The 57,671-nt window shown below is 40.6% G+C and carries 47 protein-coding genes (1 of these 47 cut by a window edge); 17 read left to right on the top strand and 30 right to left on the bottom strand.

The features are described 5' to 3' along the window. Both AAC388_RS12940 and AAC388_RS12935 read right to left on the bottom strand, forming a co-directional pair. Window positions 1-829, bottom strand: the 5' portion of a protein-coding gene (locus AAC388_RS12940; RefSeq protein ID WP_342370766.1) for a gamma-aminobutyraldehyde dehydrogenase. The gene continues 602 nt to the left of window position 1, outside the view; only the first 829 of its 1,431 coding nucleotides appear in the window; it begins with the start codon at window positions 827-829; the stop codon falls past the left edge of the window. Between the two features lie 328 nt (window positions 830-1,157). After that, window positions 1,158-1,580, bottom strand: a complete 423-nt coding sequence (locus tag AAC388_RS12935) for an Lrp/AsnC family transcriptional regulator (RefSeq protein ID WP_002001056.1) — start codon at window positions 1,578-1,580, stop codon at window positions 1,158-1,160. A gap of 135 nt (window positions 1,581-1,715) precedes the next feature. Here AAC388_RS12935 and AAC388_RS12930 point away from each other — a divergent pair, with 135 nt between their 5' ends. From AAC388_RS12930 to AAC388_RS12915, 4 genes are all read left to right on the top strand, one after another. Then, window positions 1,716-2,951: an aspartate aminotransferase family protein gene (locus AAC388_RS12930; RefSeq protein WP_342370765.1), complete on the top strand. Its 1,236-nt coding sequence runs from the start codon at window positions 1,716-1,718 to the stop codon at window positions 2,949-2,951. Then, complete coding sequence (gene astA, locus AAC388_RS12925; RefSeq protein ID WP_342370764.1) at window positions 2,948-4,042, top strand: arginine N-succinyltransferase; 1,095 nt, start codon at window positions 2,948-2,950, stop codon at window positions 4,040-4,042. Before AAC388_RS12930 ends, astA begins: the two co-directional genes overlap by 4 nt. 403 nt (window positions 4,043-4,445) lie before the next feature. Then, window positions 4,446-5,909: an amino acid permease gene (locus AAC388_RS12920; RefSeq protein WP_342370763.1), complete on the top strand. Its 1,464-nt coding sequence runs from the start codon at window positions 4,446-4,448 to the stop codon at window positions 5,907-5,909. A gap of 240 nt (window positions 5,910-6,149) precedes the next feature. Further along, window positions 6,150-6,515 carry a hypothetical protein gene (locus AAC388_RS12915; protein ID WP_151987298.1) on the top strand — a complete coding sequence of 122 codons (366 nt, stop codon included), beginning with the start codon at window positions 6,150-6,152 and terminating at the stop codon, window positions 6,513-6,515. 50 nt (window positions 6,516-6,565) lie between these two features. Here the strand turns inward: AAC388_RS12915 and AAC388_RS12910 are convergent, their stop codons facing one another. After that, window positions 6,566-8,026 (bottom strand): coniferyl aldehyde dehydrogenase, encoded by a 1,461-nt coding sequence (locus AAC388_RS12910; RefSeq protein ID WP_342370762.1) that lies wholly within the window; start codon window positions 8,024-8,026, stop codon window positions 6,566-6,568. Window positions 8,027-8,155: 129 nt separating this feature from the next. Between AAC388_RS12910 and AAC388_RS12905 the strand changes: the two genes are divergently transcribed. Further along, window positions 8,156-9,226 (top strand): AraC family transcriptional regulator, encoded by a 1,071-nt coding sequence (locus tag AAC388_RS12905; RefSeq protein ID WP_017403129.1) that lies wholly within the window; start codon window positions 8,156-8,158, stop codon window positions 9,224-9,226. A 15-nt stretch (window positions 9,227-9,241) separates the two neighbouring features. On the opposite strand, the gene AAC388_RS12900 is transcribed toward AAC388_RS12905, so the two are convergent. From AAC388_RS12900 to AAC388_RS12890, 3 genes are all read right to left on the bottom strand, one after another. After that, window positions 9,242-10,138 (bottom strand): DMT family transporter, encoded by an 897-nt coding sequence (locus AAC388_RS12900; RefSeq protein WP_001181009.1) that lies wholly within the window; start codon window positions 10,136-10,138, stop codon window positions 9,242-9,244. A 125-nt stretch (window positions 10,139-10,263) separates the two neighbouring features. Then, the gene (gene garD / locus AAC388_RS12895) at window positions 10,264-11,811 is read right to left on the bottom strand and encodes a galactarate dehydratase (protein ID WP_130173955.1); all 1,548 of its coding nucleotides are present in this window, start codon (window positions 11,809-11,811) and stop codon (window positions 10,264-10,266) included. Window positions 11,812-11,881: 70 nt separating this feature from the next. Then, window positions 11,882-13,240, bottom strand: coding sequence for an MFS transporter (locus tag AAC388_RS12890; RefSeq protein WP_002120540.1), 1,359 nt, complete (start codon window positions 13,238-13,240; stop codon window positions 11,882-11,884). Window positions 13,241-13,525: 285 nt separating this feature from the next. Between AAC388_RS12890 and gudD the strand changes: the two genes are divergently transcribed. The 4 genes from gudD to AAC388_RS12870 all read left to right on the top strand — a co-directional run bounded on the left by gudD (window position 13,526) and on the right by AAC388_RS12870 (window position 18,610). After that, window positions 13,526-14,860 carry a glucarate dehydratase gene (gene gudD, locus AAC388_RS12885; protein ID WP_130173956.1) on the top strand — a complete coding sequence of 445 codons (1,335 nt, stop codon included), beginning with the start codon at window positions 13,526-13,528 and terminating at the stop codon, window positions 14,858-14,860. Between the two features lie 266 nt (window positions 14,861-15,126). Further along, window positions 15,127-16,038, top strand: a complete 912-nt coding sequence (kdgD, locus tag AAC388_RS12880) for a 5-dehydro-4-deoxyglucarate dehydratase (protein WP_009387806.1) — start codon at window positions 15,127-15,129, stop codon at window positions 16,036-16,038. Window positions 16,039-16,068: 30 nt separating this feature from the next. Continuing rightward, window positions 16,069-17,655 carry an aldehyde dehydrogenase (NADP(+)) gene (locus AAC388_RS12875; protein WP_202732792.1) on the top strand — a complete coding sequence of 529 codons (1,587 nt, stop codon included), beginning with the start codon at window positions 16,069-16,071 and terminating at the stop codon, window positions 17,653-17,655. A gap of 241 nt (window positions 17,656-17,896) precedes the next feature. Then, complete coding sequence (locus tag AAC388_RS12870) at window positions 17,897-18,610, top strand: FadR/GntR family transcriptional regulator (protein ID WP_005042034.1); 714 nt, start codon at window positions 17,897-17,899, stop codon at window positions 18,608-18,610. Between the two features lie 64 nt (window positions 18,611-18,674). Here AAC388_RS12870 and AAC388_RS12865 read toward each other — a convergent pair whose 3' ends face one another. The 8 genes from AAC388_RS12865 to AAC388_RS12830 all read right to left on the bottom strand — a co-directional run bounded on the left by AAC388_RS12865 (window position 18,675) and on the right by AAC388_RS12830 (window position 28,325). Beyond that, window positions 18,675-20,426, bottom strand: a complete 1,752-nt coding sequence (locus AAC388_RS12865; RefSeq protein ID WP_342370761.1) for a tannase/feruloyl esterase family alpha/beta hydrolase — start codon at window positions 20,424-20,426, stop codon at window positions 18,675-18,677. Between the two features lie 33 nt (window positions 20,427-20,459). Continuing rightward, on the bottom strand, window positions 20,460-20,849 hold the full coding sequence (locus AAC388_RS12860) for a PaaI family thioesterase (RefSeq protein WP_342370760.1): 390 nt from the start codon (window positions 20,847-20,849) through the stop codon (window positions 20,460-20,462). A gap of 39 nt (window positions 20,850-20,888) precedes the next feature. Continuing rightward, entirely contained in the window at window positions 20,889-21,425 is a 537-nt protein-coding gene (locus AAC388_RS12855) for a DUF3237 domain-containing protein (RefSeq protein ID WP_342370759.1), read from the bottom strand. A gap of 57 nt (window positions 21,426-21,482) precedes the next feature. Then, a complete protein-coding gene (locus AAC388_RS12850) occupies window positions 21,483-22,733 on the bottom strand; it encodes an OprD family porin (protein ID WP_342370758.1) in 1,251 nt (416 codons plus the stop codon). Window positions 22,734-22,814: 81 nt separating this feature from the next. Beyond that, a complete protein-coding gene (locus AAC388_RS12845; protein ID WP_342370757.1) occupies window positions 22,815-23,954 on the bottom strand; it encodes an acyl-CoA dehydrogenase family protein in 1,140 nt (379 codons plus the stop codon). 74 nt (window positions 23,955-24,028) lie between these two features. Continuing rightward, window positions 24,029-25,915 (bottom strand): feruloyl-CoA synthase, encoded by a 1,887-nt coding sequence (locus tag AAC388_RS12840; protein WP_342370756.1) that lies wholly within the window; start codon window positions 25,913-25,915, stop codon window positions 24,029-24,031. An 81-nt stretch (window positions 25,916-25,996) separates the two neighbouring features. After that, a complete protein-coding gene (locus AAC388_RS12835; RefSeq protein ID WP_342370755.1) occupies window positions 25,997-27,448 on the bottom strand; it encodes an aldehyde dehydrogenase in 1,452 nt (483 codons plus the stop codon). A 37-nt stretch (window positions 27,449-27,485) separates the two neighbouring features. Beyond that, on the bottom strand, window positions 27,486-28,325 hold the full coding sequence (locus AAC388_RS12830; RefSeq protein ID WP_169538806.1) for a p-hydroxycinnamoyl CoA hydratase/lyase: 840 nt from the start codon (window positions 28,323-28,325) through the stop codon (window positions 27,486-27,488). A 248-nt stretch (window positions 28,326-28,573) separates the two neighbouring features. Between AAC388_RS12830 and mhpT the strand changes: the two genes are divergently transcribed. From mhpT to AAC388_RS12815, 3 genes are all read left to right on the top strand, one after another. Next, entirely contained in the window at window positions 28,574-29,806 is a 1,233-nt protein-coding gene (mhpT, locus tag AAC388_RS12825) for a 3-(3-hydroxy-phenyl)propionate transporter MhpT (protein ID WP_032037968.1), read from the top strand. Window positions 29,807-29,876: 70 nt separating this feature from the next. Beyond that, window positions 29,877-30,332, top strand: a complete 456-nt coding sequence (locus AAC388_RS12820; protein ID WP_017386391.1) for a MarR family transcriptional regulator — start codon at window positions 29,877-29,879, stop codon at window positions 30,330-30,332. A gap of 123 nt (window positions 30,333-30,455) precedes the next feature. Continuing rightward, complete coding sequence (locus AAC388_RS12815) at window positions 30,456-31,148, top strand: GntR family transcriptional regulator (RefSeq protein ID WP_005802836.1); 693 nt, start codon at window positions 30,456-30,458, stop codon at window positions 31,146-31,148. A 44-nt stretch (window positions 31,149-31,192) separates the two neighbouring features. Here AAC388_RS12815 and AAC388_RS12810 read toward each other — a convergent pair whose 3' ends face one another. The 5 genes from AAC388_RS12810 to AAC388_RS12790 form a co-directional block, all read right to left on the bottom strand. Further along, entirely contained in the window at window positions 31,193-32,137 is a 945-nt protein-coding gene (locus AAC388_RS12810) for a PDR/VanB family oxidoreductase (protein WP_342370754.1), read from the bottom strand. Window positions 32,138-32,149: 12 nt separating this feature from the next. After that, entirely contained in the window at window positions 32,150-33,226 is a 1,077-nt protein-coding gene (locus AAC388_RS12805; RefSeq protein ID WP_069036816.1) for an aromatic ring-hydroxylating dioxygenase subunit alpha, read from the bottom strand. 235 nt (window positions 33,227-33,461) lie between these two features. After that, window positions 33,462-34,649, bottom strand: a complete 1,188-nt coding sequence (locus AAC388_RS12800) for an OprD family outer membrane porin (RefSeq protein WP_342370753.1) — start codon at window positions 34,647-34,649, stop codon at window positions 33,462-33,464. Between the two features lie 12 nt (window positions 34,650-34,661). Then, entirely contained in the window at window positions 34,662-35,615 is a 954-nt protein-coding gene (locus AAC388_RS12795; protein WP_342371580.1) for a formylglycine-generating enzyme family protein, read from the bottom strand. A 25-nt stretch (window positions 35,616-35,640) separates the two neighbouring features. Beyond that, window positions 35,641-37,326, bottom strand: coding sequence for an arylsulfatase (locus AAC388_RS12790; RefSeq protein WP_342370751.1), 1,686 nt, complete (start codon window positions 37,324-37,326; stop codon window positions 35,641-35,643). Between the two features lie 372 nt (window positions 37,327-37,698). On the opposite strand from AAC388_RS12790, the gene AAC388_RS12785 reads away from it, so the two are divergent. The 3 genes from AAC388_RS12785 to AAC388_RS12775 all read left to right on the top strand — a co-directional run bounded on the left by AAC388_RS12785 (window position 37,699) and on the right by AAC388_RS12775 (window position 42,806). Further along, window positions 37,699-39,045 carry an MFS transporter gene (locus tag AAC388_RS12785; protein WP_032004056.1) on the top strand — a complete coding sequence of 449 codons (1,347 nt, stop codon included), beginning with the start codon at window positions 37,699-37,701 and terminating at the stop codon, window positions 39,043-39,045. Between the two features lie 31 nt (window positions 39,046-39,076). Continuing rightward, window positions 39,077-40,357 (top strand): OprD family outer membrane porin, encoded by a 1,281-nt coding sequence (locus AAC388_RS12780; protein ID WP_342370750.1) that lies wholly within the window; start codon window positions 39,077-39,079, stop codon window positions 40,355-40,357. Window positions 40,358-40,607: 250 nt separating this feature from the next. Further along, complete coding sequence (locus AAC388_RS12775; protein ID WP_342370749.1) at window positions 40,608-42,806, top strand: OsmC domain/YcaO domain-containing protein; 2,199 nt, start codon at window positions 40,608-40,610, stop codon at window positions 42,804-42,806. Between the two features lie 65 nt (window positions 42,807-42,871). Here AAC388_RS12775 and AAC388_RS12770 read toward each other — a convergent pair whose 3' ends face one another. From AAC388_RS12770 to AAC388_RS12755, 4 genes are all read right to left on the bottom strand, one after another. Next, window positions 42,872-44,542: a GMC family oxidoreductase gene (locus tag AAC388_RS12770; RefSeq protein WP_342370748.1), complete on the bottom strand. Its 1,671-nt coding sequence runs from the start codon at window positions 44,540-44,542 to the stop codon at window positions 42,872-42,874. 27 nt (window positions 44,543-44,569) lie between these two features. Next, entirely contained in the window at window positions 44,570-45,463 is an 894-nt protein-coding gene (locus AAC388_RS12765) for an alpha/beta hydrolase (RefSeq protein ID WP_280585259.1), read from the bottom strand. A gap of 72 nt (window positions 45,464-45,535) precedes the next feature. Then, a complete protein-coding gene (locus AAC388_RS12760) occupies window positions 45,536-46,390 on the bottom strand; it encodes an SDR family oxidoreductase (RefSeq protein ID WP_202732776.1) in 855 nt (284 codons plus the stop codon). Between the two features lie 44 nt (window positions 46,391-46,434). Continuing rightward, a complete protein-coding gene (locus AAC388_RS12755) occupies window positions 46,435-47,922 on the bottom strand; it encodes an NAD(P)/FAD-dependent oxidoreductase (RefSeq protein WP_342370747.1) in 1,488 nt (495 codons plus the stop codon). Between the two features lie 135 nt (window positions 47,923-48,057). Between AAC388_RS12755 and AAC388_RS12750 the strand changes: the two genes are divergently transcribed. Further along, complete coding sequence (locus AAC388_RS12750) at window positions 48,058-49,071, top strand: AraC family transcriptional regulator (RefSeq protein WP_342370746.1); 1,014 nt, start codon at window positions 48,058-48,060, stop codon at window positions 49,069-49,071. A 42-nt stretch (window positions 49,072-49,113) separates the two neighbouring features. Here AAC388_RS12750 and ttdB read toward each other — a convergent pair whose 3' ends face one another. The 3 genes from ttdB to AAC388_RS12735 are packed head-to-tail and all read right to left on the bottom strand — an operon-like array spanning window position 49,114 to window position 51,966. Continuing rightward, window positions 49,114-49,722 carry a L(+)-tartrate dehydratase subunit beta gene (gene ttdB, locus AAC388_RS12745; protein ID WP_101663794.1) on the bottom strand — a complete coding sequence of 203 codons (609 nt, stop codon included), beginning with the start codon at window positions 49,720-49,722 and terminating at the stop codon, window positions 49,114-49,116. After that, window positions 49,719-50,618, bottom strand: a complete 900-nt coding sequence (ttdA, locus tag AAC388_RS12740) for a L(+)-tartrate dehydratase subunit alpha (RefSeq protein WP_342370745.1) — start codon at window positions 50,616-50,618, stop codon at window positions 49,719-49,721. Before ttdA ends, ttdB begins: the two co-directional genes overlap by 4 nt. Before the next feature lie 49 nt (window positions 50,619-50,667). Beyond that, on the bottom strand, window positions 50,668-51,966 hold the full coding sequence (locus tag AAC388_RS12735) for an MFS transporter (RefSeq protein ID WP_069119543.1): 1,299 nt from the start codon (window positions 51,964-51,966) through the stop codon (window positions 50,668-50,670). A 237-nt stretch (window positions 51,967-52,203) separates the two neighbouring features. On the opposite strand from AAC388_RS12735, the gene AAC388_RS12730 reads away from it, so the two are divergent. After that, window positions 52,204-53,124, top strand: coding sequence for a LysR family transcriptional regulator (locus AAC388_RS12730; RefSeq protein ID WP_016802988.1), 921 nt, complete (start codon window positions 52,204-52,206; stop codon window positions 53,122-53,124). 57 nt (window positions 53,125-53,181) lie between these two features. Here AAC388_RS12730 and AAC388_RS12725 read toward each other — a convergent pair whose 3' ends face one another. The 4 genes from AAC388_RS12725 to AAC388_RS12710 all read right to left on the bottom strand — a co-directional run bounded on the left by AAC388_RS12725 (window position 53,182) and on the right by AAC388_RS12710 (window position 57,578). After that, window positions 53,182-54,060 (bottom strand): class I SAM-dependent methyltransferase, encoded by an 879-nt coding sequence (locus tag AAC388_RS12725; protein WP_342370744.1) that lies wholly within the window; start codon window positions 54,058-54,060, stop codon window positions 53,182-53,184. A 113-nt stretch (window positions 54,061-54,173) separates the two neighbouring features. After that, window positions 54,174-55,697, bottom strand: a complete 1,524-nt coding sequence (locus AAC388_RS12720; protein ID WP_342370743.1) for an NAD(P)/FAD-dependent oxidoreductase — start codon at window positions 55,695-55,697, stop codon at window positions 54,174-54,176. A 22-nt stretch (window positions 55,698-55,719) separates the two neighbouring features. Further along, on the bottom strand, window positions 55,720-56,553 hold the full coding sequence (locus AAC388_RS12715; RefSeq protein WP_032056753.1) for an SDR family NAD(P)-dependent oxidoreductase: 834 nt from the start codon (window positions 56,551-56,553) through the stop codon (window positions 55,720-55,722). Between the two features lie 65 nt (window positions 56,554-56,618). After that, on the bottom strand, window positions 56,619-57,578 hold the full coding sequence (locus AAC388_RS12710; protein ID WP_342370742.1) for a metal-dependent hydrolase: 960 nt from the start codon (window positions 57,576-57,578) through the stop codon (window positions 56,619-56,621). Between the last annotated feature and the right edge of the window lie 93 nt (window positions 57,579-57,671).

Raw genomic sequence — 57,671 nt, 5'->3', positions numbered from 1 at the left:
AATAGCCTGTTAAAGCAATCATTTCAACTGCTTTGTCGAGGTCGGCATCTTCAAAAACCACTACAGGCGCTTTACCACCCAGCTCAAGATGCGCTTTCGCCAGATTTGCTGCGGCAGAAGCTGCAACTTGTAATCCGGCACGAACTGAGCCTGTAATAGAAACAAGAGCAGGGGTTTTATGTGATACAACTTTTGAACCCACCTGAGCTTGGCCTAACACTACGTTAAATGCACCTTTAGGGAAAAATGGTGCAGCAATTTCTGCCAGTAAAAGCGTACTTTCAGGCGTCGTATCACTTGGTTTAAGTACTACTGTATTACCAGCGGCTAAAGCTGGAGCAATTTTCCACACCGCCATCATGAGTGGATAGTTCCAAGGTGTAACTTGTCCAACTACACCGACAGGTTCGCGGCGAATAGAAGAGGTTAAACCTTCTAAATATTCACCTGAAGCTGTGCCATTGAGTAGGCGAGCAGCACCTGCAAAGAAACGAACCTGATCTGCTGATGCACCTACTTCTTCAGATGCAATTAAGTGTTTTAACTGACCCGTATTACGACTTTGTGCCTCAATTAAACGCTCCGCATTTGCTTCAATAGCATCTGCCAAGTTAAGTAATGCTTTTTGACGAGTCGAAGGTGTACTACGTCCCCAAATTTTAAATGCTTCTTTTGCAGCAGCATAAGCTGCATCAACTTCCGCCTCGGTCGCATTCGGCGATTGTGCATAGACTTCACCAGTCACTGGGCTTATCAAATCGAAGAAATCATTTCCTTTGCTAGCAACATATTCGCCGTTAATAAAGTGTTGTAGTTGAGTTTTAGCCATTTTTTATACCTTGTCCTTAGGTTTTAACATATAACATATAATACTATATGTATTATGTTTTAAATTTTCTGTCAAATGCTTTGATGAGGGGAGTAAGTGAGAAAAGTAGGAATTTAAATCAAATTAGATTTTAAGTTTTTGATTTTGATTATTTAAAAAAATTAAAAATTTATTGACGATTTTTAGGAGAAGTTGATTGTCGTAGTAGTTCAGTAGATTTGATGAAAGACAATTGAAGAATTTTCTAATCGAGAGCAGCTTGATGAGCCAAACCTTATGCTTAGCCCATCAATTTTTCGTTCTTATTATTTGAAATTAAAGTGAATGATTAGGTCTTATGACTCGCAAGCAGAATGCTGGTTTCACTATTGTAAATACCTGAAATGTTTCTGATTCTTTCTAAAACTTTATCGAAGTTTTCTAAAGTGTCAGAACGTAGCTCGACCAAAATATCCCATTTGCCATTCGTTTTATGTAAACATTCCACGGCACTTTCTAGGCGTAATTCTTTAATCACAGACTGCGCTTTGGTCCCTTCAACCATAATGCTCATCCATGCACGGATGACGTTGCGTTCAGCATTCGGTTTAAAACGAACCGTATATCCGGTAATGATGCCCGAAGACTCCAGATACTCCATTCTCTTCTTGATAGTTGCTCTTGAAACGTGAACTTTTTCGGCTAACTCGGTAACAGACATCCGTGCGTTATCTTTAAGTAAACCTAAAATAATTTGATCAATGTTATCCATATTGTAATTGTCAATTATCAAATTGGTAAAAATTAATTCATTTTTGACTGAATTACAAATTTTGTGAATCAATTTGATTTTGAATAATAGGGGCATCGGTTAAGCCTAATAATTCAATTTAATGGACTAGATAAGATGAATAATTTTGCAGTTTCTCGTAATGACTTTAACGAGTGGATGGTTCCAGTTTTTGCACCGGCAAATTTCATTCCAGTACGTGGCGAAGGTTCACGTATTTGGGATCAAGAAAATAAAGAATATATCGATTTTGCAGGCGGGATTGCAGTAAACGCATTAGGTCATGCGCATCCAGTGGCAGTAAATGCTTTAACAGAACAAGCAACAAAACTTTGGCACGTTGGTAACGGTTATACAAATGAACCGGTTCTACGCCTTGCAAAACAACTCACTGAAAATACATTTGCAGACAAGGTTTTCTTCTGTAACTCAGGTGCAGAAGCGAACGAAGCAGCATTAAAACTAGCTCGTAAAGTTGGACTAGACAGCGGTATTGCTGGCAAAAGCGGCATTGTGGCATTTAACAATGCTTTCCATGGCCGTACCTTATTTACCGTTTCGGCGGGTGGTCAACCTAAATATTCACAAGACTTTGCACCACTTCCAAATGGTATCAACCACGTTGCCTTTAATGATTTAGAAGCTGCAAAAGCGGTCATTAATGAACAAACTTGTGCCGTGATTGTTGAACCGATCCAAGGTGAAGGCGGGGTAATTCCAGCTGATATCGAGTTTTTAAAAGGCTTAAGAGCACTGTGTGATGAGTTTGGTGCCTTACTGATTTTTGATGAAGTGCAAACAGGTGTTGGCCGTACAGGTGCACTATATGCCTACATGAACTCTGGTGTTATTCCAGATGTGTTAACTACTGCAAAAGCACTAGGTGGTGGTTTTCCAGTAGGCGCAATGCTAACAACCGATAAGTTTGCTCTGCATTTTTCTGTCGGTACACATGGTACGACTTATGGCGGTAACCCGTTAGCAAGTGCAGTTGCTGGTGCAGTATTTGAGTTTATTAATACACCTGAAGTGCTTAATGGTGTCAAAGAACGTCATGACTACTATAAAAAAGCTTTAAATCAATTAAATGAAAAATATGAAGTCTTTAAAACGATTCGTGGTGAAGGTTTACTGATTGGTTGTGCCTTAAAAGACAAATTTGCAGGTAAAGCAAAAGATATTAATAACCTTGCGGGTGAAGAAGGTTTATTGAGTTTGATTGCTGGTCCGAATGTTGTACGTTTTACACCGTCTTTAATCATTCCATTTGCCGATATTGATGAAGGTCTAAAACGCTTTGAACGTGCGCTTGCTCGCTTTGTTGAAATTCAAAAGGATGAACAAGCAGCATGATGATTATTCGTTACATCGAACCTAAAGATGTTAATGACCTTTACCTGTTGGCAAAAAAAGCGGGTTTTGGTTTGACATCTTTGCAGCCCAATATGGAAAAACTTGCTGCTCGTATTGAGAGGGCGTGTAAGACAGTCGCAGGCGAACTCCCAAAGGCAGATCAGGTTTACCTATTTGTTTTAGAAGATACTGAACTCAACAAAGTTGTCGGTGTTTGCGGTATTGAAGTTGCACTTGGTTTAAAAGAGCCTTGGTATAACTTTCATGTAGGAACCCAAGTTCATGCATCTGAACCCTTAAGTGTTTATAACGCTTTACCTACTTTGTATTTGAGTAATGACCATACTAACTGTAGTGAGCTTTGTACTTTATTTTTAGACCCTGACTATCGCTTAAATAAAAATGGCAAATTTTTATCTAAAGTTCGCTTCTTGTTTCTGTCAGCATTTCGCCAACATTTTGAAGAAACCATTGTTGCAGAAATGCGGGGTTATTCCGATGCAAATGGACAATCACCATTTTGGAATGCGGTAGGGCATAAGTTTTTTAATATTGAATTTACCAAAGCTGATTATTTGAGTGGAGTCGGACAAAAGGCTTTTATTGCTGAGCTAATGCCAAGACATCCACTCTATGTCGATATGTTACCTGATGATGCGAAAGCCGCGATTGGCATTGTTCACCCAAATACTCGACCAGCCTACAACCTCTTGCTTGAAGAGGGACTACGCTATAAAGGCTATGTCGATATTTTTGATGGTGGTGCGACGCTGCAAGCAGATATCGAAAATTTACGGGCAATTAAAGAAAGTCAGTCTGTAGCAGTACAAATTGAACAACCTGAAAATATTGCAGTAGGTGATGAAGCTTACATTGTGGCTAATGATGACTATGAAAATTATCGCTCGATTCTTGTGTATAGCAAACCGCACCAAAACATATTGCAGTTAACGAAAGAACAAGCAAAACAATTGAATGTTGAAAATGGCTCTTTAGTTCGGGTGCTAAGCGTTCATGTTAAACAGGTTTCGAGCCCAGAAGTGGTCAATAAACTCAAAGCCACTGAACATTTTCGAATGGCTGTTAATTAAGCAGAAATTACTATACATTTCACCAAATTTAAGAAGGAATACTATATTATCGCTAGCGCAAGATGGGTATATGGATAAATACAATCTTGCTCACTGAGCTGGGATTAATTAGCCTGTTTTTCTATATAAAGAGTAAGTAAGTAAATAAAATATTTAATTAATTTATCTATTTTAATTGTTTATTGAAATTATATTGAGAAAAGCGGGCTAATATAATAATGAAGGAAAGGATTGATGATTAATTTTTATTGTTATAGGTAATAGCTTTTAAAAAGGAATTTATAAGGTTTTAAGTGGTTTAATAATATTTTTAACATGATTTAATGGACTAAATTAATAATCATATAATTTATTTATTATTAAAGCATTTACGACGGTTGCTATAAATTGGAGTAAATATTACATGAGTAAGAATAACGGAAAGCAGTTCCTGGAAGGAGATCTTCTTGGTAGTCAACATATGACTGAACAAGAAGAAGAGAAATTGCAGCGCTCATTAACCAATCGTCATATTCAGATGATCGCAATTGGTGGTGCAATTGGTACTGGATTATTTATGGGTTCCGGGAAAACATTAAGTGTTTCGGGTACTTCAATTGTTTTAACCTATTTAATTATTGGTTTCTTCTTTTTCTTCGTGATGCGGGCAATGGGTGAATTGTTGCTTGCGAACACTAATTTTAAAACGTTCGCCGATTTTGCAACGGCTTATCTCGGCCCATGGGCGGGGTTTTTCCTTGGTTGGTCCTACTGGTGTAACTGGATTATTACTGCGATTGCAGACGTGATTGTAATCGGAGGGTACATGCAGTTTTGGTATCCCGATTTACCCGTTTGGATTCCTGCATTTACTTCATTGGCCGTCTTAACCATACTCAACTTTGTGGCTGTGCGTTTGTTCGGTGAACTAGAGTTTTGGTTCTCACTCATCAAAATTACTGCAATTATTCTGTTTATTTTGGCTGGTATTTATTTAATTAGTACTGGATTTACTTCTCCAAATGGGGTTAAGGCCTCAATGAGCCATTTGTTTGAAACACAATCTATGTTTCCTTATGGTGTAACAGGTTTCTTAGCTGGCTTCCAAATTGCCATATTTGCGTTTGTGGGTATTGAGCTTGTCGGTACAACTGCTGCTGAAACCAAAGATCCGCATACCTCACTTCCAAAAGCAATTAACTCTATTCCTTTACGTATTTTGTTGTTTTATGTGGGAGCATTGGTTTGTATTATTGCGGTCACATCTTGGGCTAAGGTTTCACCAGAAAAAAGCCCGTTTGTGGAAATGTTTACATTGGTTGGGTTACCAATTGCGGCAGGTTTAATCAACTTTGTTGTTGCGACTTCTGCGTTATCTTCGGCAAACAGTGGAATCTTTGCGACCAGCCGTATGCTATATGGTTTAGCGTTAGACAATGATGCACCGAAAAGCTTTAGTAAGCTATCTAAAAGAAAGGTTCCAATTAGAGGCCTCGTATTTTCAATGGCCTGTGTAACGCTTGGGACATCCATTCTATTTATTGTTCCAAATGTTATGACAGCATTTACGATTATTTCAGCGCTTACTTCAATCTTATGTATTTTTACATTCATGTTGATTGTGCTTTCATATATTTATTATCGTAAGAAAAGTCCTGAATTACATATCCAGTCAAAATATAAAATGCCAGGTGGCTTATTTATGGCATGGATGACGATGCTATTTTTAGTCTTCACTATAGTAATTTTAGCTTTAGATCATGATACGTTAATTGCTTTAGAGTTTTCACCAGTATGGTTTGTTGGTTTGTTTATTGCCTATAAATATAAAAAGAAAAAGATGTTGCAGCTTGATATTTTAAAAGCACAAAAGGTTGATTATATTTAAGTCGAGTATAGTTATTTTTATATTAAAGCTAGGTGAGTGCCTAGCTTTTTTTATTTTTAAAATAATAATTTATGATTAAGATAATTTGTTTGTGGTTACAATATTTAGTAGAAAACTTACTCAGAAAATTTTTGTAATGTTTGAAATTTTTTTCAGGATTTTAAATATAGTCATAAATATTAAAATGAATTAAATTGATTTTAAAACTAAAGATTACAAGGTAAAAGGAATAGTAAACCCATGATACTTAAGTTTAATGATAGTGATTTGTACGATTTTACTATTGGGAAAAGATACATCTGTTTTGGGGTGCAATTTAATGAATATCGAAATGAAACAAAAGTATCTGTTCGCCGCGATTCAGATGGTACCCCTGTTATTGTAGAAATTTCTAAATTTAAAATAATTAATCCTAGTATACCTGAAGGTTGGGAAATTTCATTTTATAAACAGGAAGATACTATAACTACTACTATTGAACCTAAAGAATTTAGTGGAGCATTTTGGGATGACTATCATGATGGAAACCCTAAAATGGAAAAATTGTTTGAAGATACTTATTTAAAGATCTGTAAATTCCATAATTTTTCTATTACTTCTGATTGATTAATTAAAAGCCGATAAAAAAGCCTCATTACGAGGCTTTTTTATACTCTTTATTTAATATTTGGATCGCCCTTTTTCAAGAAGAAGCGAATCGCTAACTTTTGCAGAAATGTTCCATAAGGAGGGTGGAAAAGCTGAGTCGGGAAAAACCGATGACGTATAAACACAGTTTTTGCATGTGAAAGTTCACGGAAGCCTTCTTCACCATGATATGACCCCATGCCTGAGTTTCCGATACCACCGAAAGGAGCATCATGGTTGACTACATGCCAACCCCAATCATTAATGGTCACGCCACCCGAATGAGTTTCACGTAAAATACGATCACGTTCTACTGAGCTATGTGTAAAGAAGTAAAGTGCTAAAGGTCGTTCATCCGATTTCACATAGGTAATCGCATCATCTAAAGAATCATAAGCCACGACAGGTAAAATAGGGCCAAAGAGTTCTTCTTTCATAATGCGCATGTCTGGCGTGCAATTCAGCACAATCTGTACAGGCATTCTGCGACCTTGTTGGTCAAAGCTATACGTGTCGCAAGGAATAACACGAGCACCTTTTTCTTGTGCATCGGTCAAGATATCTTGAATACGTTTTAAATGACGGTCATTTACAATCGATGTGTAATTCTCATTGGTTGTAATGTTTTGACCAAACATTTTTATAAAGCTGGATTTTGCTGCATCCACAAACTCATCAATACTTTCTTTCGGAACCAACGCATAGTCAGGTGCTACACAGATTTGCCCACTATTTGTTGCTTTACCATGAGTAATACGTTTTGCAGCATCGGCAAGAGGGTAGTTGCGGCTTACAATTGCAGGTGATTTACCACCTAATTCGAGTGTAACAGGTGTTAGATTTTCAGCAGCAGCTCGCATGACGACTTTGCCAATCGCAGGAGAGCCAGTAAAGACAATATGGTTAAACGGTAAAGATGTAAATCTTGCTGGGTCTGTAATTTCTTCACCAAATACGGCCACTTCATCTTCATTAAAGACTTCGGCAAGCATGCGTCTTAGCATGGCATTAGTATTCGGGGTAATTTCAGGGAGTTTAATCATGACTCGATTGCCCGCAGCCAAAGCAGCAATCAGTGGGCCAAGTGCTAAATAAACGGGGAAGTTCCAAGGAACAATCACACCAACCACGCCTTTAGGTTGGTATTGCACACTTAAACGATTTGATAAAAATAAAAGCTCGGTACGGCGTTTACTTGGACGCATCCAGCGTCGTAAATGATGAATCGCATGATCGGCTTCTAACACAGAGCCAAGCAAATCTAATAGCTTAGATTCATCAAGTGATCTTGAACTAAAATCGGAATTAATCGCAGCAGCTAAAGCATCTTGATAACGGATAATTTGTTTTTTAAGTTGATGTAGTTTTGTGCGGCGTGCTTCAAGACTTGGGTAAGGATCTGCTTCAAAATTGGCACGTTGTTTGGAAAAAATAAGTTCCATATGTTCAGTGGCAGAGCCGCTATATTCTTTTAAGGTGGACTGTTCCATTATTATTCCTTCCATACTTTTGCTTATCATACTTTATGCTTGAAGCGTCATATGGTCGATGTTAAATTGAGACAACAAGAGGTAGTTTAGTGCCATTATGCACGTCACTCTAGGGATGGTGTGAATTAAATGCCTAATAATGTTTATAAAAATACAAATGCGGTTATCAAAGGAAATTATGATAATACATCCTTAGGTTCCAATACATATTTGCTGGGTTTGACCAGTTTATTTGATGAAATGGGTTTGCAAGGCCATTCAATATCAGATGTTTTATCTGGCACAAATATTTCGCCAGATGCGATGAATCAATCCTCTTTATATATTTCCCAAGTCCAAAAAATTCAGCTATTTCAAAATATTCAAAAGCTATCACATGATCCACTCATTGGTCTGCGCGCAGGGCAAAAGCAGCGATTGTCAGATTTTGGAGTATATGGCTATGCGTTATATTCCTCACGTAATTTTAGACAAGCAGTCGAGCTTGGCATTCGACACATTAAGCTTGCAGGGCCTATTTTAAAGAAGTCATTTTATATTCGAGATGATGTTGCCGTTTTTGAAGGGCAGGACATTATTGCACTGGGTAAGCTTTTACCTTTAGTGTGCGAGTTTTGGTTTAGCTCAATGCAAACTTTAATTGAACGGGTACTTGAAGGACCATTTCAAGCGAAGAAGCTTTTATTACCATACCCAGCGCCTGACTATGCAGAAGAATATGAAAAAGTGTTTCGTTGCCCCGTTCAGTTTAATGCTGGGGTGATGCAATGGCATTTTGATTTAAAGTGGCTCGATGTACCTTGCCCAAATGCCAACCCGATTACAGCCGATATGTGTAAGTCGTTTTGTGAGCGGATGCTAGGTGCTGCTGAACTTGAAGAGCCAGAGTTGGTGAAAACGATTCGTTTAATACTATTGGATGGAACGGGGCTTTTTCCATCAGCTCAAGAAATGGCTAAACGTTTACATATCTCAAAGCGGACCTTACATCGGCGTTTGGCAGGTTTTGATTTAACCTATCAAGAATTGTTAGATGAGACTCGGCGCCGTCTTGCTGATGAATATTTGCGAGAGACAACTTTAACTATAGATGAAATTGCTGAGAGAATTGGCTTTTCAGATACTTCTAATTTTAGAAAAGCCTATCGCCATTGGACAGGCATTTCACCAAATGAGTATCGAATACAGTACCTAAATTAGATTAAGGTTTGTTTGTTATTTAAATCGAGAAAGTAACTTTTTCTGCAAAAATGGATTACAGAGCAAAATCGCAAATAAAATAATAAATATGCCGATAATGCTAAACAGATCAGGTAATTCATGCCAAAAAACAAATCCCCAAATTCCTGCAAAAATAATGGCAATATAGTTCATTGGGCCAATTTGGCCAGCTGGGGCTAGGCTATAGGCATAAGACATAAAAAGTTGGCTTATATTTGCTAAAAGTCCTGCGGCAATGAGTAATGCTAGTTCATGCCAAGTGAAAATACGCCAATGCCAAAACATTGGAATAGAGGAAATTAAACTACCAAAAACACAAAAGTAAAAAACAATACGTTCAGGCGGCTCTGTACTGGTTAAAGCTCTTACGGTGACAAAGGCCATTGCTGATAAAAAGCATGCACCCAAGCCAATAAAAGATAGTGCGTTAAATAGACCCTGGTCGGGTTTAGCGACAAATAAAACCCCAATGAGTCCAATCACAGCGGCAAAAATCATCGATTTGGTAATTTTTTCTTTTAAGAAAAGCCATGCAATCAGTGGAATAAAGATAGGAGATGAATAACTAAAAACCATGGCGTTCGATAGTTTTAAGTTCGCAATGGCATAGAAAAAACCATACATTGCGGCTAGCCCGACAATACTTCGCCAAGTATGCATCCAGAGTTTATCGGTTTTAATAAAATCTAGCCCCTGTTTAAAGAGCATCGGAATAAAAATAAATAAACCTACTGCATTTCTAAAAAACACGACGGTCGCATTGTCTACCGTTTCTGAAGCAAAACGAATGCACACTCCCATAATGGAAAATAATAATGCCGATGTCATAAGACAAAGCAGTGCTTTTCCAAGTTGAGTTGAGGGGAGGTTTGAAGCAGTCTGATTTTGCATAGAGAAATAGAGTTCTTAATTTTCGATGTTATTTTAGCAGCGATGTTAAGTTTTAGTGAAATGTGTCGTAATTAAGATGGGAAATGTGAAAAGATGAGGTGATATGCCTCATCTTTTAAACCTTATTAGGTCACGGGTGCAGGGTTAAATACAGCGAGTGAGTTATGAATACCCCAACGGTCCGACCACGTTTGTTTTTCGCCACTAGCCACTTGTAAAATCAGTTCAAAAAGTTCCCAGCCCACTTCTTCAATAGTTTTCTTTCCAATCGCAATATCGCCAGCACTGATATCAATCAGGTCATACCAACGGTTTGCAATATTGTTTCGGCTTGCCATTTTAATGACAGGTACGGCTGCCAGCCCGTAGGGTGTACCACGACCTGTGGTAAAGACTTGAACAGTAATACCAGATGCCATTTGCTGCGTACCACAGATAAAGTCACTCGAAGGGGTGGCCGCAAAAATTAACCCCTTTTTTGTCGGTCTTTGGCCCGGTGCGAGAACTTCTACAATCGGTGAGCGGCCCGATTTTGCAATTGATCCCATCGCTTTTTCTACAATGTTATTCAGTCCACCTTTTTTATTGCCCGGTGTGGTATTGGCACTTCGGTCTACTTGGCCTGCTGCTAAGTAATCGTCATACCATTTCATTTCCCGAATTAGATCTTTGGCAACTTGTTCATTTACTGCGCGTGGAGTAAGTAGGTGAATGCCATCGCGGACTTCTGTAACTTCCGAAAACATGACGGTGCCGCCACATTGCACAATCAAGTCAGCTGCGAAACCAACGGCAGGGTTAGATGTAACTCCGGAAAATGCATCACTCCCACCACATTGCATGCCTACAACTAAATTAGAAACTGGAACTTCTTCTCGAGTACGTTGATTAAGCTTTTTAAGGTGTTGTTCTGCCACGGTTAAAATATGGTTGACCATACTTTCAAAACCGTTATGGCGTTCATCTTGTAACTGAATAATGTCCTCATTTGCTAGAGGAATATATTTGTTTTCTTTAGGAATGTTTAGAAGACGTTCGGGTTGCATTTTTTCGCAGCCCAGACTCACAACCATAATTTCTCCACCAAAATTAGGGTTGAGTGCAAGATTATGAATTGTACGAATAGGAACAATTGCAGCGGGTGCATCGATTGCCACGCCACAACCGTATAAATGGTTTAATCCGACTACACCATCTACATTTGAATATTTAGGAAGTAAATCACGTTCAATAATTTTAACGACATAATCAACAATACCCTCTACACAGTTAACACTGGTCGTAATACCTAAAATATTTTTTGTACCGACACTGCCATCCTTATTTTTATAACCTTTAAATGTATATCCGGTCAGTGGAGGAAGCTTAGGATCGGGGCGAGTTGCTAATTCAAGATCATCTAGCTCAGGTGCCTCTGGCATTTGGGTAACGGCTTCATTTACCCATGAACCTGCGGATAAATCTTTATTTGCATAACCAATAATTTCCCCATAACGAACAATTGCTTCACCTTGCTTTAATGACTTTAATAAAACTTTATGTCCCTGTGGCACATGATCAACCAAGATGAGTTGGTATTCTTCAATATGTGTAGAAGGTGGTAAACCGCCGTCATTCACTACAATGGCTACATTATCAAGAGGACTAATTTTTATGAGGAGAGGCTTCAGCATGATCATTCCTTGTATACATTTGAAGAGAGGTCATAACGCTTAAGTTAGTTAAGCGTTATGACTTAAAGTTTTAAGAGGTAGGTTTTAACTCGAAGCGCTGGATTTTGCCCACAATAGCGGTATAGCAAATTACTGCTGCAATCGCATGCACACCGACATAAGTCAATGCAAGGTTGAAAGAACCAGTACTTGCTAAGATATAGCCGATCACAATTGGGGTCACGATTCCTGCCGTATTACCAAACGCATTCATCATTCCGCCTGATAAGCCCACCATTTCTTTTGGTGCAACATCAGACATGACTGCCCAACCTAAAGAGCCGATTCCTTTGCCAAAGAAAGATAAAGACATAAAGAATACGATTGCTGCTTGAGAGTCGACGTAATTACACATAATGATTGAGGTTGAAACCAAGAATCCGACTACGATAGGTAGCTTTCTTGAAAAGCTTAAGCTGTAATTCATTCGAATTAACTTATCTGAAATCAAGCCACCTAAAATTCCTCCTACAAAGCCGCAGAGTGCAGGTGCAACTGCTGCAAAACCGGCTTCTAAAATGCTGAGATGTCTTTCTTTGACAAGGTAAACAGGGAACCAAGTCAAGAAAAAATAGGTCAGTGTATTTACACAATATTGTCCAATAAAGATACCGAGCATCATACGTGAAGCAAGCAATTGTTTAACTTTACTCCAAGTAATTTTCTCTTTTTTACTATTTTGGCTATTTTCACCCATGTCGAGTAAAGCACCTTCTGAAGCAATATATTTTACTTCTTCAGGATTTACTGTCGGATGATTGGTCGGGCTATAAATAACCTTAAGCCATATAAAGGAAAGAATGATTCCAAGGCCACCCATGACCCAGAAAATAGACTGCCAGTGGACGGTTGCAACAAGCCAACCCATTAGGGGAGCAAAAAGTACGGTTGAGAAATAAGAGGATGAGTTAAAAATGGCAGCGGCAGTTCCACGTTCTTTGGTTGGAAACCATGCGGCAGCAATTTTACTGTTACCCGGAAAAGCAGGTGATTCAGACAAACCAACTAAAAATCTGAGTACAAAGAGTGAAGTAATGATGGTCGCAGTATCACCTAAAATGTCGGTAAAACCGATTAAAACAGTGAATAAAGACCATAAAAACAGACTCCAGAAATATACACGACGAGCACCAAACTTATCGAGTAGCCAACCACCTGGAATTTGACCAATTACATAGGCCCATGCAAAGGCTGAGAAAATATAACCCATGGTAACTGAGTCGATTCCCAGCTCATGAGACATTGGCGTTGCAGCCATTGAAAGGGTTGCACGATCACCGTAATTAAAAGCCGTGACCAAAAAAATCATCGCAAGAATGTAGTAGCGAGTTTTTGTATGTTTGGCTCTTTGCTGAGTCACTACAGCAATATTTGTTTGCAGATTATCCATATACAAACTCTTTTTAATAATCGACCTATTTGCATATCCGTGAAATAGGTGACGTCATGTCAAATTCATCGATAGAATAGATGAGAAAACGGAATTTTGTATCTACTCTATAGTCCTAGTTCTAAAACCGCGTCTTTAGATGTATGACATCATATGATTAAAAATATTATTTTGGCAAGTAGGGTCGAAAAATAATTTTTATATGGCTTTATATTGACAAGTTGTCTGATGTCTTATAAGTTTTGGTAATGAAAAAATAGTATCAGAATGCCAAGGAGTATTTTAATGGCGACCTCTACACCTATCGTTAAATCAATTCGAGCAATTCCTGTTGCTGGACATGACAGCATGCTGCTCAATTTGAGTGGTGCTCATGGACCTTATTTCACTCGTAACATACTTATTATCGAAGATAACTCTGGAAATATTGGTGTAGGTGAAATTCCGGGTGGAGAAAAAATTTTAGCGACATTAAATGATGCTAAAGCCTTGGTAGAAGGGCAGCCGATTGGCGAATATAAAAATCTACTTAAAAAAATTCAGCAAACTTTTGCTGATCGTGACAGTGGTGGTCGAGGCAATCAAACCTTTGATTTACGTACCACAATTCATGTTGTAACGGCTTATGAGTCAGCATTACTTGATTTGCTTGGCAAGCATTTAAATGTGAATGTCGCAAGCTTACTAGGTGAAGGTCAGCAACGTAGTGAAGTTGAAGTATTAGGATATTTATTCTTTATCGGCGACCGAAAACAGACTTCATTAGACTATGCGACTACACCTCAGCATAACCATGACTGGTATAAAGTCCGTCATGAAAAAGCGTTAACACCTGAGGCTGTGCAGCGTTTAGCAGAAGCATCTTATGACCGTTATGGGTTTAAAGACTTTAAGTTAAAAGGTGGCGTATTACAGAGCGAACAAGAAGCCGAAGCTGTTACAGCTATCGCGCGCCATTTTCCAGAAGCGCGTGTGACGCTTGATCCAAACGGAGCATGGTTTTTAGACGAAGCAATTGCTTTAGGCAAACATCTTAAAGGAGTGTTGGCCTACGCAGAAGACCCGTGTGGTGCAGAACAAGGTTATTCAAGCCGTGAAATTATGGCCGAGTTTAAACGTGCAACAGGCTTACCCACTGCGACCAATATGATTGCTACGGACTGGCGAGAAATGTCGCATAGTATTCAATTGCAAGCTGTTGATATTCCTTTGGCTGATCCACATTTTTGGACATTGGAAGGCTCGGTTCGAGTTTCACAACTCTGCAATATGTACAATTTAACGTGGGGTTCGCATTCTAATAATCACTTTGATATTTCACTTGCCATGTTTACACATGTTGCTGCCGCTGCGGTAGGTAAGGTAACGGCAATTGATACGCACTGGATTTGGCAAGAAGGTACAGATCAGCTCACTAAAGCACCGCTTGAAATTAAAGACGGTAAAATTCAGGTGCCAACCGCACCGGGACTTGGTGTCGAGTTGGACTGGGACCGAATTAACCAAGCCCATGAGCTCTATAAATTAAAAGGTTTAGGAGCTCGTAATGATGCCGATGCGATGCAATTTTTAATACCAAACTGGTCATTTAATAATAAAAAGCCTTGTTTGGTTCGTTAATGTTTTACCGATATCTTTGAAAAATTCGCTTTTTGAGTTTTCTTAATGCTTTGCTGTCCATATGGGCAGCTTTTTTTATGTCTAACGATTAGTCCTAATATTGAGAGTTTTTAAAGATGTTTTATAAAACAATAGGTTAAATTATTTTAGATAATGAACTTTGATCTTTTTAAAAAATTTAATTTTTCAGAGGAAAAATATATTGATTAAAATAAAATTTATGATGTAAGATGTCTGACAACATAAACATGTATGGATATTTTCTAATGGATGCTCTTGAGTTAAAAAACATTGTTTCTGATGGCCTTCTTTCTTTTCCGGTTACTGATTTTGACCAAAATGGGGACTTTAATAAATCTTCTTATGCAAAACGTCTTGAATGGTTAGCGCCTTATGGTGCAAGCGCATTATTTGCTGCGGGTGGTACAGGTGAGTTTTTCTCGTTAACTGGAAGTGAATACTCTGACGTGATTAAAACTGCTGTCGATACTTGTAAAGGTAGTGTACCGATTATTGCTGGGGCAGGTGGTCCGACACGTCAGGCGATTGAACAGGCAAAAGAAGCAGAGCGCTTAGGTGCACACGGTATTTTGTTAATGCCGCATTACCTAACTGAAGCAAGCCAAGAAGGTTTGATCGAACACGTTAAGCAAGTATGTAACTCAGTAGACTTTGGCGTAATTTTTTATAACCGTAGCGTTTCAAGATTAAATCTCGATTCAATCCAAAAGTTAGCTGAGATGTGCCCGAACTTAATCGGTTTTAAAGACAGCTCTGGTCAAATCGATATGATGACAGCAGTGACTCAGACTATGGGTGATCGTTTGTCGTATTTAGGTGGTTTACCAACAGCAGAAGTTTTTGCAGCGCCATATAAAGCCTTAGGTTGCCCAGTTTATTCATCAGCTGTATTTAACTTTATTCCAAAGACTGCAATGGAGTTTTATAACGCGCTTCGCAGTGATGACTTTGAAACAACGAATCGTTTGATTAAAGATTTCTTCTTGCCATTGATTAAAATTCGCGACCGTAAATCAGGTTATGCGGTAAGCATGATTAAAGCTGGTGCCAAAATTGTTGGGCATGATGCAGGTCCTGTGCGTCCACCATTAAGTGATTTAACTCAAGCAGACTATGAAGATTTGGCTGCCCTCATTGCGACACTCGGTCCGCAATAATTTTAACTGTTTAGGTATTGGAGCTTTAAAATGAGTAAAAATAACGGTCGGCAGTTTATTAATGGTCAACGTGTTGCTGCAAATGCGCCAGCCCTAGAAAGTATAGCTGCAAAAGATTATCAGCCAATAGGTTATGTATTTAGTCAGGCGACCCTTGAAGAAGTAGATCAGGCTGCTCAAGCTGCACATAACGCTTTTTTAGTTTATAGCCAAACTTCTCAAGAGCAACGTGCCTCTTTTCTAGAAGAGATTGCTCGCCAAATTGAAGCATTAGGTGCGAACTTGCAAGAAGTCGCTTCACTTGAAACAGGCTTACCACTTGCTCGTCTTCAAGGAGAGACAGGCCGTGTTACTGGTCAGCTTCGACTGTTTGCTGAACTTTTACGCCGTGGCGATTTTTATGGTGCTCGTATTGATGTGGCATTACCAGAGCGTAAGCCTTTGCCGCGTGTCGATTTGCGTCAATATAAAGTTGGAGTAGGACCGGTTGCTGTGTTTGGCGCGAGTAATTTCCCACTTGCATTTTCAACAGCAGGCGGTGATACCGTAGCTGCTTTAGCAGCAGGGTGTCCGGTTGTCTTTAAAGCACACTCTGGTCATATGGCAACTGCTGAGCTTGTTGCAGAAGCCATTGAAAAAGCAATCGAAGTTTGCGATATGCCTAACGGCACATTCAATATGATTTTTGGCGGCCGTATTGGCGCAAACTTGGTAGAACATCCACTGATTCAGGCAGCCGGTTTTACGGGTTCTCTTGAAGGCGGAATGGCACTTTATAACCTTGCGCAGAGCCGTCCTCAGCCAATTCCATTCTTTGCTGAAATGTCGAGTGTGAACCCTGTAGTGGTTTTATCTCAAGCGCTGAGTTCTCGTGGTGAACAAATTGCTCAGGATACGGTTGCCTCATTTAATATGGGATGTGGCCAGTTCTGTACAAAACCGGGGTTAATTTTAGGTGTAGAAGGACCTGAATTTGACAGTTTCGTAGCAGCTTTAGCTGAAAGCACGCAAAAAGCTGTGCCTCAGGTCATGCTGAATGAAGGAACTTTAAAAAGTTACCGTCAAGGTATTGATGCTCTAAACAGTGAAGCTGGTTTTGAAGTTATTGCGACAGGACAAGAGGCCGAGCTAGTTTCTCAAGCAAAAGCACATCTATTTAAAGCGGATCAATCTGTTTTATTGTCAGGCAACCCAAAACTACAACATGAAGTTTTCGGGCCAATGTCGATTGTGATTGGCGTAGAAGATAAAGCGACTTTGTTAAAAGGGATCGAGTCTTTAGGTGGACAGCTCACGGCAACCATTATTGGTGATGAAAATGAGTTGTCTGAAGCAGGCGAGCTTCTTCATTTGCTAACCGGTAAAGCTGGCCGTGTATTGTTTAACGGTTTCCCGACAGGAGTTGAAGTGTCTGATGCCATGGTACATGGTGGTCCTTTCCCTGCAACCAGTGATGCACGCGGAACTTCGGTGGGTACGGGAGCGATTGAGCGTTTCTTGCGTCCGGTATGTTTCCAAAATACACCACAAGTTTTATTACCCGATGCATTAAAAGATAGTAATCCACTACAGATTACTCGTCTGGTCAATGGGCAATTAACTCAGGCTCAAATTTAAAAGTTGTGCAGCTCAATCAATGGTATTGAGCTGCATATTTTTTAACTTATTCAACGCATTATTAAATATCAACAGAAGCATAAGTTGCTTACTTTTTAAATATATGTGAGAGCTAGATAAGGGAGATAAAATATTTTGATTTTAATAACTTAGAGGTATAAAAACCGAATATGACTATCGTCTAAGTTTATAGTAAAATGAATTTTCTAATTTTTTCAACATTTCATGAGTTCTTCAGATTATGTCTAGTGCAATTAAACCTAGATCAACAAAAAAACTAAGCCAGATTATTGTAGAACAACTGATCGAAAAAATTCAGTCTGGAGACTTCCAAGTCGGAGAGAAAATTCCGACCGAACTTGAATTAATTGAAACTTTTGAAGTAAGCCGTTCTGTTATTCGTGAAGCCATCACTGAGTTGCGTTCTTTAGGGTTTGTCGAGACTCGTCACGGGATTGGTACTTTTGTAAAAGAACAGACGGTTGAACAGAATTTTTTGCTGTCTAATGCCAGTTTAGAAACCATTAACGATATTGTTTCTTTACTTGAGCTTCGAATTAGCCTTGAGTCGGAAGCAGTTTTTTTAGCCTCAGAGCGCCGTAAGCAAATCCATATCGATAAAATGAAAGCTGCGCTTGAAGACTTTGAACGTCATATTTCATCAGATGCAAATGATGGCACAGTAAAAGCTGATTATGATTTCCATATTGCCATTGCTGAAGCTTCTGAAAACCAATATTTCGTTGATTTTCTAAAGTATCTGGGTGAAAAAATTATACCGCGTGCACGCTTAAAATCTATTGAGCAAAGTCCTGAAAACCGCGAAGAATATTTAAAAGCGGTTCATCATGATCATGTCAATATTTATAACGCAATTGTCGATCAGGATGGTTTGTTGGCTCGACAAATGATGCGAGCTCATCTGTCTAAAAGTATTAAAAAGTTTAAGCAGTAAAACTTGAGCTAATATTAAGATAAAAAAGAGAGCCTGTTTAGCTCTCTTTTAATTTTATAGGGTGTTATTTACAGCTAAAGTTTTCAGCTTTCTCACTATCACCTTGACCATTGTAACGGGCGATCAGTGGGTAAGGGCAAAGTGGACGGGTGCGGTCTGGCGCCCAGTCCTGTGGAAGCTCAGTATTAATTTGACCACTCGGATTACCTGCACCGCGTGCAGCCGCAATGATTTTGTCAGGTGCTTGTCCATATTCCACCCAGTTGACTAAAGCAGTCAATGCATCAAATTGGTCGGTCGCAATACCATCACGGGTATGGTTCATGCCCGGAACTCTAAAGAAACGCGCAAATTCAGGTGCTGTACTTTTTGCATCATTTTTATAGTGTTGTAGCAGTTGATCGTACCAATTTTGGGTGTCATCTACAGAGAAGACGCCGTCTGCTGTGCCTTGTACCACAATCATTTTTCCACCGTGATTACGGAGTTTATCTAGATTAAGTTCATCAGGTGGCATCATGAAAGACATCGAACTTTCAGTATAAACATCATTGGTTGCCGAGAGTTTTGGATAGTCGGTATCGAAGTTAAAATTAAAGGCAAATTGTCTAGAATTTTGAGTCACAGTTGGGTCTGGTGGGACTTGAAAAAGAATGCCGACTGCAACTGGGTCACGAGCTGTTCCCACCGAAGATTCGAATTTCCAGCTTGCCCAGTTACTGCCGACTAAACCGGGGTCGTAAGGCTGGGTTGCATAGAGCGCTTGTCCAACAGAGTTTACAGGACCACGGTAAATGTTGGCTAATACATCAATTTGTTCGGTACTTAAACAAGTCCCATCTCTTGTGCTTGAGCAAACGGGTACATGCTTATGAATATCAAAAGCTGTACGGCAAGCTTCGACATCTTGAACCAGCCCATCTGAAACACCGTCTAAGGCATCGCATCGATCTAAAATAGCTTTTGCTAATACTTTGCGCTCTGGAAGAGTTAGAGCAGTACTTAGGTCATTTTCATCTGTTGCGACACGACGAAGCTGTTGTGCTGTGTAGAGTTGAGCCGCGGCTGCACGAGGTAAGTGAAAACCCGGTGTGCTTGCCAAAATTCCATCATATTGATCGCCCAAACGGGTTGCGGCAATCATGGCATGACGTCCGCCGTTCGATGTGCCGCCTGCATAGGAGCGGTCTGGCAATTTACCATATGCGGCTTTAATTAGGTTTTTTGCCATAGGCGTGAGTTTGGTAATCGCACCGTAGCCGTAGTTAATTCTGGCTTGAGGGTCTAAACCGAACATTGGATTTTGTGAGGCATTATGTCCAGCATCGGAAGAAATGACCGCAAAACCATCATGCAGGGCATTGGTCAGTGGGCCACCGCTACCAACCTGACCTGTTGCAGGGACTAAATTACCATCGGTTCCGCCATTGCCTTGATAGAGGAAACGACCATTCCAGTCTATTGGTAAGCGCATTTCAAAACCAATTTGATAGGTTTGTCCATCGACAGGGCTTACACGTTGGTCCATATAACCTTTAACCAAACAATGAGTGCCAATCGGTTTGTTGGCGACAGTCAATGTACCTGCTTCTTGAAGGGTAGCTGAGCTAATGACTGTATTGTTGTACTGAAACCCCAGTAAGTCTGAACAGCTTCCTGTCATTTTTACGCCAACAGCAGGAGATAATTGTGGTGGTTTGGTTGTTGACGGAACCGTTGTGTCATCATTATCACTTCCACAGCCTGCCAAAGCACCAAGCATGGCAAGCACCAAAGCGGAGCGGGTCAAAATTCGTTTATTGTTGGTGTAATTCATTTATTCATATCCTTATTGAATGAATGTTTGTAATTAATCTAAAACCAAAAAATTAGCTGTGCTTCGTGCAATCATTTTGTTGTTTTGCCAAGCTTCACTTTCGAGATTCAGTACAGTTTTGCCTTGTTTAATGAATCGGCATTTTGTAATGACTTCACCTACAGCACAGGGCCTTAAAAAATCCATTGTTAAGTTGATGGTGGTAGCGGGTTTACGGCCATTGGCGAGAAATGCAAAAAGTCCCATCACATCGTCAAGCATGGCGCAGATCATGCCGCCTTCAACGGTGCCGCGTGGATTGGTAAAGCTTTCAAGCGCCGTGTACTGGATGGTGAGTTCAGTGTTTTGGTCATTCCAATGGATATTATGTCCACCCAAATGGTGATGGATGGGGGGTAAGTGTTCTAAAATTTTTTGATCCATAGTGAAGGGTCCATCCTTTTGAAAGTTTTATAAAAATTATTATTTCAAGGTGTAGGCATCATAAATAACCGCTTTGCCCAAACGCATTGCACTACCTACCGCAACGGTCTGGTTAAGCCATGAGTATTTAGGTGAGCTGGTTTCAAACTGCATGGTAATTTTGAAATAGTAATTTTTCGGATCGACATCTTTGCCTTGGGCAAGCTGTTTTAGCGTTTCTGCCGAGCCATGGCGGTAACCTTTGGTTTGAAGGTAAATAAGCGCACCATCATTGGTTTCTAATAGATATCGCGTATCAATAATGGCTAGCCCTTTACTGTCGACAATTTGCCAATCTGCGCCATTATTTAAAATGCGGCCCTTAAGGGATTTACCTTCAAATGTCCCACCTGTAATAGGAATAATTCGGCGTTTACCAGCATCACTGGTTGTGCCTAATTCCCAAACAGGTGCATTTAGATCAACACTAAATTTTGCTAAAGGCTCAAGCTGAATAGGTGGAGGGCTATATTGCGTTTCGCCATGAGTCAGGCCAATGAAACAAATTCCGCAGAGTAGCGTTACAACTTTTTTCATGATGAATTTCCCGAAATAAAAAGAGGTTCTATGTGTGACAGAACCTCTCGTTTTGAATTATTTAAATTTCCATGTGTAGTCGATGTTGATACGGGTTTCGTTTACAGGTTTGATGTTGGCTGTAGAGAGCATGTTGTTGTCATAAATAGCGTAGCGTGCGCGTAATCCTAAATTTTTTAACCAGCCACTTTGAACGGTGTAGCCTAAATCAAAGTCTGTTTCGCGTTCTTTTAAATTGGTTCCGCCTAAGTTGGGTGCATAAATATTGTGACCTGTGGTGTAACGGGTCATAAAACGTAAACCCGGTACATAATCTTTAAAGTCATATTCATAACGGAAGCTATAGGCCTTTTCTTTTGGGTTTAAAAACTCGCCCGGCCATGTATCAATGAGTAGACCCGTTTCACCTCCCGTCAAATACGGAAAAGCGGTGTCGCCGTGATGTTGGAAGGTTCCAAAAATAAATTTATGGTTTTGATGTTTGAGTTCGAAATGCGCATGATAAAGGTCATTATCGACTAAGCCTGCTTTTGCTTGTCCGTCATCTCGGCTGCGGTAGTAACGTAATTGAGAGCTAAAATTAGTAGTGTCATTAATTTTGTGTTGATGTAGTGCGCCGACCATGGTTTGGTTATAAAGGTCATCAACATCCATATAAAAAGCGGTGAGCTTGAGTGCAGGATTAAACTGATAGTTTCCACCTAAATAATAAAGCCCATCAGTTTCGGCGCCTTTAAATCGTCCATTCACCCCAGAAATTTTAATTTTTTCATAGTTGGTCGAATCACGATGATTCACTTTATCGAGGTAGGCTGCCTGTAAATCAAAATCTTTAATATCTTTACTGGTCAGTGAAATGCCTCGATAAGTTTGAGGAAGCAAACGAGCAGGTGACGCTACTAAAACAGGGTTCATTGGCATTAGGGTACCAATGCGTAGCTCGGTCTGGCTCATTTTCGCTTTTGCTGTGACCCCAATTTCACCGTAAGAGTCAGCAGGTTCATTGGTGCGCGTGTCTCTAGGTAAGTTACCTGTACCTCCATGCTCTGCATCGGCATCAAGTTTAAAACCCGCCGTTGCAAGCACATCCAGCCCAAAACCGACAGTTCCTTCGGTATAACCTGAATTGGCTTTAAGAATAAAACCTTGTGTCCAGTCTTTGGCTGCAGGGTAAGCAGATTGCTCTTGGTAGTCGCGGTCAAAATAGAAATTTCGTGTGGTGAGTTCTACTGAACTATTATTAATAAAACTGCCAGCCCACACTGAACCTGAGAGCATGAGGGTAGAGTACATCCATAATTTCGACATAGCATTTCTTCCTGAAATAACATTTTTTTGTTTTAAACAAGGCATAGTTGTTGTGTCTGCCTTGTTTGGTTTTAAATCGAATTATTTTCCGAGCAGTTCTCGGGCTACGATTTCTTTCATAATTTCATTGGTTCCCCCATAAATTTTTTGTACGCGTGCATCCACAAAAAAGCGTGAAATCGGATATTCCTGCATGTAACCGTAGCCACCAAAAAGCTGAAGTAATTGATCAATCACTTCACATTGGACATCGGTAATAAAGCACTTCAGTGCGGCAACTTGAGTGACGCTTAACTGGTGTTGTTGATAAAGCGCCGCACATTGATCTACAAAGGCTTGTGCGGCTTTTGCTTTGATTTGAGCGTTTGCGAGCACAAAGCGTGTGTTTTGCATTTGACTTAACGGTTGTCCGAAAGCTTTACGTTCCAAAACATAGTCTTTAGTAATTTCAATGGCGCCTAAAATTGACCCCAACGCCATCATTGAAATGCTTAAACGTTCACGAGGTAACTCTTGCATTAAATAAGCAAAACCTTGACCTTCTTCACCCAAACGCTGAGTTGCAGGCACACAGACATCATCAAAAAACAGTTCGGCTGTATCTTGGGCATGCAGCCCGATTTTTTGCAAAGACCGACCTTTTTTAACGCCGTCTAAAGTGGCATCGACTAATAAAATTGATATGCCTTTTGCTTTAGCTTGAGGATCAGTTTTCGCTACTAAAACGATCAGGTCGGCATGCAAACCATTTGAAATAAAAGTTTTTGAACCATTAATACGGTAATGATCATTTTCTAAAATCGCTTGAGTGCGTATAGCCTGTAGGTCTGAACCAGCATTGGCTTCGGTCATGGCAATTGCAGTGACGACTTCACCTGTCACCATTTTCGGTAACCAATAACGTTTTTGCTCTTCGGATCCGATATTTTGCAGATAAGGAGAGACCAGCTCATTTTGCCCGCCAATCGCAACTGCCAAAGACGCAAAGCCCGCTTGAGCTGTTTCTTGAACCAGCATGAGGGAGAAATGAACAGGAGCACCGTAGCCACCGTATTCTTCGGGAACATCTACGCACAAAAAGCCATTTTCCCCAAGACGAAGCCATAGATCACGTGGGATAAGGCCATCGTGTTCCCACTGTTCATAATACGGGGCAACCTGTTCTTTTAAGAACCTGCGATAGCTATCCCGAAATAGTTCAAATTCTGTATCGTGTGGCATGTTGAACCTTTTTTAGGCAAAAGTGAGGCTAAGGCCCAAACCGAAGTTTGAGCTTCCTTTTTTATTTCAATTGCTTATTGCTTTAAGGTGGGCACCCGTATAATCAGCGGGTTATCAGTCTGCTTTTGATAAAGCTCATCAATTAATGCTGCACGACGCTTGGTAATACTGCTCTGATTGAGATTGCCCTTATCGGTCACTTCGCCTGCATCGAGTTGAGGTGGCTCGGTCATTAAATAAAGCATTGAGACTGTATTTGAACTGCCAGTCGCATCTTTATTAAAGGTCGTTAAAAATTGGCGGAACCATTGCTGGACTTTAGGGTGTTGCAATATCTCTATTGCAGAATGTTCACCAAGCTTAAGGCCAGCATGTTGAGCACACGCTTCTAATTTTGGAAAAATCAAAAAGCCAACCGCATTCAGGTTTGAACCTGTAATGCAGACATCTTGAATCAGTAAATTACCTTGAATGAGCACTTTGTTGCGTAGTGTGCCCACATTCACAAAAGTGCCTGTATTGAGTTTAAAGTCTTCAGCAATTCGTCCGTCGTACATCAGTCCTTTGGTTGGATCATTGATATCGACTAAACGAACGGCATCGCCTGTATGGAAAAAGCCTTCATCATCAAAAATAGTGCTTTGCTGGTCCGCCTTTAACCGCCAATAGCCTTTCATGACATGTTTACCACGAACACAAAACTCAAGTTTGTCGCCACATGGAACCAGCTTAATTTCACATCCCGGAGCAGGGTAACCAATAAAGCCAGCCATCACACGTGGGCCAGTTGTAAAAGCACAAGAGGGAGCAGTTTCAGTCATACCCAATCCGCTCATAATGCGAATTTTTTCTCCGCAATGTTGCTGAGCAATTTTATCGAGTCTGTTCCAGCCCGCTTCTGAAAGCGCTGCACCTGCAAAGAATAAAATTTTAACCTTAGCAAAAAAGCGGTCTCTTAATTCTTTATCTTTTTCTAACGCTTCGGTGAGTTCTTCCCAACCTTTTGGCACATTTAAATAAACTGTCGGAGAAATTTCTTTGAGATTACGAATAGTTTCGTCAAATTTTCCGGCAACGGGTTTGCCATCATCAATGTAAATCGTACCGCCGTTATAGAGTGCGATGCCGACATTGTGACTGCCGCCAAATGTGTGGTGCCAAGACAGCCAGTCGAGTAGGACAGGCGGCGTTTCTTCAAACTCAGGGAAAGTCTGCAATAACATTTGCTGATTAACACACAACATTAAATGTGTGGTCGGTACAGCTTTAGGTAATTTAGTTGAGCCTGATGTAAATAGAAATTTAGCAATCTGGTTTTCATCAAGGGTTTGATAAAACTCTTGAACATTTGAAACTGGTGTATCTAACAGCGATTGAAAAGATGTGCAGATCTGATCGTCCACAATTCCTTTGTTGGTCACCACTTCAATATCAGGCGTAATACATGCCTGAATCGCTTTGGCAAAAGCTTGTCCATCGCTGGCATAAACCATACCAGGTGTCAGCACTTCAAACACATGTTTGAGTTTACCAAAGTCTTGAGAAATCAGAGAGTAGGCAGGGGAAATAGCTGAGAAAGGCACACCCGCCAGCATGGCACCCATAGAGAGTGTTAAATGTTCAAGATCATTACCACTTAAAATGACGAGTGGCCTTTCTTGGCTTAAATTACGGTCATGCAAAGCTTGAGCAATGTGCCATGCGCGTTGTAGAACTTCTGCATAACTTAGTTTGACCCATTCGCCTTGAGCATTGCGTTTTGCTGCAAAAATATGGTCGGGTTTGGTTTGTGCAAAATGAATTAACCGATCTGTCAGTTTTTGTGGATACGGTTTTAATTGCTCTTTTGGGCTGATATAGAGCGTGTCATCTTTATGGTGATAATGAATATCATGTTGCCCTAATTTTACGAACCGTTCGCGGTCTTGTGATTGAGTGGCATTCATTTGCATTTCTTTCACTCCATGGAAAGCGCATCACTGCGCTTTATTTTTTGCATCATGCAATTTTTATTTAATATGTCTGTGTTCGCATTAGCCTGACTAAATCGGGTAATGACGTGATTGGGTTTGAATAGTAATCCAGCGTAGTTCGGTAAATTCGGCAACAGAGACTTTACTACCAAAACGTCCGTAACCACTCGATTTTGTTCCGCCAAATGGCATTTGAGCTTCGTCATGTACGGTTGCGCCGTTAATGTGACAAATACCCGAATCAATCTGTTTAGCGACTTCTAATGCCTGTGAAATATTTTGGCTAAACACTGCCGAAGACAGACCAAACTCGCTGTCATTTGCCAATGCTATGCCTTCTTCAATACTTGAAAAACGTTGAACTGTGCATACAGGTCCAAATGATTCTTCGCGGTAAAGCAGCATGTCAGGTTTAATATTGAGCACCAGCGTCGGTTGCATAGTGGTGTCTTCAATATGGATACCTAAAGGTAAGTCAGCCCCTTTGTTTTGGGCATCTTCCAGCAAATGCTGAATACGGTTTGCAGCGCGTCGACTTTCTAAAACACCCAGCACATTGTCTTTTGAAGTTGGATTGCCTGCCCGAATAGAGCGGGTTTTTTCAATCAGTTTATCAATAAACTGGTCGGCAATTTTGTCTTGAACCAAAACACGTTCGGTCGACATACAGATTTGACCCTGATTAAAGAATGCTCCAAAAGCAACTGCATTTACGGCTTCATTAATGTCAGCTTCATTTAAAACCACAACAGGGGCTTTCCCACCGAGTTCGAGTAAAACTGGTTTTAAATATTTAGCAGCAGTCTCGGCAATAATTTTTCCGACTTTGGTTGAGCCGGTAAAATTAATGCGTTTCACGGCTGGATGAGACACTAAGCGCTCCACGATTTGTGGTGCATCTTCGGCGGCATGCGTAATCACATTCACGACACCTTCACCCAGACCCGCTTCATGTAACACTTCACCAATGAGACGATGTGTTGCTGGGCAGGCTTCTGAGGCTTTTAACACTACCGTGTTACCACAAGCCAAAGGCATGGCAAGTGCACGTGTTGCCAAAATCACAGGAGCGTTCCAAGGAGCAATCCCTACAATCACACCACAAGGAACCCGTACACCCATTGCAAGATTGCCCGGCACATCTGACGGAATCAGGCTTCCGTCAATTTGTGTAGTCATTGCTGCTGCTTCACGTAACATGTTGGCAGCAAGGTGAACGTTAAACCCATACCATGTCGCAGTTGAACCTGTTTCTTGCATTCCAGTTTGAATGAATTGCTCGGTTTTTTGGTCCATTAAATCGGCTGCTTTTAATAAGCGTAAGCGACGTTCGGTAGGCGAGAGTTTCGACCATACTTTAAAAGCTTGTTGTGCCGAATCGATTGCACGATCAACATCTTCCAACGTTGCAGCAGCAGCTTGAGTTGCCACCGATCCATCAATTGGACTGATACGCTCAAAAGTTGCCTGATTTGATGCATCAACAGATTGACCGTGAATAAGTAACTGTACATTTTGCATGGGTTGTGTCCTTACATTGCCATTAAAGTATCAAAAGTTAACCAGTACGTTTATAACTCTGTAAACCCGGTTTAATTGATTTTTCATCTAAGAATTGTTTCAAACCTTCTTGGCGGCCATTTTCTGTATCGCGGTGGATACATTGATCAAGTTTGGCATATAAGTAGTCTTCGTTTTGGTCCCATGTCAGTTCGCGGCAACGCTTAAATCCATTTTTAGCGGTACGAAGAACCACAGGGTTTTTCTCAAGTAAGCAATTTGCAAGTTCAGTCACTTCTGCTTTTAATTGGGCAAGCGGTACGCTTTTGTTCACAAGGCCCATGGTTTCAGCTTCTTTACCACTAAAGGTTTTACCCGTCATGATGTAGTACAAAGATGCACGGTGACCTACGGTATCTGCCATTGCTTTGCTTACAAGGTTACCTGGCGGGATTCCCCAGTTAATTTCAGATAAACCGAAAGTTGCTTCATCTGCTGCAATTGCGAGGTCACAAGCCACTAAAGGTGAGAAACCGCCTCCAAAACACCAGCCGTTGACCATAGCAATAGTTGGTTTTGAATACATACGAAGAAGTTGCCACTGCCAGCGACAAGAGTCACGGCGAATACGTTCTTGGAAAATTTCAGGCTGAGTGTCGACTTCACGGAAATATTCCTTCAAATCCATACCCGCTGTCCAAGAGTCACCAGCACCCGTCAAAACTAAAACACGCGCATCTTGATCAAGCTCAAGAGTTTCGAGCACATCAATCATTTCACGATTGAGTGTTGGGCTCATGGCATTTTTCTTTTCTGGGCGGTTTAGTGTTACCCATGCAATTCCATCTTCAACTTTGACATCTACTGTTTCCCAGCGGTTTTCATAACTCATCTTCATACTCCTTGAATGATTTTTAGCTGTTCTGGGATTTAATCTAATATCAGTTAAACTTACATTCAAGTCTTTTTTATAAAATTTCATAAATATTTTTTAATTCATTGTATTTTAATTAATAATTATTTTTTAAATTAATTTAATATAAAAATATGTTGATTTTTTAGTAAGTTTAACTGATATTTTTGGTGTGTTTAAACAACAATACACAAAGGGCTAAATGGAACGACTAGTCAATAAAGGACAACACAATGGAAAAAATATCAGGACAGCCTTCAAGGGCAAAAATCACGTTGCTACTGTGCTTTGCCATAGCAATTTTTGAAGGGTTTGATCTTCAATCAATGGGGGTAGCCGCTCCACGAATGCGGGCTGAGTTCATGTTAGACAATGCCCAGATGGCGTGGGCGTTTAGTGCTGCAATTTTAGGGACGTTACCAGGTGCAATATTAGGCGGTAGATTTGCCGATATTGTCGGGCGTAAGAAAATTCTGATTTTTAGTATTTTACTTTTTGGAATTATGTCTTTGCTAACGGCTTATGCTGCTAACTTTAGTTTGCTGTTACTCATTCGTTTTTGTACTGGTTTAGGAATGGGTGGGGCACTTCCAATGATGATTACACTGGCATCTGAAGCTGTACCTGATAAATATAAAGGTACCGCGGTAAGTATTATGTATAGCGGTATTCCTTTTGGTGGATTACTTACTTCTGTAGTTGCCATGTCGTTGGCTGGCGACGCAGAGTGGCGTCATATTTTCTATATTGGTGGGATTGCGCCAATTTTACTCATTCCACTGATTATGCGCTTTTTACCTGAGTCAAATGATTACCTGCAACGTAAAGGTCAAGCGCAAAAAACGACTCCATTCTTGGAAGTTTTATTTGCAAAAGAGCGTCGTATGTCGACCATTCAACTTTGGGTCAGTTTTTTCTGTACGCTGGTGGTACTGTATTTCTTGTTGAACTGGTTGCCGTTACTGATGGGCGCGCAAGGCTTATCGAAACTTCAGGCAAACTATGTACAGATGGGCTACAACGTTGGTGGAATTTTAGGTTCAATTCTCATGGGTGTATTACTTGATAAATTACGCATGAGTTTTGTGATTAAGCTGATTTATCTCGGTATTTTATTTTCGCTTTGTTGTTTAGCAATATCCCCAACCGTTGCTTTACTTGCACTTTCGGCAGTGGGCTGTGGCTTATTCATTGTGGGTGGGCAATCGGCGTTGTATGGTTTGGCTGCCATGTATTATCCAACCGAAATGCGTGGAACCGGAGTTGGCGCTGCGGTTGCAATCGGGCGTATTGGTTCGTTTGCTGGACCTTTAATGGCTGGTTTTTTACTCTCGCTTGGGCAAAGCTCGACCATCGTGATTGGTTCAAGTATTCCAGTGATTTTAATTGCAGCGATCTCTGCATTACTTCTTGTCAAGAAACCTAAACAGCCTGTACATTTAGTACAAAGCTCAGGTGCTCGCTAAGTTTTAACGAAAGTATGGGGTTAGAACCTCATACTTTCACTACAGATTTTCTTATGATGAATGAAAGGTTATGGTACGTTCGAATTTAGTTCCAAAAAAAGTAGAAGATGAGCCTAAGTTAAGTTATATGATTGCTCGTGTTGACCGAATTATTAGTAAACATTTAACAGAACATTTAAAAGAGCTTGAAATTACCTTACCGCAATTTACTGCACTTTCTGTTTTAGCTTCAAAAAGTAATTTATCTAATGCCAAGCTTGCTGAGCGCTCTTTCATAAAGCCGCAATCTGCCAACAAAATTTTGCAAGATTTACTGGTGAATGGCTGGATTGAGAAAAAACCTGATCCAACACATGGCCGCCGTATTTTAATTACACTGACAGACAGCGGTATTGATAAGCTAAATAAATGTAATGAAGTGGTTTTGAAAGTTGAAGAAAAAATGCTTGAAGGTATTGATATTAACTTGGCTTATTTAATCCGTAATAATCTCGATATTATGGTCAATAATCTTAAAAATCTTTAATTGAATGTGGTTTGTAAATTAATTTTTTAAAATCTACAGAAATGCTTAAGCACTGATTCAAACAGAAAATTTATTTCATTTTACAAATGAACTTGCTAGCATCGAAGTGACGTTTTTGGTGATGTGTGGCAGCGAATGTCTTCAGGACAACAAGTTTTACTTAAACTAAGAAAAATGATTATTTCAGGGGAACTTGAGGGCGGTGCCAGAATTGCCGAAATTCCGACTGCCGAGTTACTTGGCGTTTCAAGGCAGCCTGTTCGTATTGCCTTTCGGTTGCTCGAGCAAGAAGGCCTCCTCATTAAAAACCCAACTCGTGGTTATACAGTTCGTGAAATTTCAGAGCAACTTGTTCATGATGCGCTCGAAGTTCGCGGTGTGCTTGAAGGGTTGGCTGCAAAAACTTTGGCAGAACAAGGCTTAAGCGAAGAGCAGAAAAAGACGCTGCAACATTGTATTCAAGAAACTGAAAAACTTTTTAATGAAACAGACGAGTTTGGCGATGCTGAACTGGAACGTTATCACCATTTTAATGTCATTTTTCATGACACGATTATTGAGGGTGCACAAAACGTCGCCCTCATCCAAGCCTTAGCGAAAAATAATCAATTGCCGATGGCTTCTGCTCAAGCCATTACCTATGACCAGAATCAAGCTTTGTCGGAATATCGCCGTTTGCACTATGCACATTTGCAGCATTGTTCGATTTTCGATGCGTTGGTACATCGTCAGGCAGGGCGTGCTGAAACCTTAATGCGTGAGCACAGTAGCGTGGTGATTTTAGGTGAAACGCTAAGAAATGTTCTCAGCGCTTAAGGTGAAATGAGTTCCTTTATTTTCGAATAAAGGAACTTAAAGAATTAAAGCTCAATCACAAGATTTTTAGTTTTTGCACGAGAACAGCAGGGCGTAAATTGGTCGTTCAAAGCATGTTCCTCATCGGTCATAAATATATCCCGATGATCTGGCGTGCCCTCTACAACGCGGGTAATACAGGTCCCGCAAATGCCTTGTTCACATGAAACAGGAATATCAAAACCATTTGCAATTAATGCCTCCGTAGCAGTCTGCTCTGGTAATACTTCAATTCGGCGGCCTGTACCTTTCACTACAATGGTAAAAGCTTCATCGTTGGACGTATCTACCTTTTGAGCGACAAAATGCTCTTGATGTAACTGTTCACTATACCACCCAGCTTGTTCAGCCGAGCTCATGACAAACTGCATAAACCCTGTAGGTCCACACACATATAAGTGTTTATCAGATGAAGCTTGGCCTAAAACCTCTGCCATTTTACATTCGGTGTCGGGTTGATCTTGAATATGAAAATGAACTTGGTCACCAAAGTGCTCGGTTAAGTTGCCATAGAAGGCAATCATTTCATGACTACGAACGAAGTAATGTAATTCAAAAGGAATATTGGCCGACTTAAGCCGATATGCCATCGACAAAATAGGGGTAATACCGATACCACCCGCAAATAAAACGGCCTGTTTTGTTTGAGGGTGAATTTCAAATAAATTACGCGGCTCACCAATCTTTAAAAGGTCACCTTCACGATATTCGGTGTGGATGCAACGTGAACCACCGCGTGAATTGGCATCATTTAAAACACCAATGACATAGCGATGTTTTTCAGTGCAGCAGTTTGAAAGTGAATATTGGCGGGTGAGACCATTTTTAAGATGCACATCAATATGTGCACCTGCCTCAAAATTAGGTAGCTCCGTACCATTTGCTGCAACCAATTCAAATGCACGAATGGTCGGGGTAAGCTGGTGAATTTTTTGAATAATAACGTCCATGTTCATACTCCTTTAAATAATCCGAATGTTTGGAAACTTCTGTGCGGATGTTTCAGGAGGCGTTTTATTTTCTTCGGCAAGTAGTCGGTCAATGACCTTACGAGACTGGACACCGCCTGCGTCGATATTAAGCATCAGTAACTTGCGATGTGGGTTGTTTAAAATGTTTTGCTGCTGTTGCTCCAGCATTTCTAAATCTTCAGTAAAGATTTTGCCTTGTCCTTCACGAATTTGATCGGTGAGTTCAGCATTATCTGGCTGGAAATTACGCGCCATTCCCCAGAAATACCAGTGAGAGGTTTCAGTTTCCGGTGTAATAAAATCGACCACAATTGAGGAAACTTTTTTGTCTTTCGGTGCGTGGTAACCACCATGTCCAGCATGTGCGACACCCACTTCAATATGAACATTACTTGGAGCAAAGAAGTGACAACGTTGCCAACGATCAACTGGTACATCATCTGCTAAGTGGTTGCCGCGAAGGGCCATTTGCCAAAATGGAGGTGCGATCACATTTTCCATATAGCGTTCGGTAATCACATGGTCACCGTCAACTTTAGTCACAGGCAATGATTCATCAATCTCTTTTTGCCCAATACTGCTTGAGTGAACATAGGTCTCGTGGGTTAAATCCATCAGGTTGTCGACCATTAGGCGATAGTCGCACTGAATGTGAAACAGGCCTCCGCCATAGCTCCATTCAGGATGATCTGCCCATTCTAAAGTTGGCAGTTTTGCTTCATCTGCTAAAGCTTTCTCGCCTGGCCATATCCAAATAAAACCGAATTTTTCGACAACTGCATATGATTTATTGCAAGGGAAACCATTTACACGTTGAGCTGGCATTGAAACGGTCTTTCCGTCACACCCCATCACTAGTCCATGATAACCACACACGAGGTTGCCATCTTCGACATAGCCAAGTGAAAGAGGGGCACCACGATGCGGACAAAAATCTTCAACGGCTGCAACGTGGTTTTCTTTACCGCGATAAAAAACAATTTTTTCACCACAAATAGTGCGACCTAATGGTTTGTCTTGGATTTCTTCTGGGCGGCAGGCAACATACCAAGCATTTTTAATAAACATTTGTGACGACTCCTTATCACTTATTGGATCCAATTTATAATAAATAAAAATATTGGTCAATTGATAAGCAGTATATTTTTTAAAAAATATTGATCTTTTGATTTGGTTGTTTTGTGTATTTTTAATTGCTATGAAAGACTTTTATATTTACTTTGAATTTTAGAGTGAAATTTTTTATTCATTTTAATTTGGATCCATAATGGCTATGGTTAAGCCATTATGGGAGTGTAGAGATTTAGAAATTAACAGTGTGGTGAAGCATCATGCGCTGTTCATCCAGACTTTTGCCGTGTTTGGTATCGTAGTTAATATTTAAGAAAAGAAACTTAAGATTTTTAATCCAAGCATTTAGGTCGTATTGAATCAATACATCACTTTCTTGCTCAAAATCATTTTGATTCATGGTTTGAAATGAATCGCCATAAATATATTTATAGGTCACTTTTAGACCCTTGATATAGTCTTTAAAGTCATACGAGGCAACGAAATGATAAGATTTTTCATCTGCTTTGGTAAACGCGCCTAAGGTCCAGTTCACCATGTGCGGGATGGGCATATTGTCGAGTTTTGGAATACCATCTTTGCTAAAGTTTTCTTGATAGCCAATTCCAGTTGTAAAGTTTCCATGTTTAATGAAATGCATGGCCCCTACAGATGTATTGTCATATTCACCAAGCTTTGATTTGCCGACATCATCGTGGCGAAACACACGTAATTTTGTGGTGTGCTGCTTTGTCCATTGATAATCAAAAGCAAAGTAACTTTGATTGATGAGATCTGTTAAGTAACCATTATAAAATTTCCAGTGGTACCGAGGTGTATTGCCGTCCCATTGAAAGAAATAGAGTCCGTTAGATTCATGTTTTGATATGGCGAGTTTGTGGTAGTCCTCCTCATTTTTTGGTGAATAACGGTTAATCAAACCCAGCTCGAAATTTTGTTGTGGTGTCTTATATTTTAATTCTAAGCCTTTATAGTTCACCCGTAATTGATGTGTATCGACTTGTGGGGTAAGGGGTGAGTCGGGAATAATTTCCCCTATATTCATGCGAAATTTTTGATATTCAACTCCAGCACCTAAGCCATATTTAACTTGATCTTGTGCTTGTTTCTTTGTGTTAGGGTCAAAGGGTATGACCATATCATTGGTGTGTTGGTCTCTACTTAGACGATAAGCATATTGAATGCTTGGATTGAGGTGTAGTTGAACCTCATTCAGTTTGGTTGACCAGTTGCCACGATAGATCAGACCTTGGCTTAAGCTATGAGTATCGGGGCTAGTACCATTTTCATATTGTCTGTCGAAGTTGAATGTTTTTAGTGTGAGTGTATTTTGAAAATTAACATCGACTTCACTATGAGCTAAACAACAGGCAAGGGTCGTCCCTGAGAAGAAAATCCCATAAATAAAAATATGCTTCATCTTTAAATCCGTTTAAAAGCGTTTTACTGTTCTAAATCCGACATGGCTAGTTGCAAGGTCGAGTTCTTGTGGATGCCTCGCGGCAGCACGATAACGCGCGCAATAGTTGGTAGCGCATAAATAAGATCCACCTTTAATCGTGTATTGCAAAATCTGTTCGTGACTTTGCCGATATTTCGATGGATCCCCCATATGATGATCTCGTAATCCTGTGTAGGGTGTTTGCGTCCATTCCCATACATTGCCAATCAAGTCATACAAACCAAAGGGGTTTTTACTAAAACAACCAACAGGGGCAACATCCTTAAAACCATCTTCCTGAATGTTTTTATAAGGAAATTCGCCTTGCCAGAAATTGGCTACAATATGGCCTTCGTGGGTAGGGCCAATATCGGAATTTTGCTGAAAACCTTTGGCTGCATATTCCCACTCAAGCTCAGTCGGTAAGTCATGACCCAGCCAGTTTGCATAAGCGTAGGCATCATTCCATGTCACCATGCGAACAGGCTCATGAGGTGCTGGTTGTTTAGGGTCGTTTGGCCCCCATGGATGTTTCCAATTGGCGCCTTTTTCAAATTTCCACCACTCTAATTCTTCAACTGGATGCTCAGGTTGTACAAACATTGCTGCGCCGCCTTGCTTCTCTGCATCGGTGACATAACCCGTTTGTTTAACAAACTCTTGAAATTGAGCGTTGGTGACTTCAGTTGCATCAATTAAAAAAGCGGAAACGGAAGTTGCCTGTAAATTTAATGGGCGTTCATCTTCATAACCTTGTGTGGTGCCTAAAATAATTTTTCCTTGCGAAAGCTTGACCATGCCTGCTTCTTTATTTTTAGGCCAATCCGAAGGAAGGCCCGAATAAGAATTACATTTAGCTTTACTGCCTAAGTTGGGCAAGGTGGTCTGTTCTAGTTGAGGCGTGGTTTTTTGGCATGCACAAAGTAAGAGGAACGATGAAAGCATCATGATCTGTTTCATCTGGTTTTCTCTACTTTTTGTTGTATTGCTCAAAATCCACAACACCATTTTCATCGGCATATCTTAAATATTTGTCATTTAAGACTTTGACGATCTCAGGATGTTCTGCATAAACATTATGTTGCTCATTAAAATCTGTTTTTAAATTGTAGAGTTCCCAGCCATGGCTCTTAAATTTAGAAGGTGAGTTTTCAACAAGTTTCCATTCGTCAGTTTTAGCGTAGCGGCTGCCATGTAGTTCTTTAAAGTCATAATAATTAACAGGACGAATACGGGCAGTATTATCTTTAAACGCAGGGATCAGACTAAAACCAGATGGTTTAATTTTGGTGCTTGAAGTTGGATAAACCTGATTATTTTGAATCCCCGCTAGCTCCATCACAGTGGGGAAGATATCTCTGACTGTCGCAAAGTTATTGTTAATTCCACGTTGTTTGGAAATCTGCACAGGCGATTTAACAATAAATGGAACTCGTACTCCGCCTTCTGAAGCAGCTGACTTCCAGTGGGTAAATGGTGTGCTGCTCACTTCGGCCCAGCGTGGACCCATATAAACATATGAACTGGCGTTGCCTATATTTTCATAGCGATTGTCGGCATCACCCATTGGGAAATTGTGATCACCACCTTCAGCGCCGTTATCTGACATAAACACAATTAAAGTGTTGTCATATAAATGATGCTTTTTAAGATATTGAATGACATCACCCACGCGGTCGTCTAACTGGGTAACCATGCCCGCATAAACTTCCATTTTACGTGCTTCGTATTTGCGCTCTTGGGGGGTGAGTTCATTCCAGCTTTTGGTGCCTAAAGCTTGGTTGCCACGCTCGACTGGGTATTCTGCGTTTGCTGGAATTAATCCTAATTGCTTTTGTCTAAGAAAGCGTTGTTTGCGAATCGCATCATAGCCTTGATCGTATTTACCTTTATATAAGTCTCTATAATGAGCGGGTGCTTGTAGTGGCCAGTGTGGAGCGGTATAGGCTAGGTAGGCAAAAAATGGTTTTTGCGCTTTATTTTTGTCTAAGTACTCAAACGCTTTTTGTGTAAAAAAGTCGGTTGAGTAGTAGTTGTCTGGCAAAGTGGTCTTTTGACCATTTTCTGTGTATTGAGTATTGCGCGGATAGTTTTTGGGTTGGTCTTTAAAATGTAAATCGAAGCCATCGAGCAGAGCAAAAGATTGATCAAAACCACGGACTTTAGGGTTTTGTTCGGGAGCATAGCCTAAGTGCCATTTACCAACCATGAAGGTGTAATAATCTTTTGTCTTTAAAATCTCTGCGAGTGTATAAGCATTTTGTGTTAAGTGCCCTGAATACCCATCAATTTTGAGGAGTGCACGCGGGCTATCGGCGCCAACCAATTTTTCTTGTCGTTTTGAAGTTTCATACATGGCACCTAAACCCACCAAGTGATTATCTGCACCTGTCATAAGTTGTGCACGAGTAGGTGAACACATTGATGAAGCATGAAAATTAAAAAGCATTTTTCCTTGCTTTAATAGGCTATCAATATGAGGGGTTTTAATTTCGCCACCATAGGCGCTAATGTCTGAGAATCCAAGATCATCGGCCAAAATAATCATGATGTTAGGTGGTTGTTGATTTTTTGGAGGTGCTGCTTGCGCCGTGTAAAACAATTGGCTGGCAAAAAAAAGTCCCAATGTAAGCTGGCTTACTCTTTTGAGTTTCATAACAACAATCCTTTGATGTTTTAAAAATGCATCTTGCATTTCCTGGAAATAAACTGAGCTTTTTTTGGCTAAAAAATGCTCTGGAATCGATCATAATAGATTTTTTAATATGGATCCATAAAAATATTCAAGCATTCTAATTTTATGTTTTTAATAATTTTATACTTATATAATTTATGTGTTTATATACTTTTTAATAATCCGTTTATAATTTTAGTTGATTTTTTGGATCCAAATATTCAGTATAGAAAAAGAGCAGGATGCTCAAAAAACAAATATTCCTCTAGGTCATTATGGATACGGATATGCATAACCACCCAATCGCTCATCTAGCAATGTCGTGTGTATGTCTTATCCAAGGGAGATACACAAATGGAAAGAGACGTTCTAAGTGAGATCAATCAAAACAACATGAGCCGCTATCAATGGTTCGTCATTTTGATCTGTATTTGTCTCAATATTATTGATGGCTTTGACGTGATGGTAATGGCATTTACTGCTCCATCCGTGTCAGCAGAATGGTCACTTTCAGGCGCACAAATTGGCTTGTTGTTAAGTGCTGGCCTTTTTGGAATGGCTGCTGGTTCAATTTTTCTCGCGCCTTTAGCCGATAAAATCGGTCGCCGTTTACTCATCTTAGTTTGTCTTGTAATTGCAGGTCTTAGCATGCTGGGCTGTGCTTTTGTACAAAGCCACGGCATGTTAGCTGCACTTCGGTTTATTACTGGAATTGGGGTGGGGGGCATCCTTGCGAGTAGTAATGTATTGGCAAGTGAATATGCCAATGCTCGCTGGCGCAGTCTTGCTGTTAGTTTAATGTCTACTGGTTATGGAATTGGCGCGACACTTGGCGGGGTACTATCACTGGCATTGATTGAGCATTTAGGTTGGCGCTCAATCTTTTTAGCAGGTGGGGTTACTACCATTGCAATGCTGCTGATCAGCGCATGGTTATTACCAGAATCTTTAGATTACTTACTCGCGAAACGACCAAAACAGGCACTAGAACGAATTAATACAACTGTAAATCGTATGGGTCTTAATCAACTATCAGTTATGCCGCGTTATGAAAAAATCAGCACGCAAAATGGCAGTGAACTGGGCAAATTATTTGCTGGACAACTTGGATTTCAAACGCTTTGTTTGTGGTTTGCATTCTTTTTAGTGATGTTTGGCTTTTACTTTGTCATGAGCTGGACACCAAAAATTCTAATTTCAATGGGAATGTCACCAGAGCAAGGCGTAAGTACTGGTATTTTAATTAGTATTGGTGGGATTTTCGGGGCAGCCATTATTGGTTTATTGGCATCACGTATGAAAATCTTCTATGCCTTAAGCCTGTTTTTAGGACTAACCTCGGCATGTGTTTTCCTATTTGTCGCTGTCTCATCTCAAGTGAGCATTGCACTCATGGTGGGGTTATTACTTGGCACACTCATTAATGGCTGTGTGGCAGGTTTATATTCTATTTCTCCAACAATTTATGATGCTGAAATCCGTAGTCGCGGCGTGGGCTATGCAATTGGTTTTGGACGAATTGGGGCAATTTTATCGCCAACGGTTGCAGGCATCTTCCTGGATAAAGGTATAGCACCCGCAACGCTGTATGCCTATTACGGTGTGGTGTTTATTTTGGCTATTTTCCTGATTTTAAGTTTGGGTAGTGCTTTTTACCGAAGTAAAAAAGAGCAGAACTACTCGCTTAAAACAGCACCTTAATCCATTAAAAATTAAATAGTTGAGATAAAAAATGAAAAAGACACCAGTATGGGTGGGGGTATGCTTGTGCCCATTATTTAGTCAAGTTGTGCATGCCGAATTTCTTGCAGACAGTAAAGCTGAGCTAACACTACGTAATTTTTACTTTGACCGAGACTATAAAAAAGACCCATATCCTTATACAGCAGGTAGAGATTGGGCGCAGGGTTTAATTTTTAAAGGACAGTCTGGTTATACTGAAGGTGCGGTTGGGTTTGGTGTTGATGTACTGGCAATGGCAGGTTTTAACCTGATGGGAAGCCGTGCTGATGACTATGCGCGTAGTGGCTTATTACCAGTGAATACCGATAACTCGCGTGATGATTATTATGGAAAAATCGGCATTACAGGAAAGGCTAAATTTAGGAAAAATGAGCTTTTTGTGGGGGACTTAGTTCCACAATTACCGACCATTTTTTCATCGCCAGCGCGTTTGTTCCCTCAGACTTACCGTGGTATCCGTTTTGTTTCAAATGAAATTCCAAATCTTCAACTCGAAGGCTTTTATGTCGACGAAGTACGTCAGCGCGACTCAATTCGTTATACCGATGTTGGAACAGACAATATCAACCATCGTTTTGACAAAGCGGCAACTACTGATTCTTTTTATACATTAGGTGGAAGCTATCAGTTAAAGGATTATCGTCTACGGGCTTACCATGCTGAACTCAAAGACATTTACCAGCAACAATTTTTAGGTTTTAACGGCAAACAACCTTTAAATGATCAACTTAATTTTTTAAGTGACGTGCGTTTTTTTAATAGTGAAGAAACTGGAAGTAAAAAAATAGGAGAGGTCGATAACCGACATATTAGTGGCTTATTTGGTTTGAACTATCAAAACCATACGGTTTCTTTGGGCTACATGCAGTCATTTGGCTCGACTGGTTTACCATTTTTGTCAGGAACTGAAAGTCCGGTTGTGCTTGATTTTATGAGTTCTGACTACTCAAATAAAGATGAAAAAGTCTATTCGATTCGTTATGAATATGACTTTAAAAATGCACGACTAGGTGATGTTTCGTTAAACGGTCTGCGCTTTATGACTCGCTATGCAAAAGGCGAAGACATTGATTTGTTACAATATGGTGATCAGCGTTTTAAAGAAGAGTCGATGGAATTTGATTTAGGCTATAAAATTCCTGAAGGTAAGTTAAAAGGTTTGGGAGTGCGAGCTCGTTTTTCTCACTATCGCAACGATATGCCAAGTAATATGACATTTCATTCGACAAATGAAACGCGGTTAAATGTCGATTACACCTTTAAGTTTTAACGTTCAATATTTATTAAATTAAAGACAAGTTAAAACATTGTGAGCAGCAATGTTTTAACTTTAGTTATCAACTTCACAAAATCCCTCTATAATACCGCCAATCTTATTAAAGCCACTTGAGTCTCTCATTAAACACATGGCTTTAATCTCTCATTTTTTTAAGTCAATTTCTTCGCTGTGATTCGGCTTATTTTTCAATATTTAGATTTTATGTGTCTGTGCTGACACATAAAAATATTTAGGTGCCAGCATGGAAATCAAGGTTAATTATCTCGACAATCTTCGACAGGAAGCTAAGTTCGATGACTTTACGGTAATTGCCGATCAACCAATTCGCTACAAGGGTGACGGTTCGGCACCGGGCCCATTTGACTACTTTTTAGCATCGTCAGCATTGTGCGCAGCGTACTTTGTAAAAGTGTATTGTGCCGCTCGAGATATCCCAACCGATAATATTCGTTTATCGCAAAATAATATTGTTGATCCTGAAAACCGTTATAAGCAAACCTTTAAAATTCAAATTGAATTACCAGCCGATATTTCAGAGAAAGATCGCCAAGGTATTTTACGTTCGATTGACCGTTGTACTGTTAAAAAAGTAATTCAAACGGGTCCCGAATTTATTATTGAAGAAGTTGAAAGTATCGATGCAGATGCACAAGCATTGTTATTGCCAAGCCTAACTTCAGAAAGTCATACCTATATTCAAGGTAAAGACCTGCCATTAGAAGAAACCATTGCCAATATGTCTGCTATTTTGGCAAATTTGGGCATGAAGATTGAAATCGCATCTTGGCGTAATATTGTGCCGAATGTATGGTCGTTACACATTCGTGATGCACAGTCTCCGATGTGTTTTACCAATGGTAAAGGTGCAACTAAAGAAAGTGCTTTAGCGTCTGCATTAGGCGAGTTTATTGAGCGTTTAAACTGTAACTTCTTCTATAACGACCAGTTTTGGGGTGAAGATATTGCCAATGCTGAATTTGTGCATTATCCAGATGAAAAATGGTTTAAACCGGGTCCAAATGGTGAATTACCTAAAGAAATCTTAGATGAATATTGTCTTGAGATTTATAACCCAGATGATGAGTTACTTGGCACACATTTATATGACACCAACTCAGGTAACGTAGAGCGCGGCATTTGCTCGTTACCTTTTGTGCGCCAATCGGACGGTGAAGTCGTCTATTTCCCATCAAATTTAATTGAAAACTTATACTTAAGTAATGGTATGAGTGCGGGTAATACTTTGGCAGAAGCCCAAGTTCAATGCTTGTCAGAAATTTTTGAACGTGCTGTTAAACGTGAAATTTTAGAAGGTGAAATTGCACTTCCAGATGTTCCTGAAGACGTATTAGCAAAATACCCAAGTATTGTTGCTGGTATTAAAGGTCTAGAAGAGCAAGGCTTCCCAGTATTAGTTAAAGATGCATCGCTAGGTGGTCAGTTCCCAGTAATGTGTGTGACTTTAATGAACCCGCGTACGGGTGGGGTGTTTGCATCTTTCGGTGCGCATCCAAGTTTTGAAGTTGCGTTGGAACGTAGTCTGACTGAATTACTTCAAGGCCGTAGTTTTGAAGGCTTAAATGATTTACCTCAACCGACTTTCCAAAGTAATGCGGTCACTGAGCCGAACAACTTTGTTGAGCACTTTATTGACTCAAGCGGTTTGGTATCTTGGCGCTTCTTTAGTTCTAAATCTGACTATGACTTTGTTGAATGGGATTTTTCTGGCGAAGGCGAAGAGTCGAATGCAGAAGAAGCTGCAACATTGTTCGGCATTCTCGAAGAGATGGGCAAAGAAGTATATATGGCAGTCTATGAGCATTTAGGTGCGACCGCTTGCCGTATTTTAGTACCAGATTATTCGGAAATTTATCTCGTTGAAGATTTGATTTGGGACAACACCAATAAGGCACTTTCATTCCGTGAAGACATTCTAAATCTACATCGTTTGGATGATGAACAGCTTGAGGCATTGGTTGAGCGTTTAGAGGAATGTGAGCTAGACGATTACACTGAAATCACCACACTCATTGGCATCGAGTTTGATGACAATACAGTTTGGGGACAGCTCACCATTTTAGAACTGAAATTGCTAATTTATGTGGCTTTACAACAGTTTGAAGAAGCAAAAGAGCTTGTAGAAACTTACTTGCAATATAACACCAACACCGTTGAGCGTGGCTTGTTCTATCAGTGCATGAACGTGGTGCTTGAAGTGATGTTAGATGAAGAACTAGAGCTTGAAGACTACCTTATGAATTTCCGTCGTATGTTTGGTGACACGCGAATGGATGCGGTATTAGGTTCTGTCGATGGTAGCGTTCGTTTCTATGGTTTAACACCAACAAGCATGAAACTAGAAGGACTTGATCGCCATTTACGTCTGATTGAGAGCTATAAAAAATTGCATGCAGCTCGTGCTAAAGCCGTGGCGATGTAATTTAGAAAGCGAAAGAAAAAAGCCTATTTTTTAATAGGCTTTTTTTTATAAAACAAATTTCTATTTTAGGCAGAAGCTTTAGTGATCTCTATGGTTTCTGCATCTGCTCTATAACCTTGTTGCTCATCCAAAGTATGTTTAGCCGGAATATAAGACATTGCGCGTTCTGCAAGAGCTGTAATGGTGAGACTTGGATTAACGCCCAAATTTGCACCTAACATTGAACCATCTACAACATATAAGTTTTTATAGTTAAACACGCGGTTTTGTCCATCTACCACGCCACGTTCTGGACTTGAAGCAATTGCACAACCACCCATACAGTGGGCTGTAAAAGGTACGTTAAACAAAATTTCGGTAATGGTCGTCATCGGGTGACCATTAAACATTTTGGCAACTTTTTCGGTAAATGCATTGGCCTGTGGAATATACACAGGTAGCTTTTTACCTTCGCTCGATAACACCTTACCAAAAGGCCAGAACCAATTACGTTTCAAGCGCATATTAATTGAGGCATCAGCTGTTTGCATCACCAAGAAAATTAAAGTCTGACGTGCAAAACTGACTGGATTACTCATGCGAAGAAAAATAAATGGATGGCAAATAAGTGCCCATAACCAAAAGAAAATACGTGTCCAACCCGGTTTGCCTTTCGCCATGTAAGTACACATGAGACCCATGGCATCTGAACCAGTTTGGTAACGAGTCGCTTCAATGTGAGTGTCATGGTCAATGTAAATACTTGAACCAATGGCAACACCTTTGCTCATGTCGACATCTTTACCAAAAAAGCGAACACCTAAAATCGACTCGGCATTAGTACGAACCCGATTACCCAAATCATCAGAAATATTTGGCAAAGAACCGGACTGTTTTAAACGGAATAACATTTCTTGCGTACCCAAAGAAGATGCAGAGAAAATCACGTTACGAACACGCCATGTACGACGTTGTTTGTTAAACCATGAGCTCGAACATTCAGTCGTAACTTCATAGCCATCGCTGCCATCGGCTTTACCATTGAGTGGTTTAACGTCAACGACTTTGGTTTCTTCGTAAACCTTGGCGCCATTTTTTTCGGCAAAGTACAAATAGTTTTTATCTAAGGTATTTTTTGCGTTGTGTTTACAACCTGTCATACAACCGCCACATGCCGTACAGGTTCCGCGGTCTGGACCATCGCCGTTAAAATATGGGTCAGGGTAGGTCTTGCCGCCTTGTTCACCTTCGGGTGGAAAGAAAGTGGCAACACGAGTGGGTTTAAACGTATGTCCAACCCCAACTGCATCGCCCATTTTTTTGAGCATGTGGTCGGCAGGACCGAAAATTTTATTATCCGTCACACCAAGCATGCGTTCGGCTTCAGCATAGTGCTGTGGCATTTCATTTTTCCAGTCCGCTGCATCTGCCCACGTGCCTTCATCCCAAATATGTTCAGGTGGAACCAGTAGGGTATTGGCATAGGTAATTGAACCGCCACCTACGGCGTTCCCGCAAATAATGGTGACATGGCGAAAAAAACGCATGTTGAAATAACCAAAAAGTTTCATGCCCGGGCGCCAAATCCAGCGACGGGTATTCCAGTTATTTTTAGCAAAATCTTTAGCTTCCCAGCGTCGCCCCATTTCCATTACAGCAACAGAGTAGCCTTTTTCGGTTAGACGGCAAGCAGAAACACTACCACCAAAGCCTGAACCAATAATGAGGTAATCATAGTCATAATTGTTTGTTGTCATGCCGAGGACTCCTCTCTGGCGATATTTTTATATTGACTGTGTATGTTTATCAATGAATTGCCCAATGCGCTCAATCGAGTCATTAGATTCGTTTAGTATACCTGCGTGGAATTGAAAAACATGTCCGACTCGGTCATAAACCCTTAAGTTCGTCGGAATACCATATTTTTCGGTTTGTTCAGCGAGACGTTTTGCATCGTCCAATAAGACTTCTTCGGTACCGACGTGAATTAAAACAGGTGGTAATCCAGTTAAGTCGGCATAGAGTGGGGAACAGGTAGCATCGGTTGCCGATTTTTGTCCGCAATAGTTTTTTGCACACCATGCTAACCAGTCCTCTGACAGCATCGCATCTTGAGCTGCATGAGTTTTAATCGTGCTTCCAGATAGGCTTAAGTCAACCCACGGTGAAAGTAAAACTAATGCTGCTGGTAACGGTAACCCTGCATTTCGTATTGCAATTGCAGTACTTAAACTCAGTCCGCCGCCCGCAGAATCGCCAGCAATCACGAGTTTTTTCGGGTCTTGTCCTTGAGCAAGTAAAGCTTTATAAACTGCAATTACATCTTCAATAGCAGCAGGGCTTGTGTGCTCTGGGGCTAGGCGATATTCAGGTAACCAGACTTGTGCTTGAGCTGGATGTCCGATTTGAGCAGCAAGCTTAGTGTGACTTTTTGAGCTACCCACCACATAGCCTCCGCCATGTAAATACAAAATGCCGCGTCCTGATTGAGTCGTTTTGGGCTGAATATGGACTGTCGGTATTTGCGCAATGGTTTGCTTTTTTGTTTTATAGCCACGTGGCCCAAGCACAATTGCACTGGCTGCATCGCTACAAAAACGTTGTAGCTTTAGTGGTGTTTTAGGGGATAAAGCTGGACGTAGTGTGGTACGGATAGTCCATGCAAGAAGCTGCTTCATAATAAGGACTCATACTAAGCATTTAATATCAGTCAGCATCTCTTAAAATGAAGAGTATGCTGACCACTGTTTTTATTTTGCTGATTTGTTGAGTAGACGGGTTTGAAAGGCAGTGGCAGTTGCAAAAATCTTTTGGTAACCCTGTGGAAGAATACGTTGAATCACATCAACGGCTTTCGCATCGGCTCCGATTAGTAAGCGGCGGCGGTCCTTACGAACAGCTTCTAAAATTTGTTGAGCTGCATCATCAGCAGGGGTGCGAAGTAATTTATCGAAAGCATCCTGACTTTTTAGCGGGTCCATTCCTAAAGACTGGACGCTATTATTCATGCGGGCAGCTTTGGCAATATTGGTACGAATACCACCCGGATGCACACAGGTCGCACTCACTCCAGCATTTTGTAGATCGAGTTCTTGGCGCAATGATTCAGTAAAGCCACGAACGGCAAATTTACTAGCGTTATAAGCACTTTGAGTTGGTTGAGCTGTTAAGCCGAACATACTGGAAATATTAATAATATGCCCATCACCACTTTGCTTTAAGTAAGGTAAAAACTCTTTGGTGCCATAAACTACGCCCCAAAAATTAATACCAATGAGCCATTCAAGGTCTTCGTAGCTCACACCTTCAGCCGTACTACCAATTGCGACACCAGCATTATTAAAAATCAGGTTAACTTGGCCATGTTCATCTACTACTGCCTTTGCCCAAGTGGCCACTTCATCACGCTTAGCTACATCAACTTTTTGAGTGGTGACTTTGACAGAATAAGGTGCCAAAAGCTCGACTGTTTTAGCTAATCCAGCTTCACTAATATCGGAAAGTGCCAGATGGCAACCTTGTTTTGCGAGTGCTATGGCAAGTGCTTGTCCAATACCAGAGCCCGCACCTGTCACAGCTGCGACTTTATTTTTAAAAGACTTCATAAAATTCTCCGTTTATTTTTCTCATTTCCTATGGTGAAGCTTGTTTAAGAAATAGCCGAAACCTGTGTGTAGTTTTCAATGTCAAAGCGACGAGTGCGTTGGCGATATTCAAGGGTAAAACCTGGCCAGTTATTAGTATTTTTGCCATCAGCAGTTTGATACCAACTGGTACAGCCTTGCGCCCACACCGTTTTTTTCATTTTTTCCTGAATATTTTGATTAAACTCGTGTTGAATTTCGGCACGAATGTTGGTGAACAGCAGGTTATTTTTCAAAGTAGTGCGCAGTGCATCTAAAATATAATTCACCTGACTTTCAATCATATAGACGATTGAGTTATGCCCGAGGTTGGTATTTGGTCCATACAACATAAAGAAGTTAGGGAATCCGTTTACTGTTAGACCTAAATAAGCCTCAGCACCATCTTTCCATGTGTCTTTTAATGTACGCCCATCAAGTCCAGTAATTTGCATTGGCGCCATAAATTCAGTCGCTGTAAAACCAGTACCGTAAATAATGGCATCAACTTCACGCAGCTTTCCTTCCGTGTCTAAAATGCCATGTTCGGTAATTTCTTGAATACCTGTATCAATCACATCAACATGAGGTTGGGTCAGCGTTTCATACCAGTGGTTAGAGATTAAAATACGTTTACAACCAATTGGATAGTCCGGCATTAAACGATGGCGTAACTTCCCATCTTTAACAACTTTTCGAATGTGGCGCTGGAATAAATATTCCACCAAAGGCATTTCATTTAAAGAAGTTGTAAAGGCCAGCAAACGAATTTCATGGTGTCCATATTGCAAGGCGCGGTCTAGACTTTGCAAAATTGGCAGTTTACGGAAAGCTTTTTTCTCTAAAGGCTGGTAAACCCGATCTGGTTTAGGAATAACATACGGCGCCGAGCGTTGATAAACATCGAGATGAGCAACCTGTTTAGCAATTTCAGGTACGAACTGAATTGCACTTGCACCTGTACCAATGACTGCAACACGTTTGCCAGTTAAATCATAATCATGGTCCCAACGTGCTGAGTGAAATGCCTTACCCTTAAAGTTTTCAGTACCTTTAAGTTTTGGATAAGCAGGACGGTTGAGTTGGCCTACCGCACCGACTAGAAACTCAGCTTCAAACTGTTCGCCAGTCGTACTTTGAATGTGCCATACACCTTGCAGGGCATCAAATTCAGCACTGGCAATTTCAGTATTAAATTGAACATGCGGACGAATATCATATTTATCCGCACAGTGGCGTAAATATTGATAAATCTCTTGAGATGTCCCATAGCGATTTTTCCAGCCTAGCTCTTGCTCAAAAGAAAAAGAATACAGATGAGAAGGCACATCACATGCAGCACCTGGATACGTATTGTCACGCCAGACACCACCGACATCGGCAGCTTTTTCAAATAGAGTAAATTGTTCAAAACCTGCTTGTTTGAGACGAATGGCAAGTCCTAGACCACCAAAACCAGTGCCAATAATGGCGATGCGTACATTTTTATTTGAATTAGATGACGAATTAAACATGGGCTGCTCTAAATCCTTAAAAACGGTGAGCGAAAAAATCGCAATTTCCTGTATGCAGAATAGACGTTTATTAACTTGATTTAGAGGATGGATGAGGACAAAATATTGTGATTCGAGGACATTCTGAGCAATACAGTGAAGTATGCATGGGCTTTTGAACGCAGTGTACATAGTGTTCGGTTAATGGCTGATTTTGCGGTGGAATCAGGCATTTCTTATCAGACGATTTTGCAAGGGACAGGGCTTAGCCAACAACAATTACTCGACCCTAATATGGTGGTGACAGGCCATCAGGAATTACAGTTGATTCAGAACTTGGTTGAGCAACTAGGAGACAGACCAACATTAGGTTTAGAAGTAGGCGCACGTTATCACTTCACCACATTTGGGCCATTAGGTATGGCTCTGATGAGTAGCGCCAGCATTCGCGAAGCACTAGATTTGGCCTTGACCTATTTTACCTTAACCTTTGCTTTTACCCGCTTTGATGTGTCGGATACACCGCAAGGAATCCGTATCGAAATTGATGAGCAAGATATTCCTTTATCAGTGCGTCAATTCATTATTGAACGAGATGCCGCTGCACTCATTACGGTACAGCGAGATTTGGTGCAGGACAATTTTTGCCAATATTTGGCTTTTTCTTTCCAACCCAAAGGTGATGCCGAGCCTTATCAGAACTTATTTGGTGTGATGCCTGAATTTGGTGCTGCGAAAAGCTTTGTAATTCTTGACCCGCAAAAAGTAGATCAAAAGCTACTTATGGCAAATGATTTGGTGCTACATACAGCCGAAGAACAGTGCCGTCAAATATTAGAGAAACGCCAACCACAAAATAAATTTACAACCTTAGTGCAACAGCAACTTATGAATGTGCGAGGGGAAATGCCTTCTATGGAAATCGTGGCTGAACGTTTGCATTTAAATGCGCGGACCCTACGCCGTCACTTGGCATTAGAGGGAATGACTTTTATTCAGATACGTGAAGAAGTAAGGCAAGTTCTAGCTGAGCAATATTTGGCATTACCAAAAGCTTCGGTTGAACAGATTGCCGAGTGGTTGGGTTATGCAGAACCTGCCAGTTTTATTCATGCTTATAAAAGATGGCATGGGAAAACACCTCATGCCATGCGTTTAGTACAAAAATAAAAAATGAAGGGTGCTTTTGCTTTCCCTTCATTAAAGAGCAGTTTATTTAATAAAGCTTAGTTGCTTACTGATTTTTTCTAAAATCGGTGCTTTCTTGGTTTGAAATTCAACTTTGTTTTGTTGAATCAGGTTGTTGCCTTTGGTGTCGATAGAAATAATGAGCGGACCAAATTCTCTCACACGGTTAATCCAAAGGGTTTCTGGCATACCTAGGTCTTGCCATTCAGCGCCTTCAATCTCTTCAACCAAAGTTGCTGCGAGCACTGCGCATCCACCTGGAAAAATGGCATGAACCGCAACATTTTCCTGACAGCCGGCAGCTGTTTCTGGCCCCATGCCGCCTTTACCCACAATAAGCTTAACGCCAGTTTGTTTGATAAATTCTCGTTCGAACTTCTCCATCCGCATACTGGTTGTTGGGCCAATCGAAACCATTTCGAAGTCGTTTTCACCTTTTTTGCGAACAATAGGGCCGGCATGAAAAATCGCTCCGCCTTCAAGGTTAACTGGCAGTTCTCGACCTTGTTCGATCAGTCTGCGATGGGCAACGTCACGACAAGTTACCAAGCGGCCAGTCAAATAAACGACATCACCGACTTTAAGATCTAAAAGATCTTCATCTTTAATAGGAGTTGTCAGAATTTTTTTCATAGTACAACTCCTTCATGAGACAAGATTTCATACGACATATCTGGGTTAATCTTAATTTTGCCACGGCGATGTGCCCAGCAACCTGTATTTACGGCAACCCCAATGGTTGATGGGTGGCGTGCAGAAGATTCAATATTGACTCCCATTACGCTGTTATTCCCTGTGAGCCCCTGAGGACCAATACCAATTTCATTAAGACCTTGTTCTAACAGTTGTTCCATTAAGGCAGCGCGTGGGTTCTCACTTGTTGAGTCAACCGGACGCATAATCGCGAGTTTAGAAAGACGAGCTGCGGTTTCAACCGAAGTTGATACGCCTACACCAACCAGTAACGGTGGGCAGGCATTTACACCGCGTTCGGTAATAACATCCATCACAAATTCAGCAACGCCTTCGTAGCCTTGACCTGGCATTAAAACTTTTGCCGCACCCGGTAGGGTACAACCGCCACCAGCCATATAAACATCAATGGTACAAGTGTCGAGTTCAGGCACAATACGCCAGTCTAACCATGGAATTTGAGTGCCTATATTGGTGCCCGTATTTTTTTCATCGAAGGTTTCCACAGCGTTGTGACGTAAAGGACCTATGCGAGTTGCCTCAGCAGTTGCTTCGCTCAAAATATCTTGAAGTTCACCAAGCAAAGGGAAGTTAGCACCTGCTTCAACAAAATATTGAATAACACCCGTGTCTTGGCAGCTTGGGCGGTTGAGTTTATCGGCAGCTTGCTGATTTTCTTCCATCGAGTCATAAACTGATTTAGCCAATGGATTGGTTTCTAAAGTACGCAGTTCAATTAACTTGCTTTTCACATCTTTAGGTAGGCGTTTTCCAATATAAGCCGTAAATTTGGCCATGGTGTCCGTAAGGGATTGGACTGCAATATCTTTGTCCATGTTGTGCTCCTTGAAGAAACTTGTTCAGATCTAATTGGTGTAAATAGGGTTATTGGGTTGCTTTGGCAGCGTTTACTTTCACTTTTTGGGAGAAGCTCAGCACTAGTGTCAGTAAGGTCGAGATGATGAGTAGGCCTGCAACAAAATAGAGTCCGCCTGTGAAATCTCCAGTTTGATCTTTAATCCAGCCGATCATGGCAGGTCCTGCAAACCCGCCTAAATTTCCGATTGAGTTAATCGTGGCAATGCCTGCTGCTGCGGCTGATCCTGACAAGAACATGGTTGGCATGCTCCATAGCGGTGGCTTGGCACAACTAATACCGACATTCACAATGGTAAGTGCTGCAATTAATCCAATGACGTTATGTGTGCCTGCTGCAATTGCGAGACCAACTGCTGCGGTTAAACATGCGAGAGCAACATGCCATGTACGTTCATTGGTGCGGTCAGAGTGTCGAGACCATAAAACCATGGCAATGACAGAAATGATTGGTGGAATGGCATTTAAAAGCCCCACAGTCATAGACGTCACGCCAAGCTGTTTAATAATTTGTGGCGCCCAGATGCCGAGTGTATAAAGCCCAGCCGACGTTCCGAAATAAATCAATGCAAGAGCAAGTACTCGTGGGTTGGCAAGACCGCGAAGAATGCTGTGATGCTGAGGTGCATTTTTTCCTACATCCTCTTCCTTCATGGTTTTTACAAGCCATTCGCGTTCATCCTGTTTTAACCAAGTAGCTTGTTCAGGGCGGTCAGTCATATATTTAAAAACCACAACGCCTAAGATGAGTGCTGGTATAGCTTCAATAATGAACATCCACTGCCAGCCAGCGAGACCCCAAATTCCATGCATTTCAAGTAACGCGGCAGAGATTGGTGAACCAACTGCTGTGGCAATTGGGGCGGCTGCCATAAATAAAGCAATCACACCAGCGCGATGTCGTGCAGGAAACCAGTAAGTTAAGTACAGAATAATGCCGGGAAAGAAGCCAGCCTCGGCAACACCGAGTAAAAATCGCATAACGTAAAAGCTGGTTGAGCTTTCTACAAACGCCATACCGGCTGCAATCAGGCCCCATGTCACCATGACTCGAGCAATCCAGATACGGGCACCGACTTTATGCAAAATAATGTTGGATGGGACTTCAAATAAGAAATAGCCCAAAAAGAAAATTCCGGCACCAAACCCGAGAACCGAGGCTGTAAAGCCTAAGTCTTCTTTCATGGTGAGTGCGGCAAAACCAATATTGACGCGGTCGATATAGGCTATAAGGTATAACAACATAATAAACGGTACGATTCTCCAAGTAATTCGACGTAACGTTCGCTTTTCAATATCCATTTCCATGTCATGACTCCATATTCATGACTACCAATCCTGATTGGTAGTTTTCGCTTTCTTTACCGCTATTGATTCGGCTAGATGGCTTTTCCCGTTGATCCACAGCATTCCTTCTGCGGACATTGTTATGCTCTTAAACAAGAGATGGCTTATGTCGGGAAACATTGAAATGGATGTTAAACCCTTTAAAAAACTGATGAATCGATATAAAGTTAAATCACTATTGCAAAAAACTTAATAATCATGAATGCAGATACGGAATTAGCTTTCTTTTGTTTATTGGTCAAACAAGGAAGTCTTGTCGCGACGGCACGAGAGTTAAACTTGACTCCACCTGCGGTTTCTAGACGTTTAACTCAACTTGAAGAGCGTTTAGGAGTAAGGCTTTTAAATAGAACAACACGGCGAATTAGTTTAACCAGTGAAGGTGAGGTCTACTTTGAAAATGCGGTTCGTATTTTAAAAGAGATTGATGAAATGGAGCGTTTGGTTTCAAGTAGTCGGGCAGCACCCAAAGGGGTATTGCGTGTGAATGCTCCTTTAGGCTTTGGTCGTTCTTATATTGCGCCAGCGATTTCTACATTTGCCAAAATCTATCCTGATGTCGATGTCCAACTGCATTTAACAGACCGCCCGATTAATCTGCCAGATGAAGCCATTGATGTATCAATCCGCTTTGGCGAAATACCTGATTCACGTCTAATTGCAAAAAAATTGGCAGCCAACCGCCGTTTATTATGTGCATCACCTGGCTATTTAAAAACAGCAGGGCAACCACTCACTCCTCATGATTTAACGCAGCATCAGTGTATTGTGATTCGGCAAAATGATTCTGCTTATGGCAATTGGCGGTTAAGTCATGGCAAACAAGTTGAAACCGTTAAAGTTCATGGGCAACTGAGTACGAATGATGGTGCAGTTGCATTAAATTGGGCCTTAGAAGGCTATGGTATTTTGATGCGGGCAGAGTGGGACGTAGCAAAATATTTAAGAAGTGGTAGATTAGTTCAAGTGCTAGCGGACTATGAAACACCACCAGCAGATGTCTATGCGGTGTATTTAGAGAGACTGAATCTGTCGCCTAAAGTCGCGCACTTTTTAGATCATTTACGCCAATTTTTAAATCAGCATGTCGATGGGCCAGAGCCTCATTCAAGTTGGTAACGATGGTATTAACCTCAATTAAAAAAGCCAACTTAAGGTCTAAGTTGGCTTTCAACATCATTTTCTATTTAAACGCAAATGCAATAACCGTGTTGCTGAGGTGTGGCGAATTTCATCGGTCCGTGCATTAAAATATCGTTCAATAATGGCTTCACCTGAAAGATCTTCGATCACTTCAAATCCCATCTGCTCCACGGCCTGATGTAAATCTATTGGTTTAAATTGACCTAGTAAAGGCTCTTTCAGCAAATGGGTAAATTGTGCAACGCCCATACTTCCAAGTCGCTCAATACCGTTTAATTCCTGAAAATCGGTCGAATAGTCGAGTACCACTTCGCTACCGTTTGCAGCAAATTCAGCAATACTTTTTAAAGTTTGCAAGGTCGTTTGCGGGTTTAAATAGTGCGTTGTGCCTAACCATGAAAAAAATGCAGGAGCAGATTGATCATAGAGACTTCTGGTCAAGGCTTCCGAAATAGACTCTTTTTCAAAGTTAATCGAGACAAACTCAACGGTAGTAGGAATATTTCCTAACTTTTTTAGCTTGGCTTGTTTGGCCGCTTGAGTATCAGGATGATCAACTTCAAAAATTTTCAAAGTAGGGTAATGGTGTGATTCACGTAGTGCAAAAGAGTCTAGGCCAGCACCCACTAATACATATTGTTTAGTGTTGTGTTGAACTGCCTGAGTAAGTAAATCTTCGGCATAACGAGAGCGACCGACCACTTGTCCAGTAAGTAGACCTAAAGTACGGTTTAAAACCGCAGAATTCATCACTTTAACAATCAGTGAATTAGAGAGAAGTTTTTTCCAGCCTTTACTGGTTAGTTCAAAAGCATAAGGATCTGAAAATACAGGGTTCTGTGTATTTTGAAAATGATTGGCCCGTAATGCAGCAGCGGCTTCAGCAGTACGACTTGATTGTCCTTCTTTCATCTTTATCCTGTTTTTTTATTTCTTGAAGATATTCAACGAAGAAGGCAGTGTATTTCATGAAAACCTAAAATACACTGCCTATTTCTTACAACTAATTTGATCGAAAATACAAATTAGTGAGTTTTTGTCGTTTGATACGTCACTTCATAATCTTTCAAATCTACTTTTTTCAAACGTTGTTTAAGTTTTTTCAATGACCAAGGCCATGCAGCAAAGTTACGACCATTTGCATCAAGGTAGTAACTCTTACATCCGCCGCTATTAAATACCGTTGTTTGTAAGTGCTTTTGTACTAAATCATTATGCTTTTTAATCACATCAGATTTAACATTTAACTTGCTAATTCCTTTGTTTTTAATTTTCAATAAGCCATCTACGATATAGTCGAGCTGTGCTTCTGCCAGACCAATGAAAGAGTCATAAACCAGTACGTTAGGTCCTAAAATTAAAAATGCATTTGGTACATTTTCAATGTTGGTTCCTAAATAAGCCTCTGGTGAACTATCTTTCCAAATATCTTGTAAACATTGACCTTTTTCATTGTGGACACGTTTACCAATTGGTGGATGAGATACTTCAAAACCTGTACCCCAAATAATCACATCAACTTCGTGGCGTTCACCATTAGCAGCAACCACTGTATTGCCTTCAACCTTCACTAAACCATGAGGGATCAGGGTCGTGTTCGATGCTTGTAGTGCAGGGTAGTAATTATTAGCGAATAAAATACGTTTACAACCAATGTCAAAGTTTGGCGTTACGTTTTTACGTAGCACAGGGTCATTAATTTGCAATTTAAGTAATTGCTTACCCAATACATTGACTGGTTTTAGGGCAAGTGGATTACGTAAACCAAAGTTAATTGCATTCAGCGTTAACGCTACACTTTTACGCCAGCTCGCCTGAATAGACGGATATTTAGCAATCACTGATTTACTAAACTCACCCAAGTCTGTATCTGGTTTTGGTAATACCCAAGGTGCTGTACGTTGGAATACAAAAAGCTCTTTCGCTTTTGGTTGAATTTGTGGCACAAACTGAATAGCAGATGCACCAGTACCAATCACGGCAATGCGTTTACCAGTTAAATCATAATCATGGTTCCATTTAGCAGAATGGAACATCTCGCCTTTAAATGTTTCTAAGCCTTCAAGACGTGGAATTTGAGCTTCGGTAATTGGACCTGTGGCAAAAATAACAGTTTTTGATAAATATTGACCAGTACTGGTATCAAGCACCCACACATGACGTGAGTCATCCCACGCTGCGTTGAGCAGTTCGCTATTAAATTCGATTTTAGACGTAACATTAAACTCGTTACTCACATCTTCCAGATAACTTAAGATTTCTGGTTGGCGCGCAAATAAATGGCTCCATTTTGCACTTGGTGCAAATGAGTAAGAATAAAGAGCAGAAGGTACATCGCAACCACAACCCGGATAGGTGTTCTCACGCCATGTTCCACCCACGCGGCTAGCTTTTTCAATAATTTTATAATTGGTATAACCAACTTGATCTAGGCGAATGGCAGCAGCGATCCCTGAAATGCCCGCACCCACAATAAAAGTATCGAAAATATGGCTTGGTGATTTGACAGCTTTTTTTGCTGATGCATTTGTTTTCATTTGCGCAGTCATATGTGTACTACCTATAAATTTCTTATTTAAATAATTTGTACGAGGTGCCAAGGAACTTGGTATACAAGCTTGGGGATGCACGCTTCATGAGCCAGAATAACTTCGCATCAATTTGAGGAATGGTATACATCTCATCCTGATCAAGGCGATTAAGTGTTAATCTTGCAACATCATCACTTGTCGTTAAGGCATAGTTCATCAGCGCATGGTCTGCTAGCTTTGAATAGCGTCCTGGAATTCGACCATTTTTAATGATATTGGTTGGAACCAGCGTCGGGCAGAGTACATTCACTTTAATATTAAACTTATGCAGTTCAGCTGAAAGCGTTTCTGAAAGCGCACGCACACCCGCTTTAGTCACGTTATAAGCAGTCATTTCTGGTGCAGCCGTGTAAGATGCTGCAGATGCCACATTAATAATCGCGCCGTAACCTAACTTTTTAAACTTGGGAACAAATGCGTGACAACCATGAATAACTCCCCATAGGTTAATATTCATGACCCAGTTCCAGTCTTCTAGGCTGAGTTCGTCAAATTTACCACCCAAACCCACACCAGCATTATTAATGACAAGAGTTACAGGGTGCCCAAGCAAGATTTCAGCAGTTTCAGCGAGATGGTTAACCTGTTCAGCGTTACCCACATCACAGCGCATAGCAAAAGCTTTTGCACCTTCTTGTTCAAGAAGTTTTACTGTTTCTTCAGCAGCCTCCAGATTAATATCTGCACACACTACGCTGCCACCACGTTTCGCAAGTTCAATTGCAAAACTTCGACCAATCCCACTGCCTGCACCCGTCACTACGGCATAAGCTTTTTGGCTTGGTTTAACTTTCTTTTTGCCAAATAAAATCATGATTCATCCATAAATAGCTTGAAGAGATACCAGCTACCTCTTTGATAGCTGGAAATGCAGGACGATTAAGACATGCGTACTGGTGGGGTAAATTCTTTAACAAAGTAAGGAGCAATTGCGCCGCCTTCGGTCAGCAATTTCTTTTTGTAATACTCAAGATATTCAGTTGTATCATGATCATTTGGATGAAAATCTGGGCGTAAGTAGTCAAGAATTTGACCAATCGTACTGCCGAAAACTCCGTCTTTTGGACCAAAGATTAAGCCTACACCGCGACGAGCATCTTTCCAGAATTTCAAAGTCAGCATCTCTTGTGGCTTTCTTAACACAGGCACAAATAATGTAGTCGCAGGGATTAAACCTAAAATGGTAAATAGCGCGAGGAAGAAACCAGACGTGCGTAGTGCATAGCTACCATTTAAAAGTTGATATACATCGTAGGCAATATCTTTATGTTCAGATTCTTCAAGCATATGCCACATCCACAATGCACGGCTTTTTTCGTCATCTGAATAGTAGAAGTTCTTTTCGTGCTTCATCATGTATTCAGCAAGTACCGCAGTAAAATGCTCAATACCTGCCATCATTGATAATTTGAGTGGCTGTGGAAACTTTAAGAAAACATACTTAAAGAAGTTTGAGCCAAGAAAACGATATAGCGCGACAGGATATTCAGCATCTTGAAGGGCATCGTTATATTCATTGTGCAATTTAGAATGAATTGCTTCTTGGCCAATCAACGACGTTACTCGCTGCTTTAATATTGGATCTTTGATAAATTCACGGTGATGGCGAGCGGTTTCAATCACCAGATCTTCGCCGTAAGTTAAAAACACCGAAAGTGTGGCAAAAAACAAAGTAGCAAATTGATTGTCCATATAGAATCTGACATCAATTTCTTTACCATCAAAACCAATATTTAAATGTCTGATTGGAATTGAACTTTTGCTAGCAAAATCTGGTAGCTCAATTTCACGCTGAAATTTAAGCTTGTTGAATGATTTTTTAACTGCGGTCGAGATCATGGCGACACCCTGAGGCAAAGTAGTGGTGCATTTTGATGAAAATCAATAAACTCAATGATCAACAAAGCACTGTAAAATTCCATTTTCAAAAAC

This window comes from Acinetobacter sp. D009, assembly GCF_038562025.1.
Taxonomy (GTDB): domain Bacteria; phylum Pseudomonadota; class Gammaproteobacteria; order Pseudomonadales; family Moraxellaceae; genus Acinetobacter; species Acinetobacter pittii.
Note: the sequence above shows the minus strand (reverse complement) of the source record. Positions and strands in the feature narration are given on the sequence as shown.

Bases quoted from the DNA above. Each gene is read 5' to 3' on its own strand.
- AAC388_RS12935 (WP_002001056.1), bottom strand. From the start codon at position 1,580: ATGGATAACATTGATCAAATTATTTTAGGTTTACTTAAAGATAACGCA.
- AAC388_RS12930 (WP_342370765.1), top strand. From the start codon at position 1,716: ATGAATAATTTTGCAGTTTCTCGTAATGACTTTAACGAGTGGATGGTT.
- astA (WP_342370764.1), top strand. From the start codon at position 2,948: ATGATGATTATTCGTTACATCGAACCTAAAGATGTTAATGACCTTTAC.
- AAC388_RS12920 (WP_342370763.1), top strand. From the start codon at position 4,446: ATGAGTAAGAATAACGGAAAGCAGTTCCTGGAAGGAGATCTTCTTGGT.
- AAC388_RS12915 (WP_151987298.1), top strand. From the start codon at position 6,150: ATGATACTTAAGTTTAATGATAGTGATTTGTACGATTTTACTATTGGG.
- AAC388_RS12910 (WP_342370762.1), bottom strand. From the start codon at position 8,026: ATGGAACAGTCCACCTTAAAAGAATATAGCGGCTCTGCCACTGAACAT.
- AAC388_RS12905 (WP_017403129.1), top strand. From the start codon at position 8,156: ATGCCTAATAATGTTTATAAAAATACAAATGCGGTTATCAAAGGAAAT.
- AAC388_RS12900 (WP_001181009.1), bottom strand. From the start codon at position 10,138: ATGCAAAATCAGACTGCTTCAAACCTCCCCTCAACTCAACTTGGAAAA.
- garD (WP_130173955.1), bottom strand. From the start codon at position 11,811: ATGCTGAAGCCTCTCCTCATAAAAATTAGTCCTCTTGATAATGTAGCC.
- AAC388_RS12890 (WP_002120540.1), bottom strand. From the start codon at position 13,240: ATGGATAATCTGCAAACAAATATTGCTGTAGTGACTCAGCAAAGAGCC.
- gudD (WP_130173956.1), top strand. From the start codon at position 13,526: ATGGCGACCTCTACACCTATCGTTAAATCAATTCGAGCAATTCCTGTT.
- kdgD (WP_009387806.1), top strand. From the start codon at position 15,127: ATGGATGCTCTTGAGTTAAAAAACATTGTTTCTGATGGCCTTCTTTCT.
- AAC388_RS12875 (WP_202732792.1), top strand. From the start codon at position 16,069: ATGAGTAAAAATAACGGTCGGCAGTTTATTAATGGTCAACGTGTTGCT.
- AAC388_RS12870 (WP_005042034.1), top strand. From the start codon at position 17,897: ATGTCTAGTGCAATTAAACCTAGATCAACAAAAAAACTAAGCCAGATT.
- AAC388_RS12865 (WP_342370761.1), bottom strand. From the start codon at position 20,426: ATGAATTACACCAACAATAAACGAATTTTGACCCGCTCCGCTTTGGTG.
- AAC388_RS12860 (WP_342370760.1), bottom strand. From the start codon at position 20,849: ATGGATCAAAAAATTTTAGAACACTTACCCCCCATCCATCACCATTTG.
- AAC388_RS12855 (WP_342370759.1), bottom strand. From the start codon at position 21,425: ATGAAAAAAGTTGTAACGCTACTCTGCGGAATTTGTTTCATTGGCCTG.
- AAC388_RS12850 (WP_342370758.1), bottom strand. From the start codon at position 22,733: ATGTCGAAATTATGGATGTACTCTACCCTCATGCTCTCAGGTTCAGTG.
- AAC388_RS12845 (WP_342370757.1), bottom strand. From the start codon at position 23,954: ATGCCACACGATACAGAATTTGAACTATTTCGGGATAGCTATCGCAGG.
- AAC388_RS12835 (WP_342370755.1), bottom strand. From the start codon at position 27,448: ATGCAAAATGTACAGTTACTTATTCACGGTCAATCTGTTGATGCATCA.
- AAC388_RS12830 (WP_169538806.1), bottom strand. From the start codon at position 28,325: ATGAAGATGAGTTATGAAAACCGCTGGGAAACAGTAGATGTCAAAGTT.
- mhpT (WP_032037968.1), top strand. From the start codon at position 28,574: ATGGAAAAAATATCAGGACAGCCTTCAAGGGCAAAAATCACGTTGCTA.
- AAC388_RS12820 (WP_017386391.1), top strand. From the start codon at position 29,877: ATGGTACGTTCGAATTTAGTTCCAAAAAAAGTAGAAGATGAGCCTAAG.
- AAC388_RS12810 (WP_342370754.1), bottom strand. From the start codon at position 32,137: ATGGACGTTATTATTCAAAAAATTCACCAGCTTACCCCGACCATTCGT.
- AAC388_RS12805 (WP_069036816.1), bottom strand. From the start codon at position 33,226: ATGTTTATTAAAAATGCTTGGTATGTTGCCTGCCGCCCAGAAGAAATC.
- AAC388_RS12800 (WP_342370753.1), bottom strand. From the start codon at position 34,649: ATGAAGCATATTTTTATTTATGGGATTTTCTTCTCAGGGACGACCCTT.
- AAC388_RS12795 (WP_342371580.1), bottom strand. From the start codon at position 35,615: ATGCTTTCATCGTTCCTCTTACTTTGTGCATGCCAAAAAACCACGCCT.
- AAC388_RS12790 (WP_342370751.1), bottom strand. From the start codon at position 37,326: ATGAAACTCAAAAGAGTAAGCCAGCTTACATTGGGACTTTTTTTTGCC.
- AAC388_RS12785 (WP_032004056.1), top strand. From the start codon at position 37,699: ATGGAAAGAGACGTTCTAAGTGAGATCAATCAAAACAACATGAGCCGC.
- AAC388_RS12780 (WP_342370750.1), top strand. From the start codon at position 39,077: ATGAAAAAGACACCAGTATGGGTGGGGGTATGCTTGTGCCCATTATTT.
- AAC388_RS12775 (WP_342370749.1), top strand. From the start codon at position 40,608: ATGGAAATCAAGGTTAATTATCTCGACAATCTTCGACAGGAAGCTAAG.
- AAC388_RS12770 (WP_342370748.1), bottom strand. From the start codon at position 44,542: ATGACAACAAACAATTATGACTATGATTACCTCATTATTGGTTCAGGC.
- AAC388_RS12765 (WP_280585259.1), bottom strand. From the start codon at position 45,463: ATGAAGCAGCTTCTTGCATGGACTATCCGTACCACACTACGTCCAGCT.
- AAC388_RS12760 (WP_202732776.1), bottom strand. From the start codon at position 46,390: ATGAAGTCTTTTAAAAATAAAGTCGCAGCTGTGACAGGTGCGGGCTCT.
- AAC388_RS12755 (WP_342370747.1), bottom strand. From the start codon at position 47,922: ATGTTTAATTCGTCATCTAATTCAAATAAAAATGTACGCATCGCCATT.
- ttdB (WP_101663794.1), bottom strand. From the start codon at position 49,722: ATGAAAAAAATTCTGACAACTCCTATTAAAGATGAAGATCTTTTAGAT.
- ttdA (WP_342370745.1), bottom strand. From the start codon at position 50,618: ATGGACAAAGATATTGCAGTCCAATCCCTTACGGACACCATGGCCAAA.
- AAC388_RS12735 (WP_069119543.1), bottom strand. From the start codon at position 51,966: ATGGAAATGGATATTGAAAAGCGAACGTTACGTCGAATTACTTGGAGA.
- AAC388_RS12730 (WP_016802988.1), top strand. From the start codon at position 52,204: ATGAATGCAGATACGGAATTAGCTTTCTTTTGTTTATTGGTCAAACAA.
- AAC388_RS12725 (WP_342370744.1), bottom strand. From the start codon at position 54,060: ATGAAAGAAGGACAATCAAGTCGTACTGCTGAAGCCGCTGCTGCATTA.
- AAC388_RS12720 (WP_342370743.1), bottom strand. From the start codon at position 55,697: ATGACTGCGCAAATGAAAACAAATGCATCAGCAAAAAAAGCTGTCAAA.
- AAC388_RS12715 (WP_032056753.1), bottom strand. From the start codon at position 56,553: ATGATTTTATTTGGCAAAAAGAAAGTTAAACCAAGCCAAAAAGCTTAT.
- AAC388_RS12710 (WP_342370742.1), bottom strand. From the start codon at position 57,578: ATGATCTCGACCGCAGTTAAAAAATCATTCAACAAGCTTAAATTTCAG.